This window comes from Paenibacillus sp. UNC496MF (assembly GCF_900113915.1).
Lineage (GTDB): Bacteria > Bacillota > Bacilli > Paenibacillales > Paenibacillaceae > Paenibacillus_Z > Paenibacillus_Z artemisiicola.
In genome coordinates this window covers 57,672-115,342 of sequence record NZ_FORE01000015.1, presented here as the reverse complement: position 1 = coordinate 115,342, position 57,671 = coordinate 57,672, and the positions used below count along the sequence as shown (strand labels likewise).

The window sequence follows — 57,671 nt, the reverse complement described above, 5'->3', positions numbered from 1 at the left end:
ATCCCAGCAACACTTCTCTAATCGCCTCCTCTGTTACGTAACGGCCATGTAGCCCAATCCTTTTTTGGTCACGATCGCTTCGTCGAGTCCCAGGATGGCCAGCTTCTGTCGCAGGCGCGTCATGTTCGCCGTCAGCGTATTGTCGTTCACGAATTGCTCATCCTCCCATAGTCTCCGAATTAGCTCTTGGCGAGGTATGATTTCATTCTTCGCCTTGACGAGGGTCGCGAGGATAAAAAATTCATTCTTCGTTAATTCAACTTCCTTTCCATCCTTTCGGATTGCGCCGCGATTCAACTGCAGCAGGGAGCCTTTCCATTCGATGACGTCGGCTGCCTCCTCGCCGTACGTATACGTGCGGCGAAGAATAGCTTGCACTTTGGCAAGCAGTACGTCGAGATGAAACGGTTTCTGTATATAATCGTCGGCTCCCATGTTCATGGCCATCACCATATCCATCGGGTGATCTCGGGAAGATAAGAACAGAATGGGAACTTTCGAGACGGCGCGAATCTCCCGGCACCAATGAAAGCCGTCGAACCTAGGCAACTGGATGTCCAGAATGACCAGATGAGGTGGTACGTTCAGGAGATCGTCCATAATATGATCGAAATCGCGCGGGACGGTGACCTGCAAGGACCAGCTCTCGAGCCTTTCCCTCAGTAGCCCCAGTATGGATGAATCGTCCTCGACAATGAAAATATTCATATCCACGTTAGATGCTCCCCATTCGCCGCATGCTTCGTTTCCCTATAGTGTATGTCCATTGCACTCAACAAGCAAGTCTGCGGATGCCGTAGCCGCGCCCTGGGAGCAGCAACTGGACCAACCGGGGCGCGACGCAGCGCTTGCCGCAGCCGATCCTCCAATTCACTCTGTGAGACTGCACGGAGTACCGGATTGCATTAAGCAAAAGGGCACAGAAGCCGTTACCGTTTGGATAACCGGCCTCCCCCCACCGGATAGGCGTAACGAAGGAATGAAAGGGCATCGTCCCGTCGAGAAATGGGAGTGAAAGCCTCCGCGGGTGCGTGGAGCAGCGTGCAGCAGAGCAGTACAAAGAGGAGCGAAAACTCGCCCCTTCTGTTCCCGCATGCACTTCGGTTCGAACTTGACGGTCATCCCCTCTTCTATCCGGATAGCGATTTATCTATTGGAGAGATCCAGCGAATAGCGAGCATTCGTGAGAAAACTAAATCGTACCGAGGGAGTTAAACAAAGTTCAGTTGGTCATTTTCTGGCTTGCTGCCTTCATTAATGCGCATTACAAGCTATTCGCGGGAATGAGATCAAGTTCTTGTCAATTTCGGTAATGGGATCAAGTCCTTGTCATCTGGTTTTGACAAGAACTTGATCCCATAAATACAAACAGCCGCGATTTTCGCGGCTATTAATGAGATAATGTTCTTGTCATCCGACACCCCAGGAATTAAGTATACGAAAAGGAGCGCCACAAGGGGCGCTCAAGGTTAGGAGAGTGAGCTCATTCATCGCTCGGCTATGGGTCCGATAAAAAGTGAGCTCGCCTTATTAAATATTATGGCCGGCGATCCGGAGAGTCATTCAAATTTTGCTATGCTACATATTGCTCTATAGATACAACCTTTTCAACAGAAATTCCGTTTTTAGATACAAAAACTCCTGCCACAAGACTATCTTGAGCGCTATCCCGAGCGGCTACAACTGCCACTTCCCGCGCCCCAACTGGGTCCTTCCCAGGCAGGAGACCGGTGGTGCCCCGTCAAATATACAACAATGAAATAAGAGCATTAAGCAGTCTTAGTTCGGTACTCCACCGGACTAAGGCTGCATAATTTCTCATGGTCCCTGAGCTGCTGCAGGTAGGCCGAAGTTGTTTCTTATTTTAAGTGGACGAGAATGCCATCATCCTTGATATAAAACAGAGACTGTTCCCTGATGTACGCCCTCGCGTATCGCGAAGCGTTAGGGAACAATTTCAAAAATCGTACCTTGGTTATAATCAGCCACTTTCATCGAACCATAAGCCCCTAAAAAGAGTTTCGTCTGATCCCGGTTCGCTCCCAACGTAACATAATAAGCGGGTTGAGATCCGAATTCGTAGTCATCGGTTTCAATTACGCTAAAATCATTTTGTTTCCCATCCGCTCTTACCCTGGTATAAGCTAAAACCCCTCTAGCCGGTGGTTGTGAGCCTTCGTTCCGGGCCAGATCGATAAAGACGACGCTCCCCGTTAAATCGGGGATTTCTTGTCCCATATAAGGCTGGACGCCTGTAAGCGCAGTTCCTCCAAACTTATCGGCCCTGGGATCTTTATGGAAATAACTCGTCAATGGCTGAATAAGCTTCGCCGAAGTGGTGACCGCTTCATCGTAATAAGCGATTGTTTTCTCGTCCAAAGCCGGATTGGACGTGCAACCACTTATAATCGAAGTAGGAAAAGCCCCTTCCCACCCTCGCCAGCCAAAGTTAATCAATCCTTCTTGAACAGGTTCGGCATGCATGGAAGCAGCTTGAACAAGCCGTGTAACCGATAACGGTTTATACTGTACGAACGAAAATATCGACTCCACCGAATCTTGTCCGACATTACCCGCATATTTGATGTACTGATGATGAAATCGTTGAAATGAAATGCCAGGAATATTGCGAACCCCTTTGGCCATTACCGTAAGCGTATTTTGAATCGGCACAGGAAGTTCATGAAAACGCGTGACGACGGGTGGATATTCGATCAATGTATGCATGCCGACATCCATTTCGATGATTTTACCGGCGATCTCCATATCGTCCTGGCTTAGATGAAATGGATCGTAGCCTGACCCGCCGTCTCCCGTTGTTAATACAAGTTTTCCCGTTTCGGGTGAAAAGGTTAAGCTGTTGACACCATTATGATTTAAAAAAGGTCTTCTTATGTTCAACAATGTCCGCCGTTTTTGCGGGTGACCCTTCGGTTGTACAATCCACTCTTCAACGGTATCGATATGATCATACTGCGTTTCTCGATTAATCCACCTTAGATTTAAGGTTTCGGGATTACAAGGGTCAGGCTTGAACGGCCCCGGAAGAGCGCCTGGACCTTGCGTTCCGGCAAGTGAATAATGAAGATAAAATAGACCATTAAGATTAAACTCGGGATGAAACGCCAGCCCCAGCAATCCCCGTTCATCGTAACCGCCGCCCGAAGTGCCAAGCGCTAAAATACGCGCGCGAATATCTAAGAAGGTCTTTATCGCTCCGTCTCGGATGTAGTAGATCTCTCCTACCTGGGTTGCCATAAACAGTCTTTCCATGGAGTCGCCCGGAAGAAAAGCTGTTTTCAAAACGGTGGGTAAATTAATTTTGTTTACAAGGGGCCGTAAACGAACCTTCACTTTTTTCAACGAACTGTACACTCCTTCAGCCATTTATTATATAACCAGACTATGATTCGAACGAATTTAATAGTACCCCCGTCAAACGTTCGAGAATCGACGGCAGGACGTCATCATGAAAAAATCAGATCGTCCGTAAATCTCCCTTATCTCTGATCTCTATTCGTAACCAGAGATAAGCATAAAGAAGGAGCTGCACCAGCAGCTCCTTTTATTAAACTAGCGTCTCCCGTTAGCTTAATCCCTTAGGGAACCTTTTTATCAATAACGGACAACTGTAAAAACTGATTCCTCGTAACACCGTTAAGATCTAATGAAACCTACTTTGTATTAATTGTTGCAATCTTCTGTACATTGTCCCAACTAACTGTTGCCCCTACAGCTTCACTTATAAATCTGAGATTTACATAAACAGTTCCATCTAAGGAATCAAATGGAGACTGAGTTAATGCATATTCCTTTTCATTGACAGTAGCCTTTAAGCTCCCCAAAGTCATTTTTATTATTAAATCATCTTCTGTTGCAGTAATATGCTTTGTTGTGGAATCCCAATTAACATTCATCTTTAAAGATTCGAATACTTTACGGAAAGGCACCATCGTATTTCCATTTATCACGATCGGTTTCGCATTAAAGTCAAGAGGTTGCCCATCTAAAGTAACGGAGCCATAAACAGGTGATATTGCGGCATTGGTAATTGGGAGTGAGAAACATGCTACAAACGCTGTAATTGCTAAAAAAAGTCCAATATTCGGTTATGAAAGTTCTTCAATAAAATTAACGTTTTCCTCTTCCCAATTATTGCAAGTTAGCGTAGCAGGTCGCAAACTGCCCCAAGGTTTATTGAACTGTCGTGTCCCGTTAACGTAGAAGAGGACGCCAAGATCGTTCCCGCGACACCCTCTTCGTGTTAAATGGTTTATCGTCTGTGATTGCTGATTAGTGAACGGAAATCACCGTTAATTAGACCTTTCACTCCATCCGACCCAATAAAATCATGCGGAAAACCCAAACCAATCCGGCTCACTTCATCAAGTCGCTTCAGTTGTTGCTCCGTCAAATCAAATTCAATCGACGCCAAATTATCCTGAATCTGCTCCAACGTTTTCGCACCGAGAATCGGAATGAACACGCCCTTCTTCTGCCGGATCCAATTCAGTGAGACTTGCGCTGGCGTTTTCCCGATTTCGGATGCGATACGCACCGCTTCATCGATGACCCGTATATTTCTTTCGTTCGACCGGTAAGCATTGATCCGTGCTTTTCTGGCATTTTCCGGCTCTTTCTGTTGATATTTCCCTGTCAACACGCCGGCACCTAGAGGCGACCAGGCAGTCACTCCAATATCGAAAGCCTCTGCCATGGGGATCAGATCGCGTTCAGCATCCCGCTGCACTAAACTATACTCGGTCTGCAATCCGATAAACGGTGACCAACCCTGAAGGGACGCTAGCGTATTGGCTTGGGAGACAATCCACGCAGGCGCATCGGAGATCCCGACATAGAGTATTTTGCCCGCTCGCACTTGGTCGTCCAGTGCGCGCATGACCTCTTCAACCGGCGTCATAAAATCCCATACATGCACCCAATAGACGTCGATATAATCCGTGTTCAACCGCTTCAAGCTCGCATCCAGCGAATGAACAAGACTTTTACGATGATTTCCGCCTCCGTTCGGATGCGTTTTATTCATCGAGACCGAATATTTTGTAGCGACCACGAAGTTCTCACGGGCACCCGCAATAAACTCGCCGACTAACTCCTCGCTCTCGCCGCCTGTATAACTGTTAGCCGAATCGATAAAATTTCCGCCCGCTGCCGCATACGCTTCAAAGATTTTGCGGCTCTCTTCCTTTGAAGCGCCAAATCCCCATTTTTCACCAAAGGTCATCGTGCCCAGCGCCACTTCCGAAACCCGCAGCCCACTTCTCCCCATCAACTTGAACTTCAATGTCATCGTCTCCTTTGTGATCCTTTTTATGGTATTATAAAGGAATTAATTGGTTGGAATAAGTAGGCACATTTCTGTTCCCGGATTCAAAACGGAAAAACAACTATAGGGGCAGTGGCACTTCTAAAAGGAGGGCGAAGATGAGTATCGATCATTTCGGCGAAGGATTTTGCATGGAAGCTTATCGTAGAGCCACCTACCAGATGCCTTTTGAGGCGACGATCAATTGTGTTTGTGGAAAATGGAAGCCTTACATCCTATGCCATCTCTTGGCCGAGTCCATCGTATCCGGCGGTTCAGTTCGATACGGCGAATTGCTGCGGTTGATTCCGACAGTCACGAAACGAATGTTGACTCTGCATTTACGAGAATTGGAGCGAGACGGCTTGATTAAACGAGTTATAGTTGACGAATTGCCCCTGCGGGTGGATTACTCGATAACCGAGCACGGGAAGAGTGTATATAAGCTGCTTATGACCATGATTGAGTGGGGAAAGACTCATCTGACCATGCTTGAGGAACAAGAACTCAAGCGTTAATATCAAGCAGCCTCCAACTTGTCGTCAAGTTGAAAATCGTGCAGAAGCAAAAAGGATTCGCCACGCGGCGGATCCTTTTTGCTGTTATATTTAATGTCCTTCGGCATCGTGCTATCGTGTCCCGTTAGAGCGGAACACCTTGTACGGCGCGACTATTTCTCCAATTCATAGCGGGCCGCGATAATGCCCGACTTGAGCGTTCGGCTGGAAAGCAGCTTGAGCCTGATTTTCTCGACGCCGCCGTCGAATACCGATCTTCCGCCGCCCAGGAAGACCGGACAAATCGTCAGCAGGAATTCGTCTATCAGTCCGAGCCCGATGTCCGTTTCTCCTCCGAGCTCGAATTTATCTTATTTGATTTTTTGGCCGTTGTCCGTGTTTTGTCCAGCCGGTACGATCACTGTAAATCATTACGTTACGTAAGGTTCAAGGGGAATCTGAATGTTTTTGCAGACAACAATGTTGTGCAAGATTGCCCGTTAGCGCAACGACGGCAGCCCAACGTTCTGAAGCCGGCTGCTATCGTGTCATGATTAAGCTATCGTCTCCCGTTAGCGTAATCAGAAATTTAGAGTTGCTGTGTTATATGCAACTTGAACAATCTGTCTTTCGTTATTCTTCTCGATGAACTTATAAACCTGCATTCCAATTTTCTCTGCAACTTTTTGTGATGGAACATTTTTTATTGTGGAGTACGAGAAAACACTTGGATAGCGTAACACGTTAAAAGCATACTCTTTGCAGGCCAAAGCTGCTTCAGTGGCGTAACCTTTATTCCAATAGTCTTTATTTATGTGGAAACCGATTTCTGGAACGATTTCAGTTTCGATGGTCTGCATCGTTATTCCACAATCGCCTATAAATTTATCGTCTTCTTTTAATATCAAAGCCCATAGTCCATGCTTGTACTTCTTATAATTCTCGAGGTTCCATTTAATCCACTGGTGCACTTTCTCTTCATTGAACGGCTGGGGATAAAATTGCATGGCCTCGGGATCAGAAAGAACCTTCGATAACTCATACTTATCACTGATCTTAAGTTCCCTTAGATACAACCGTCCTGTCTCAATTATTATGATAATTAATCACCTCTTTATAGGAGTTCGAAGAGTAAATAAATTCCTCCTCTATGCTCAATTATTATCCTGCCCGTTAGCGCTACGACGGCAGCGTTCTAAGGCCGGCTACCGTCGTGTCATGATTGAGCTATCGTTCCCAGTTAATTTAATGAAGGGCCGAGTGGCTCGAAGAGTGAATATGGTGTTATAAGAAATAAATGTCTTCTTGAAATGCCATAATTATTGTTTTAGTCTCTTATTTATTTCATTTTCCAAATGAAGCTTATTTATCTGTAATGTTCCTATATCAATAATTGATAATTTATTAGAATTTATATTTCTGTTAAACAACCCAATAATCTTCCTAATTCCCTGACTTCGAGCTATAAGTGCATCGTAATCATGTACATTTACAACTAAACTTTCAATATATTTAAAAGTTTCAAAAGAGAATGAATTGATTTCATTCCATTTAACTAATACCTTATTGTTTCCACTTAATAAACCTTCATCGTTTATTATTAACGCAGGTATTCCATTTAGTTTTTTAATTAAGATCACAGGTCCTACAAAAGACATTAAAAATGAGAGTGTTGATAAACTAAAAATTATCAGATCATTGTAGGATATATAAATTAGCATCGTTACCCCTATAGCTGCAAAAACTATAGATACAATTTGTAGGATAACAACTCTGCTAGTCTTTAATGGGATTTTTATTTCTTCCATTGATATTTATCCTTTCAAATATTATGTGAATCAATAGCATTTTTATTTCCTATAACGTATTTATCGGTACAATTCGCAAACACTTCAATTTAAATATCCTGTCCTTTAGCGCAACGACTAGCTGCAATCGTGTCATGATTTAACTATCGTGTCCCGATCGTTAAATCGCATATTACATGCCTATTTTCTCCGTTTTACGACCCTATAGACTACGAATCCCAAAAACACTATTAATATCAAGGTTATAGCCTGAATTGCCGCTGTACTTAGTTGAAGATCCACTTGTATTCCACCTTTGTTATCATTTACTTCCTATACGTAAAGTTAATGGGTTTGTTGCGCAATCCTGCCCGTTAGTTCAACGATGTACTGTGCCTCGAAGCGTTGAGCGGATTTATGGTAAAGTAAAGAGAAACAACAACCTGATCGCATGCTTGAAATCTCATGATACGGAGGAATTCGATATGGGAGCAGAAATTATTAATGTTCGCAAAGAGCATTTTCCATCACTTCGTTTCGTAGGTAAACGCTACACCGATAAGGATCGGGGCGCGGATGGGGGCTTTGGAAACAAGTGGAATGAGTGGTCTCAGAGCGGCTGGTTTGACGTGCTGGAGAAGCTTGGACCGCTGGAAGAGGTAGAAAACGGATCTCTCGGCTTCATGGGCTGCTCGGACAACAACGCATTTGAATATTGGATCGGCATGTTCTTCCCGGAGCAAACGGCGGTGCCCGAGGGTTTCGCAAGCATTGACCTGCCGGAGAGCGATGTCGGGATATGCTGGATCAAGGGGCGATCGGACAACGGAGAAATTTTCGGCGCGGAGCCGCATCGGATGTGCATGGACAAGCTGGCGGAGCATGGCCTTGGGCAGTTCCGCGATAATCTGAAAGGCAACGACCGGAAATGGTGGCACTTCTTTGAGCGATACAACTGTCCGCGTTTTACGAACAAACAGCCGGACGGAACGGTTATTTTGGATTACGGCATGTATCTGGGCGCGTAAGGACAGGCAGGTTGCCGAAGCGTCTGTAGTGGTATACCGGTTTACTACATCTCCCAGAAATGCATTGCTGGTTCATTCTCTTTTATCTGAACAGCTTTACAACTGGCTTAATACAGAGGCTTGAAATGCAGTCAACTTTCACAATCCTTTTCTTCTATACTTAAGTCCTAATAATCTTATCTCCCACCATTAGCTCTCGTATTGTCCAACCATTGTATTCGTAACAGTTTGTTGAAACCTCTGTTGATTGGAACTAAACTGCGCGTTAGCGCAACGACGGCAGCCGATCGTTCTAAGGCCGGCTGCCGTCGTGTCATGATTGAACTAGCATATCCCGTTAGCGTAAAGCAAAGTGGTTATTCAATGATGACAATTCCATTTTTGAGCGTCGGATCGCTACAGATTTTCGGCTTAAATTAGCCAGCGGGCGTGTTGCGAAGATGGCGATCGAAGAAGATCGCGGTAGTCCGAAGAACGTCTTCCCAGCCGAGGTTTCCCCCTTGGAGGCTATGATTTGCCCCTTTGATTGCCAAAATGCTCGAATTGCGTAGTGCTCCGTGTAAAATTTCAGCCTGCTCGAAGGGAACAATCTCGTCTTCAGTACCATGAATAATCAAGAATGGCGGGGCGGCATCCGTTACATATGCAAGAGGGCTAGCCTGCTTTGCCTTCTCCGGGTGCTCTCGCACGTATCCGCCGATTAGCAACGATTCCATCGACTCCGGCGAGTCATGGAAACCAACCAACATTTGAAGGAAATCAACGGGAGCCGACCACGTGACCACAGCCTGTACGGAGCTGGAACTATCGGGATTCCCGCCGTTGCCCTCTAATTCTCTTACCTGGCCCGTCGTACCGAGCAAAGCCGCCAGGTGACCGCCGGCTGAATGTCCGAACACGCCGATACGAGCCGGATCGGCCCCGTAAATTTCTGCATTCGCTCGAAGCCAACGTACCGCTGCCTTCGCATCATGCAGCTGCGCGGGATAAATCGCTTCGTCGCTCAGTCGATAATTGATGCTGGCAGCGAAATAGCCGTGGGCTGCGAAGTGACGAATGAACATTCCGCTCTCCGAAGGTTCGGCCTTATCCCCCCATAACCATGCGCCCCCATGAATGCACAATGCAATCGGAAGCCGACCAACCGGCTGTGCAGGCATGGCAATGTCGAGCAGCAGACTCTTTCCGTCCGCTTCTCCATAGATGACATCCGAAATCACTTGGAATTCTTGTTTCAAATCGTTAAATTCTCCTCTCCATTGGGAGCCCGTTTGGAAACGAAACTGGCGGGCTTAGGCCCTTGATTTCCTTAATTTCCTTAATTTCCTTAATTTCCTTAATTTCCTTACTTTCTTTTTCCACTGCATCCAATTATATCTTACCATAGTTAAAACGCTTCTTATGGCGTAGGTTCTTGTCAACCCACACTGGAGGTGGCGGCAATGCAGAACCACGAACGCGGCAAAATGTTTAGCGGCAAGGCTGCCACTCGATCCTGCGACAGCCTAACTGCGCTCTTGTTTCCCGTTAGCGCAGCAACCTTCGCTAATTCAACACAATTCCGAACCCCGTACGCATAAGGACAACGGAAACCAAACCTAAGATAATTCCCTCCATTTTACCATATGCAGGAATCAGGAGGGATAGGGCCTTCATGGACTTGGTTAAACCATCGAACCTACCTCACCGTCAACCGGATCGTTTGTGTCTTCCACATTTTGGCGTTATGATCATAGTAAGCCATTTTGAAAGGGTGTGTCGATGATGACCAATCTGCTATCCCCCGAATTTCTTTTAAATCCGTATCCCGTGTACGAGGCCTTCAGAAGGAATCAACCGGTCGCGTACATGGAACCGCTTCAGTTGTGGTCGGTCTTTACCTACGATCACGTGAAAACCGTCCTCTCCGATCATTCCCGGTTTTCCTCACGGCCAAGCGCGCCGTCCAGAGATGCCGATTCGCACAAACAGTCCGAGGGGTTTGGCCTCATCAATATGGATCCTCCGAGGCATAGCGACCTGCGTTCGCTGGTCAACCGCGCATTTACCCCGAAGGCCGTCGCCGCTCTTGAGCCAAGAATTACGCAGATCGCCGACGAGCTCCTGGACGTCGTCATTCCCGACGGGGAGATCGATCTGATCCGGGATTTTGCTTACCCGCTGCCCGTTATCGTCATAGCCGAACTGATGGGAATCCCCGCCATCGATCGGGAGCGCTTCAAGGCTTGGTCGGACGAAATCGTCGCGAGCGCCGATGCCGTCATCGGAGGTCAACATACGTCCGGGCAGGCCCATATGGAGATGAACGACTATTTTAGGGGCATTATCGCGCAGCGCCGGCGCGACCCGCAGAACGATTTGATCAGCGCGCTGCTGGCCGCTGAGGAGGGATCCTCGCACCTGACGGAATCGGAAGTCCTGTCCTTCTGCCGCCTGCTGCTGGTCGCCGGCAACGAGACGACCACTAATCTGATCGGGAATGCCGTCCAGACGCTGCTGGAGCATCCGGACGAGTGGAAGAAGCTTCAGACCAACCCGAATTTGTTGGGAAGCGCGATCGAAGAAGTACTCCGCTTCCGTTCGCCGGTGCAAGCGATGTTCCGTATGACCAAAGAGGACGTGGAGCTTGGAGGACATACGATCCCGCAGGGGACCCGGGTCGTGGCTTGGATCGGCTCGGCCAATCGGGATGAAGCCAAGTTCGACGATTCCGCGCGTTTCGAGATCGCCAGAGAATCCAATCAGCACTTGGCCTTCGGCCAAGGCATCCATTTCTGTCTCGGTGCCCCGCTCGCCCGGCTGGAGGCGAAGGTCGCGCTGATGGCGATCATGAGCCGGCTGCCCGGACTCGTCAGAGAGAACGACGATCGGCTCGAACCCGCGCGCGGTTTCATCGTCCATGGCGTCAAAAGCTTGCCGCTTCGCTTCGCCGCCCGAGGATAAGTTACTTCCGCCTGCCCGTTAGGTCAGCGACGGTAGCCGATCGTTCCGAGGTCGGCTGCCGTCGTGTCATGATTGAGCTAAAGCGTCCCGCTAAGTCAACGATCACATTGCCCGTCCTACTTCCGTTTTTCGTTCTTCCAGCCAACTAAACCAATGGCGATGATGGGCAAAACAACCGACAGCCCCCGAAAAAATCCCGGCCAGTTCAACCCATGCGGCTCCCCGACTGGTCCAGTTTGCGGACGTAAAGGAAGAAGTAATACAATGATTTGTCCGATAAGCAAGACGATGCCACCAACCAAGGCTAATTGGTACTTTTTCATTCACGGCTTCCCCTTTTATTCATTGATGCAAACTTCTTTCTCCCAATATTTTACTCTCGCGAAACGAGTTTGATGCGCTAAGCTGCCCGTTAGCGCATCGACGGCCGGCCGAAGGATCTCGCTTCGGCAACGACGAAGCCTATTCTCCTTCTCGCTCGGCTTCCCGCGTAGAATGAATCGCTAGTTTCCGCCAACCGACAAGCCGGCGCATCCAGGACAAGGTTAAATACCGTTCGCGGATGTACTCTTCGTCTGCCGTTCGATCACGTATCCCGAGCAGCATCGATGCGGTCACGATCCCCTTCGGACGATGCTCCTCGTCGACCACCGCGAGCAATTGCTCCGGAACCGCCAGCAGCATCGTTAACGCTTCGGACGCCGTCTGCCGGCTCGCGATCGTCGTCAAGGACCCCGCGCAATGATTGCCAAGTCTAGCATAGGGGGCGCGCCCGCTGTACACCCATTTCCAAAGCTCGGCTTGCTTGATATACCCGATCAATCGGTCTTCTGCGGAGACGACGAGGAACCCATCCGCCGGGGCAGCCTCTCCCGCCTGGCGCCGAATCAGTTCCGAGAAGGTCATCTTCTCCGACACGAGGACTGGCGGTTCAAGCGCAAGTTCCGCCAACGTATACAATGCTAACGGGTCGATGCTGTAATCCCGGGTGATAAGCCGGTTTCGGCGCGCGATTTTCTCCGTCAAGATGGAGCGCGAAAGCGCGAGCGCCGATACTCCATAGGCCAGCATGCACGCGATGGTAAGCGGCAGAAGCATTTGCATGTCGTGCGTAAGCTCCAGCAAAAACAAGATCGCCGTGAACGGAGACCGCGTTACGCCCGCAAATACGGCCGCCATTCCCAGGATCGACCAGACCGCGGGATCCGGGGCGTGAAACAATATCCCCATCGCTTCACCCAAGGTCCCGCCAATGATTAGGACGGGAGCCAAAATGCCCCCGGATGTGCCGGAACCGAGCGCTACGACCCAAACGATCGTTTTGACGATTAGAATTTTAAGCGCAAGCGCGAGCGCGACATGCCCGATCGCTAACCCTTGTATTGTGTCATACCCTACGCCAAGAACCTGCGGCACGACAAAACCGCCCAATCCGACCGCCAGCCCTCCGATGGCCGGCCAATACATCCAATGCAAAGGCAGCTTGGCGAACCAATCTTCCGATTTGTAGATTAGTTTGGTTAAGAGATACGCAATTGCAGGTCCCACGATGCCGAACAGCAACCCGACGGCCATGCCTTGCGCATTCAGTAACGGCTGGGCAGCGGAAGGAAAAATCGCTCCCCCTCCCAAGATGCCGATCCGGATAAAATCGGCCGATCCGCTGGCAAGCGCAATCGGCATGACGCTTCGCGGTCTCATCTCGAAAGCAAGCAGCTCGGTCACGAATAACACGGAGGCTATCGGAGCATTGAACGTGGCGCACATCCCCGCCGCCGCCCCGGCCAGCAGCAGGATTTTGCGTTCCGCCGCGGACAGATACAGAAACTGACCCATGACCGATCCGATGGATCCGCCTGTCATAATGATCGGCCCTTCCGCGCCGAACGGGCCTCCGCTGCCGATCGAAATGGCCGCGGAGACCGGTTTTAATACGGCAACTTTGGGCGCAATGACGCTCTTGCCGATCAGAATCGCCTCCATCGCTTCGGGGATGCCATGTCCGCGAATTTTGTCCGAACCGAAGCGTGCCATCAAGCCGATCAGCAACCCTCCGATTACCGGGACGACGATGATGCCCCATCCGAGCTGGTTGGGGTACGCTTTCACGAATTGGAAGGAAACGCGATGATAGATGAAGAGGTTCGTAAACAAGCCGATCATTTCGGTCAGCGCCACCGCCGTCAACGCGCCGGCACCGCCTACGATGACCGCGAGGAAGGAAAGGTACAATACCCGGGGCGTTATGGTAAAATCGGATAAAGAACGGGAACGCAGCTTATTCAATCCGTTTCTCCCCCATGATCATGTTGACATGATCCCGAAATTTATATCGCATTGAGATATAACTACGCGAAGGAGAATGTCCGTATGCCGAAACAAGCGTTGCCCAAATCCGTGTATGAGCAATTGGCCGAGTTTAGATACACGTTACGCAAATTCATCCACTTTAGCGAATGCGCGGCCCGCGAAATGGGACTTACTCCGCAACAGCACCAACTGCTGCTGGCTATTCAAGGCTATCCGGGCCGCGATTATGCGACGATCTCCGAGCTGGCCGAGCGGCTTCAAGTCACTCATCATGCCTGCGTGGGTTTGGCGACCCGCTGCGGACAAAGCGAGCTTGTAGCCCGGCGCCCGAATCCGGACGACGCGCGAAGCGTCCATCTAACGCTGACGCCCAAGGGGCTGGAGCTGCTGGAGCGGCTGTCGGCCGTTCATCTTCAGCAGATTCAAGACCTCCAGCTTATCATGCCGTCGCCGCCGAACGCATAATCGCTTCTGGCGGCCACCTTCGGCGCCCGCCCGCAGCTTATGCGGCTCACGCAAGGCGAAGTAAAAGGAAAGCGCGCTTCCGAAAGACTGATCTTGTGAAGGAACTGAGCGAATTAATGGCCAAAGAATTCTCCACCACCCAAGTCCGTGCGCCGTATACGCGGCCGATGACGGCCAAGGACTTCGAACCATCCGAAAATACGTCTATCTGGTGGCTCTCGAGCGCCGGGTTTCTCATCCAGTCCCACGGAACCTTGCTTATGATCGATCCCGTTATTTCCATGCAGGCCGGCTCCGACGAGAATTGCGAACTGGGACATCGCTTGTTGGTCCCGCTGCCGATCGAAGCGGCAGACGTCCCGCGTTTAGATGCGATTCTCTACACGCATAAGGATGACGATCACTTGGGCCCGGTTACGGCTTCGGCTTTAATCCGGACCGGGGGATTGTACGCGGGGCCGGCTATCGTGGTGCAGGAATTGGAGCGGTTAGGGGTCCCTTCAAGCCAGGCACGGGCCTTCCGAATCGGCGAGAGCTTCCGTATCGGAAAGGTTGAAATCACGCTGACGCGAGCCGATCATGCCTATCCAAGCCAGCATCCCTACGGTCCCGAGGACTGCTGCGGCTTCTTCATCCGCACCCCGGACGGGACGATCTGGTGCACGGGGGATACCCGGCTGCTGGCCGAGCATATGCAAATGAGCGGGGTCGACGTCCTGCTGCTCGATGTATCGGACGATCCTTATCATTTCGGCGTCGAGAATGCCGTCAAACTCGCGAATCGCCTTGAGCAGGCGGCTATCATCCCGCACCACTACGGAACCTATCACGGGCCTGAGATGCTGCCGTTCAACGGCGATCCGAACAAGCTCGCTCCGCATATTACCCGTTCGGAGAACCGGTATCGCATCTTGGCTCCCGGGGAGCGATACGTGCTGAAAAAAACGAATGACGTTCAATGATGCTGCAATTGTTTTTTGAGCAGCATGATTTGACCAATATGATACGCATTATGCAGGCATAAATTAGATACGACGCCCCACCAAGGAGCGTTGAAATAAGAAGCGATCCCGGTCGTGAGCTTCGATTCCCCGCTTTCCTCGAGCGCCGTATCCCAACGCCTGAATACGCGATCCAATCTTTGCAGGGTTCGCGTCCATTCGGCATCGTTCACGGTGTTGGGATCCACATGAAACGTATCGTCGTTGTTCATTGAACTCGTCAGTTCAAATTGTTCGCTCTCGAATCTCTCCAGCCATCGCTCATTCCAAAAAATAAGGTGATTCACGATTGCCCAGATGGATGAATTGCCGGCATCCTCCCTTGCGGCTTGCTCCGCATTCAGGTCCATCAGTATTTCGTGAAGCGGAATAAACCAGCTTTTATCGTGATAACAAGCGTTGATTTGATCCATGAGAATCGATTTAAAACTCACCCTGGCACCTCGCTTCCTGCCATTTGATATAGGCTCCAATCAATGATTTGTACTCCATCTGTATTCGCCTTTGGGGTAAATTTACCTTCATCGTACGATCGCCGCCATTCGGCTTCACACCGCTGAGAGCGCTAACGGGATAGCTGACTCGTGTTGCGAACGCAAAAACACCTCCAAGCCGTCCACCGGTTCGTTCGACCTGGCGATTTCGCTTGAAGGTGTTTTCATTCGTGGACGGGTTCGGCATGAAGAACCTTATCGTCAGCGGCTTAACGCCGCCGCTCGCGACTGCGGGGACGATTTACCCGAGAAACGCTTTGAACAGCTTAATGGCGGCTTGCGGGTTCTCCTCCATAATCCAATGTCCGGTTTTCTCCAGCTTCACCGTCTTGGAATTCGGCGCATGCTCGGTCAAGAACTGCTCCAGCATGCCGTAACCGGATACGCCGGCGATGCCGAGCGCGGGCACGGACAGCGGCTTGTACGTTTTAAACGTTTCGATATCTTCCCTGAACGTCTTGTACCACTCGTTCCCGGCGCGAAGCGCGTCGGGCCGGGAATAGGCCGCGAGGTAAACCTCGCGCTCCTTCTTGCTGAGCGCATCCTTGGTGTAGCCCATATAATCGTAGATCCAGTTATAAACGAGGTCCAACTGGTTGCCCTGCAGCATCTGCTCCGACAAGCCCGGAATGGTATTGACGGCAAACCACCAGTAGAACTTCGCGCGTTCGGGGTTGCTTTCGTCGTACACGCCCGGCGGCGGCAAAATCGGGATTTTCAGAAAGTTCTCGTTCGGATGCGAAGCGTCCATCAGCACGACTTTCTTCGTGGCTTGCGGGTAATTGGCCGCATACGCGTACGCGATCGTCGCGCCGATGTCATGCCCGGCGATGTTGATGCTCTTGTATCCGAGCGATTTGGCCAATTCATGAATGTCCGTCGCCATCGTCTTCTTGTCATAGCCCGATTGCGGCTTGTCCGAGCTGCCCATGCCGCGGTATTCCACGACATAAACATGATAGCTCTTGGCCAGCTCCGGCATCAGGTTGCGGAACGAATACCAAGTTACGGGCCAGCCCGGGAGAAGGAACAGCGGCTCGCCCTTCCCGCCCTCGACGTAGTGAAGCTTGACGCCGTTTGCTTCCTTATAGCCGTTCTTGAAGCCCGGAAGTTCTTTGACCAGCTCCTCGTCGGAGTACGCTTTGGCCGGCGTTGGCTTGTCGGCCGTTGACTTGTCGTCCATGGGCTTGTCTGCCGTTGGCTTGCCTGCAGTGGTTAACGCCACGGTTTTGGGCTGGATTTCGGCGGCGCGCTCCCCGTCTTGTTGATCGCCGGTTTGCGAGCAGGCGGAAAGCAAAAGCAGCATAATGGACGCGAACAGCAGGATTGCCGCGTATTTGGCCGGCCGTCTCGTTTGGTTTCCAAACATCGTATTCCCTCCTAATAAGGTTTCGTCTCGTGCTTGCACCTTGATCTTACCAAGGATGACGGGATGCCAAATCTGTGAAAGGTCATGAATACGCACCAAAAAAAGCATCGCCTTCGGTCATTGCGCATGACCATTTTCATGCGCAATGCCAAAAGTAATGCCTTCCGTGCCCCGATTGAACGGCGACGGCGCCATCGGCACGCAGGACCAATTCTCGGCGCGAACATTTTCGGGTTCCGGCGGAGCGTCGCGCCGGCAACTTCTTTATTGTAACCCTAGATCATGCGAATGCTTCGCACAACGAAAAAAACCTCCGGCAGCACCGCAAACGTTTGCGGTTTCGCCGGAGGCTTAACGAGGATGATGTCGCTTAAGGAGCGGCAATGACAGCGTTGATATTTTTCTCGAGCTTCTTCAGGTTGTCGACCGGCTGCTTGCCGTCGATCACGGCCTTAAAGGTGCTATCGATGAACTTTTGCGCCTTTGCGGACCACGGCTCCATGAAGCGGACCGGCGTCTTCGTCTCAGCCTTAAGCATATAATCGAGCGTTTCCGCCATTTCCGGATGGCCGGCTTCCTTCAGCTTGTTGTAGTATGGCTGCGCGGACGGCTGGTACGTCGGCGGTGCGACCGGGAATTTCGGCAGCACTTCCTCATACATTTCCGTCGCCACGAATTTAATCAGCTTATAGACGGCTTCCGGATGCTTGATCTTCGCCGGGCTTGCGAAGCCGATGGCATCGTACGTCGCGACGGGCTTGTCCACGATCGGGCTCGGCACATAGCCCCATTCCAGATCCTTGGCATTGCGGATGAAATCGTCCGCGTACCATTGACCCGCCTGCAACAACGGCACTTTGCCTTCTTTGAACAAGTTCGCGTAGTTGTCCGTGTTTTGGCTGAATGGCGCAATGCTGCCGTCGGCAACGCCGTCACGGTACAGGTTGACGGCTTCCTCGAATTTCGGGCTCACGGTCACCGTCTTGGCATCGGTAATGGAGTCCGCGAAAGGCGCGTCGCCGGCGGAAGCCGCGTAATTGGACAAGCCGAACGGATCGTTCATTTGCTGCAGATAAAGACCGAAGTTCTGTCCTTTTTTCGCGAGCTTCTTCGCATCGTCCAGCATTTCGGCATACGTCCAGCCGACCTTCGGCTCCGCTACGCCGGCATCCTGAAGCAGCTTCTTATTGTAGAACACGCCGTACGTGTTCATCAGGCCGGGGATTCCGTACAGCTTCCCGTTGACCAACCAGTTCGGGATAATGCCGGGATAAAAGCTGTCAAAAAACGTCTTATCGCTATCCATCATGGATGACCAGTCGTACAGCTGTCCGTTCTTGCCGGAAATCAGTTCGGTGTCGTTGCCGCTCATAAATACATCCGGCGCCTTATCGATCGCAATGAGGGAATTAATCTTCGTCGTGTAATCCGTCAACGGCGTCGGCAGCACTTCGACCTTGATCCCGGGGTTCTCGGATTCGAAGGACTTAAGCGCATCTTGAATAGCGGCGGTCATTTCTTTGCCTTCCCATGTCATCATGGTCAATTTGACTTCCTCGCCGCCATCGGCCGCGCCTGCGTTCGAACCGTCATTCGCTCCCGTGCTTCCGCCCGCCGTATTTCCCGATCCCGCGTTCGTTCCGCCGTTGCCGCCGTTGTTATCGTTGCTGCCGCACCCTGCCAAGACGCCGGCTGCGCATACGACCGTCAGCAGCATTGCCGACCATTTCATGACCTGTTTCATGTTCTCGATGACCTCCTTGAATGTGCAAGTCGTTTTTTGTCAACCAAGCGCCTTCTTGTGTTCTGTCTCTTGAAAGCGTATACGTTTCTCTCCGTTCGGGCCTATTGCGGCGCCGCCTATCCCAGACTCGACTCCCCCTTCACCTCCTCCGCTTGATAAACCGGTTATTTCAAGCCCGAATTGTTGAGCGAGCCAAGCCCTTGCATGAAGTATTTCTGAGCGGCAAAAAACAGGATGAGCAAGGGCAGCATGTAGAGCAGATTGACGGCCATGAAGTGATTCCACGTCGTGCCGTAGGAACCGCTGAAGGAGGCCACCGCGACGGATAACGGCCATTTCTTCTGATCCTGGAGGTACACGAGCGGCTGCAAATATTCATTCCAGGACCCTTGAAAGCTGAGGATGATCATGGTAACGACAAGCGGAATGCTCGCCGGTACGATAACCCGCGTCATGATTTGAAAATGATTCGCCCCGTCGATCTTCGCGGCCTCGTCGTACGAATAAGGAATCGCGCTGTAAAATTGACGGCAGAGGAAGATGAAGAACGGATTGCCGAAGAACGCCGGAATCAGGATCGGCCACCATGTATTGAAGAGCCCGATTTTGGCAAATACATAAAAGACCGGAATGAGGCTGACGATCGAGGGCAGCATCATGCTCCCGATAAAGAAGTAAAACCAAAGCTTCCGACCCGGAAACGGAATCCGGGCGATGCCGTAACCGATAAACAGCGAACTGATGACCTGGCCGATGGTGACGGTAACGGAAATCGCGAGACTGTTTAGAAAAACGCGGCCTAAATCGATTTCCTTGGCGCCATTGACGAAGTTGTTGAAGTGGAACTCATGCGGAAACCATTCAGGCGGTACCTTGAACATGCCGCCGCTGCCTTCCAGCGCAATGGTGATCATCCATAGGACGGGATAGATCATCGAGACCGACAAGATAAGAAGAAACGCAAACCGAATGATCTGCCCGACTCTTCTCGTGCTTGGGCTGCCCGCGGCCAAATTCGCTCCGCTCATGCTGCTCCCTCCTTATTTTGATTCGTTTTCATAATAAACAAAGCTGCTGGAGGACTTGAAGGCGATGATCGTGAACAGGATGATGAGCACGAACAGCACCCACACTTGCGCGATCGCGTAGCCGAAATCTTGTCCCTGGAACGCGTTCTTGTAAATACTGAAGTTCAGCAGCATCGTGGAGAAATCCGGACCGCCGTCTTTCGTCAGGATGGCTGGCTGCACGAAGGTCTGAAACGAGCCGATCATGCCCGTAATGAGCTGCAGGAACAAGGTCGGCGTGATTAACGGAATCGTAACATTGAAGAAGATGCGGAACTTGCTTGCCCCGTCGATCTCGGCCGCCTCGTAGACGTCCGTCGGTACCGACTGCAGCCCCCCGAGGAAAATGATCATGTTCGAGCCGACTCCCCACAAGGCCAGCACGACGAGCGACAACAGGGCCGTATGCGAATCGGTCAGCCATTCGACCGGTTTTAGGCCGAGCGCCTTCAGCACATTGTTCGCAAGCCCGAACTGCGGCTCGTAGACGAACAGCCATAACGTCGAGGTCGCGACGATCGGCAGCACGACCGGGAGGTAGAACAGCGTGCGGAAAATCTTGATGCCGGGCAAATTCCGGTTCAGCAGCATCGCAAGCCCCAAGCCGAGCGCGAGGCCAAGCGGCACGCTGATGAGCGCGTACAGGATCGTCGCCTTCAGCCCGGGCCAGAAGGTCGGATCCATCGTGAACATGTACTTGTAATTCTGCAGCCCGACGTAAGTCGGCGTATCGAATCCGCTCCACTTGGTCATCGAGAAATAAATCGACGAGAGCAACGGATAGGCGACGAAGAACAGGAACCCGAGAATGCCGGGAAGGATGAACAGATACCCTATAAAGCCGTCCCTTTGCCAGATCGAACGTTTCACGCCTGCACCTCCTAATCGATGTTCTGTTCGTTCACCCAATCGGCAAGGAATTGGCCGAATAGGCTATTTGCCCAAGCGAACCATGGGCGCGTATACGTCTCCGGCCGATCAGGGTCGAAGCTTTCATGCATGTAATCGGTGCCTGCTGTCGTCTGGGCCAGCATGTCCACGATGTCGCGCTTCTCGGCCGCATCGGTCGAAGTAAGGCCTTGCACGATCAGCCCGATATGCCAGACATACCCGAGCGGCGTATGGGGACTCCCGACGCCTCGCGCGAATCGCCCTTCGGCATAATAGGGATTGTCCTTGCTCAGTATGAAGGCGCGCGTCCGCTTGTAGGTTTCGTCATCCGCCGGGCGGTAGCCTAAATACGGGATGGATAACAGACTCGGCACGTTAGCATCGTCCATCAGGTTGTAATTGCCGAAACCGTCGGTTTCATAAGCATAAATGCGTCCATAGCGCGGGTGGTCGACAACGCCATAGGTCTCGATGCCGAATTCGACGTCCTTCTTCAACCGGAGCGCGTCCGCCGCCAGCGTCGCGTCGCCGTAAGCCGCAATCGCGAACTCGGCGATATGGCCCAGCACGACGGCGGCAAACATATTCGAGGGAATCAGGTAGCCGAATTTGCACGCGTCGTCGCTCGGACGGAAAGCGGACCAGATCATTCCGGTGAAATTAACTTTCGTGCCGCGTCCTCCGAACGGCAGCGTATCCGACGGCAGCAAGATATCTTCCCGTTCGAACCGGTACGTTGATAATTCCTCATGACGCTGCTCGGTCGACATCGTGTCGACGATCCGCCTTAACATCCAATGGAACGCCGGCGTGAAGACGGTGACGTCGCCTGTTGCATCGTAATAGTCTTTACATAGCTGAACGGGGTAGCATAACGAGTCGAGCTCGTATTTGCGCTCCCAAATCCATGGCCCCATCTTGGTGGCATCGCTTTGATGCCCGTTCCCATTCGCTTCGCGATTGAAAGCGTTTGCGTAAGGGTCAATCGCTAGGTAGGCCGCTTGCCGTTCAATCGTTCCTCTGAACATGGCGGCAAGTTCATCGTCTTTCCCGGCCAATCGCGCATAGGGGCGGATTTGCGCCGACGAATCGCGGAGCCACATCGCCGGAATGTCCCCCGTAATGATGAACGTCGTACCGTCATGTAATCGTTCGACTGTCGTGTCGAGGGTATTCGGATAGCACTGCTTAAACGTTTGAACCATTTCGGGACGCACCCGAGCCAATTTCGAGGCCGTTTCTTCGATATAGGCGGCCAAAGACGAATTCATGCCGTATCCTCCTTAGGTGTGCTTGGCAGCCGCTCGGGGTTACGAAACCACGTTGCGTTTGCCGCTCCTTTACTCGTCTAGGAAGTTAACTCATAACGAAGTATATTATACCAATATAAAGTATGTCAACATTACTTTTATGCCTATATGCCAATTTACTTAAATAATCCATATGTCATATCGTTCTCTTCGATGGCTCGAATCATCTGTAAAACGCACATAAAAAAGCGGGTTCCGCGTTTTATCGCAGACCCGCTTACCGTTTGCGTTTTCGAATGGTATAACCAATTATACCGCGAGCGTATAGTCAATAATCGTTTGCCGCGGCAGCAATTCCCCCTGCCACAATCTGCTCAGCAGCTCCACGGCCCGTGCGCCCATCACTTCTTCGTTCTGGCGAATATGCGGGAATTGCGGTCCGTCAAAGTCATCGCTCAGATAGTCGAAGCAGGCAATCTCGTAATCCTCCGGTACCCGTTTTCCCATTCGTTCGATCTCCCGTTTCAATACCCGCGCCAAATTATATTCGCAGGCTACGAACGCCTTCGTACCCGGATGCGCGGACATGTACGCGCGAAGCTGCTGCTGGTCGACCTGGATATTATCGCTTTCGAACGATTTCGGCAGCGAGCTGAACAAGTTCGTGACGAAGTGATCGGGATTCAATCCGATTCCGCGCTTAATGAAGGCGTTGGAGAACCCCTTCAACCGGTCCTCCAGCGTCGTCGTGTTTTCGGCAGGCGTGGACAACAGCGCAACCTCGCGATGTCCCTTATCGATTAGATAGTCAGTCAACTCTTCGCATGCTTTCTCATTGTCCGTATGGACGGAGCAGGCCGGGATTCCTCGCATATAGCGATCTACGAGGACAACGGGGAAGTCATCGATGACGGCCCGCAATAGTTCCGTGCTGTAATGCTCGCCATGGACCGGAAACACGATCAGCCCGTCCACGCCTGCGTGAATAAGCGACTGAATCGCCTTTTCTTCCGCCTCCTGCTTGTCGTACGTCAGCTTGATCAGCATATGGCAGCCGAGTTCGGAAGCCTTCTCCTCGATGGCCCGAAACAGTCGAATGCCGTAAGATTCCGAGATGTCCGGCAGCAATACGCCGATGACCCTCGTTTGCCGGACCGGAGCCGGATTGTCCGCTTTGGGGGTAGCCTGCTTTGACTGCGAGTCAGGCTTGGACATCGCGCTTACGAAGGAGCCCTTCCCGCGCATGCGCGTGATCAACCCGTCGTTAGCAAGACCCTCGAGCGCTTTCTTGGTCGTGATTCGGCTCACATTGAACCGCTCGGCCAGCTCCATTTCCGATGGGACGCGCTCTCCCTCTTTCAGCCTTCCGGACGTAATCTGGTCGTGCACGTAGCCGTAGATCTGTTCGTATAATGGCAGTTGCGACATACCCTGGTTCCCTCCGGGTTTAAATGATATACCAACAGTACCATTTATACCATAATCCCGCAAGCTTAAACGTTGTAACGCAGGGGACGGCCGCAAACCTGCGTTTTTACCGGATGAAGCTGATCTTGGCGCTACGAATGTCAATCGGGTAAGGTTGACGCAAGCCTTTCATGGAGGGCGATCGCCCCCGATCGTTACCGGAGGCGATCGCTGCATGATAAGCTCAATGAATCGGGAGGTCGGACAGCAGCGATAAGTCGCTGCCCGCGCAATCGGCCGACCGGCTGACTTCTTCCCATTCGGCTGCGTCCTTTGCGAGTTAGTAATGACTACGTCCTCACTCATGTATGAATTGAAAAAATAGCACGTCTATTTGCGTGCAATAGCACCCCACAACGCCTGCCAACCCAAAGCTTTGTATTGGTCGAGCTTGATTTCGTCACCGAGGGCAGCCTGGAGAACCATATCGGCGAGCGCATTAATCAGGCCGCTCATAAAAGGAAGGGGCTGCTCTCGAAGAACGCCGGTCTTGAAGCCTTCTTCAATCACGTCTTGCAGGTTGTCGAACAACGCTTCGCCGACATCCTTATTCGAATCGGTGATTCGCTCCGAAACGCCGAGCTGCCGCAACGCCTTCCGCTTATCCGGGTAGGTTGCTCCCCAATCAATAAAATCCGTCCAGAGAGATCTGATTTTCCCCTGAATATCCGCATGAATCGGATAATCAATCATCAGAAATCCCATTAAATCCGATTTTAACTCCACAAACAGCTGATTCAGCAAGTCGTCCTTGGTCGGAAAGTAGACGAATAACGTCCCCTCCGCAACCCCTGCTTTCTTGGCGATCTTGATCGTCGATGCGGCAGCTCCGGACGTTGCCACCTCTTCCGTTGCGGCAGTTAATAATCTTTTTCGTTTCTCTTCGCTAAGGGGCCGGGCCATAAGATAACCTCTTTTCAATTCAATGAGTGAGAACATACTCAATATAAACGATGGTTTGATCTCTCAAACGCTCTGGCTATGAGTAATCGTGCTGCCGGGCCATCATTCATTGCGCTGGACTGGACGCGAAGCCGATACCACCTGCTTCGTGGCAGCCCAGCGGCTATTGGGTTGCGCGAACCGTCCCTCTCATCGGCGAGCGGTTCGCTCCGTCATCTACGATCTCATCCAACATCGTATCCATTCCTTTCGCGCGAGTATGCCTTAGCCCTTCAGCTCGACCGTTTTTGTCGCGATCTTCCCGGTGAATTCAATGTCATGTTCCACGAAAATCAGGGTAGGCTGATGCTCAAGCAACAATTCCTCGATCTGCATCCGGGAGATCACGTCTATGAAGTTAAGCGGTTCATCCCATACATGCAGATGAGCTTCTTCGCAAAGGCTTTTGGCGATCAAGACCTTCTTCTTCTGGCCTCCGCTGAACAAGGACATGTCTTTCTCGAACTGCAGGCGGGAGAAATCGAGCTTGCGCAAAATCGCCTTAAACAGGCTCTCATCGATTCCCTCGTCCCGGGCATACCCCGACAAGTCTCCTCTTAAATGCGACGTATCCTGGGAGACATAGGAGATTCGCAGCCCGCTGCCTTTATGGAAAGCGCCGGTGTACGGAATAGGTTCGCCAAGGATCAGCTTAAGCAGGCTCGATTTTCCCGATCCGTTCGGCCCGGTCAAGGCAATCCGCTCTCCCTGGTTAATGGCGAAGCTGACGTCCCGGCAAACCGTTTTGCCGTCATAGCGTATAGCCACATGGTCCAGCTCAACCAGCTGGGACTTGGGATACGCCAGCTGCGACATTTGCAGGCTCTCTGAAGTTTCGATGTTCTTGAGCAGCTTGGATTTCTCCTCGATCGCGGATTGCTGCCGCTGCTCGATCGACTTCGAGCGTTTCATCATTTTGGCGGCTTTATGCCCGATATACCCTTTGTCTACCTTGGAACCGGAATTGCGCGTTCCGTTTTTGCTTTTCTCCACCTCATGCGACCATTGGCCGGTTCTTTTGGAGGCGTCGGACAGCCGTTTGATGTCTTTGACGAGTTTTTCGTTCTCGTTCAGCTCAAACTGATCCTGCAGGTGTTTGTTGGCCCACCAGCTGGAGAACGTTCCCTTCTGAATGTCGATATTGGTTTTATTGATCGACAGAATATGGTCCACGCAATGGTCGAGGAACGCCCGGTCGTGCGACACCAAAATAAACCCTTTCTTACCGTTTAAATAGTGGCTGACCAGCTTTCTGGCGCGCACATCCAAGTGGTTGGTCGGTTCGTCGATCAGCAGGAAGTGATTTTCCTTCAGAAACAAGGCGGCTAGCTGCACCTTCGTTTGCTCTCCGTTTGATAACGTGTTATACGGCCGGTACAGCGCGTCTTCGGCTACTTTGAGCAAGGATAGCTCGCGCTCCAGCCGCCAAAGCTCATAATCCGGGTAAATGTCGCTTACGACCTCCACGGTCAGCTGTTCCGGATCCTTGACGGGGAAAGGGAAGTAATCGAAGCTGACCGGGGTCGAGATGGTTCCGCTGTATTCCAATTGACCGAGGAGCAGCTTCATAAACGTCGTTTTGCCGCGCCCGTTTCGGCCCGTGAACCCCAGTTTCCAATCGGTGTCGATCTGGAAGCTGACCTTCTCGAAAATGTTGTCATAGCTGCCTTCATACGCAAAGGTCAGGTTGGATACTTGAATCGTTGACATGGTTTTCCCTCCTGTCGCTGAAACTAAAATGAGCTGCAAGAAAGTTACTTTTCTCGCAGCTCAAAAATATACGTCAGGACAGCCCTTGCGGAGGGCTGAAGGAGGTATATGAAAGAGTGAAAGAATAAGTAACTTTCCCGCGGCGATAACGAACAAAACAACGCATAAATCAGCTTTGTTTTATCCCTTAAGACCGGCAAGAAATATTACATTATTCAATCACTCCAATCGTTAAATTTGGTGTCATCATAACACAGGGGCCAAGGCGTTTCAATAGCCGTTTAAGGAGAAGCCTTACCCAACGACGTTCGAGACGACCTCGATATTGCCGCGCGTCGCTCTCGCGTAAGGGCATACGTTATGCGCTTCGTCGACGATTTCTTGGGCGACGCTGCGATCGACGCCTTTAATCGTGACATCGAACGCCACGGCCAACACGTAGCCGTCGTTCGCATCCTTGCCGAGCGTTACGTTTGAAACAATGGAAACCCCTTCGGATTTGATCTTTTTCGTTCGCATGATCGTACCCATTGCGCCTTCAAAGCAAGCCGCGAATCCTGCCGCGAACAATTGCTCGGGATTCGTGCCGCCGCCATTGCCGCCTAATTCCTTCGGAAACCGCAAATCCACGTTCAGGTTGTCATCGGTGGACACCGCTTTGCCTTCTCTTCCGCCTTGAACGTTTACCGTGGCTGTATACAGTTTCTTTTCGATTTTATCCATTTTCGCATGCACTCCTCTTCGTCATCGCTAATCCGATTGCGGACACGACTTTAAGGTTTTCCTTCGCGTTGATTCCTATGCTTGGGAAACGGAATAACTTACTGCGGGATGATCAGCAGCAATCCAGGTCATATCCGTACTCCTCAATCCATTTTCCATAAGCCTCCACCATTTCTTTCAATCGGGTGTACGCACTCGTTAATCGATCCATCAAAAAATTGCGCAGCATTGGCCCCATATCCCTTCTACACAAGATGTTTTCGGACATAAACGCCATGGATGAGCTCTTCATGCACGGACCGATGGGTTCCGTTTGTTGTTGCACCTTGATCTTACCAAGGATGACGGCGTGCCAAATCCGTTAAAGGTCATGAATGCGCAACAAAAAAAGCATCGCTTTCGATCATTGCGCATGACCATTTTCATGCGCAATGCCAAAAGTAATGCTTCCCGTCACGCGTCATCGTATGAGAGCGCTCGTTAGCGGAACGCTTCGTACGGCGCGGTTATTTCACCAGCTCATAGCGGGTCGCGATAATGCCCGAGTCGAGCGTTCGGCTGGACAGCAGCTTGAGCTTGACTTTCTCGACGGCGCCGTCGAATGCCGATTTGCCGCTGCCCAGGACGACCGGACATATCGTCAGCAGGAATTCGTCGATCAGACCGAGCTCAAGCAGCGTCTTCGCGGCCCCGTGGCTGCCGAAGATCACGAGATTCTTGCCAGGCTGCTCCTTGAGCGCCTTAATTTCCTATGCGATATTGTCCTTGATCAGCATCGTATTGTTCCATTCCGCCTTGTCCATCGTGCCGGAAATGACGATCTTCTTCACAGCCTGCAGCCATTTCGCATGCTCCATGTCGTGCTTCGACGCATTCGGATCCTCCAGCACCGTCGGCCAGTAGCTCTCCATGAGCCGATACGTCGTACGCCCGTAAACGGGAGAGCCGACTTCGGCTACGACCACCTCGGCGTATCGCTCGAATTCCTCGTTGTACGGAATCCAATCCAGTCCGCCGTTCGAATCCGACGCATACCCATCCAGCGACACATGCATGAACAATACGAGTTTTCTCATGTCCGTTTCTCCTTCGGTTTCGAATGCAGCTTGGTCGATTTTTTGGCCGTTGCCCTCGGTGTTTTGTCCTGCAGTTACGTTCACTATACAGCCTTACGTTACGTAAGGTTCAAGGGGAAATCTGAATTGTTTTGCAAACGACGATGTTGCGCAAAACTGTCCGTCAGCATAACGACGGCCGCCGGCGAATCATACGGCGCAGTTATCGTCCAAACGCCCATGCCACCATCAGCGGGAACTCCGCACGCCACATCCGATCGTCGTGTGCCGCCACCCGCTCCCGCATTTCCACGTCCGCACCCGACTCGCGCAGCGCAGCTGCCCATCGGCTCGCGTTATCGAGGAAAAACGGCTCAAGCGTACCGGCAACGAGATACGCGCGCGGAATCGAACCCGGCATCACGTCAGGTGGTTGGTAACCTCCGCCCGGCGAAGCGCAGAAGATCGCACCGAAGATGTCCGGGTGCCGAAGGCCGACGGCGAGCGAGAGCTCTCCACCCGCGGACACACCGAACACGGCGGTGCGTTCGGTAGGTAGCGTGACTTCGAAACGCGATCGGACCCATGCGTGAACGTCCTCGACGAAGAACTTCTCGTGTGCCGCGAATCGCTCCGGGCTAAAGCCTGGCGAGTATTCATGGAGCCGCAGCGTCTCATCGGCCAATCGGTGCACGCCAATGATCATCGTGGACGGCGCGCCGGCCTCCTCGAGGATTCCGCCCCACTGCGAGATCAACTGACCATCGCCGGCAAACACGAATGCTTGGGGCGGGTCCGGAGGGATATACACCGTAACTTGCCGACCGGCATCATATTCGAGCGTCTCCGTCACGAGTTTTCCCGCGATGAATGACATTGTCATTCGCTCCTCTCATAGCTGCCGCTAGCAGCAGGTTTCATCTGATGTCTTATTTACATGCTTCTCTTCCGCTTTCCCCAGGCCTTCCACTGCCGCTGCGGATTGCAAACTACGCCATCGTTCATTGATAGCGTAAATTCATCATGCTTAATGAATTCACTAAACCTGGTCGACTCTCCTCTGGCTAAATCGTATTCGGTCTGATTTATTATTCCGCTGGTAAAGCGCCTTCCGGTTCATCCAAGCAATCCGACTCCATGCTTGCGCCACCGTTTTTCCTTCGCTCCTGCACCATCATGTCACGAATTTTTTCACATCGTCGTTTTATGTTGGAGCGCGATGAACAATAGAAGACACAACGTATGCATGACATGCAACTCACAAGATTATTTAAAATGTCGATACTTTCGCATCATGTAAACAACAACTAGGAGGTTCAACATGAAAATCGTCGTTATGGGCGGCAGCGGTCTTATCGGAAAACAGCTGGTGGCGAATCTTCGTGAGCTTCGTCATGAGGTAGTAGCAGCATCGCCTTCTCTGGGAGGAATCAACTCCGTAACCGGCGAGGGACTGGCTGAGGCGCTTAGCGGCGCGCAGGTTGTCGTCGACGTGACGAATTCGCCATCATTCGAAGACATCGCCGTATTGGAATTCTTCGAGACTTCTACGCGAAATCTTCTTGCCGCTGAAGCCGCTGCCGGAGTGGGACATCATGTTGCGCTATCGGTCGTAGGGTCCGACGGACTTCTCGAAAGCGGTTATTTCCGTGCGAAGATGGCCCAAGAAGCATTGATCAAATCTTCCAAGGTGCCCTATACGCTCGTTCACTCCACGCAATTCTACGAGTACGCCGGCAACATCGCCGATGTAGCGACTGACTGGGAAACCGTCCGGCTCCCGTCCGCTTTCGTTCAGCCGATCTCTTCTCACGACCTTGCCGCTGCGATCGTCGACTTCGCGGTCGGGGCGCCAAAATACGGCATCGTCGAAGTGGCTGGGCCGGAACGGATGCGAATGGACGAATTCATCGGTCGCTTCTTAAGCGCGAATCAGGACAATCGTCAAGTAATCGTCGATGACAACGGCCACTATTTCGGCGCCAGATTGAACGAACTGTCTCTCGTACCGGACGACAGCAACGCGCGTATCACTTCAACGCGTTACGAGGATTGGCTCAGCCGTTCTCAGGTGCTTGGTCACTCATAATTGTATCTTCCATCAGCACCGCAGCTATCATAAGCGACAGTCTGTCTTTTAAATAAAAAGGGCAACTGATGTTCAGGTCAGTTGCCCTTTCCTCTTGATCCACAAAGTCGTAAGCTTTATCAACCGCATTCATTCCGAACGACGTGACGCCGAATTCCTTCTAGATTTGGTTGAGGAGAATGCCGCATAGTTGGTCAGGAGTTGAAAATAACGGTGTATGGAAAAATTTGATTTATTCGGCCTTCCTATGCTGTACTTACCGATGAAAAACGATAGCCGCAATATCGACATTACAGTAGACGCCTAATAACGAATCGTATCTTGACTGAACCCTGTCCGTTGCACAATGTCTGAGATCGTAAATGTCTCCATACTCCGCTCCTCTCTACAAGCCGGTTATCCGGTAGCCGGCTGGTTTACATGCATTCTATACCTTGGAGTATACTCAAGGTCAAGTAGCGTATAATCTCCAACCCTGTCTGCGAGCTCCAAGATACATTCCCATGACCAAGCTGCCGGCCGCATGGGCTAATTCACGTTTCGGACAGACTTTTTTTTCAGAACTATCGTGTCCCGTTAGCGTAATCGAGCATGTCATTCAAAAGGACCGAATTGCTATTTGCCCAAATCGGTTCTGATTATCGATTTCTTTCTCCTGTACAAAAAGCCGATCGGATTCCGATCGGCGAATCAATTCATTATCGTAATCCGTTTGCATTCCTGGATAACGATTATTTCAGAGTTTTGAAATAAAACGAGCGCTTTGGTACGATCCTCACAGACAAAAGAGCCGCCCAAGAAAGCTACTGCTTCTTCGGACAGCCCCTCGACTTCAATCATGTACTTTTTTGAACGGTTGGAGATTACATGCCAAACGTAACCGATTCGTCACGTGCAGGTCCGTAGACTCCAGGTACCTTGAGCCCGGCCTGGCGCATGAGGACAGTGATTTGTCCACGGTGGTGAACAATATGTTTGATGAGCATCGATAGTAATACTGCCCGTGGCAACTCCATCCCGAACACCTTGACGCTTTCTTTCAACATCGAATCTGTCCATTGTGCTCGTACTCCGTCAACGGTATCGGCACTAACTTTCCGGAATTTGTCGGCGATTTCCGCAGCTGATGACGGAGCGCCGGGTGGTAACGTCTCGACCGTCAGCCCAGACGCTGAAAGCAATCCAGGAGTACTCCGAGCGATGTGAAATGCAATTCTCCCTAAGGTACGGTCTTCTGGTGAAACTTGCTGTTGGAGTGAGGCGTCCGTTAATGCATCCAACACTTTCTGCGTTGAGGCCGCTTCGTTGTTCCACTCCATAATAAATTCTTGAATGGTGTTGTACATATTAATCCTCCTCGTACTGTGGATTTTACGCTCCCAATTGCATGCCCATTTGAGAACGTCACTGCACTTTCAATTATGACGTAAGTTCCGATGCGTGTAATCCATTTTTTTGCCGGTTAACCCTCCCACATCTCACTGAGTCTACGCTCCGACAATCCTTCATTCCACACAAATCCAGTATATGAATGGGACAGCTGGGGTTCCCGTTACGATAAACAGTTCGTAATTTACATAAAATTAATACCAAATTAACATCCGACTTACATGCAAGAACGATAATCCTTGTACATGGTTAAGTATTATTTTCCCCTACGCCGTATCCGGATTTTCCCTCGGCCTTCGGCGATGCCGATTTAATTTACTACGAAGATTTTTCGAATAAAGGAGCTTCTAATCATGTCCGATTTGCCATTGGTAGACATCGCCTACCGCTATATTCGCCAAAAACTTTTGAACGGTGATTACTTGCCGGGAACCCTGCTTTCAGAAAATGAACTTGCGACAGAACTGAACATGAGCCGGACGCCGATTCGCGATGCCATGGCCGTTTTGTCGCGGGAAGGCTTTGTCGAAACGCTTAAGAAGCGCGGCATCCTTGTTAAAGGCATCAATATTAAGGAAATGTACGACATGTTTGACTTCATGACAGCGCTGTATGTTTACGTGCTGGATACAGTGGAGCCTCAACAATATGAAGAAGTTCTACCGACAATGAAACAATATTTGGACAACCTTGTTGCGGCAAGCGAGCAGAAACTTTACCGGGAGTATTATGAGAACGGTCTCATGTTTGTTCGAACGCTCCTTACGACGGCACATAATCATTGTTTCCTGCAGACATTTGATATGTATATGGACAAAATTGTATATTTTGTCGTACTGTACCGTGCCGTCAACGCCCCGAGCCGCCCTTATACAAGCAAAAAATTGTACCTTGAAGTTTACCGCCATCTGTCTGAAGGCAATATTTCGGACGCAAAACAAGCGTTTGTAGAGTCAACGCGAAACAACCGCGAAGAGCTGGTGCGATTCATGTAGTCGAAAATAAACCTCGAGGCAGGACCGTTCCTAGTAAGGGCGGTCTTTTGTCACTTCCTCCCTCATCCTGCTGCACTGCCCCACCTTTACAAAACCGTTAAACCCCATTAACACTCTTCTTACATACAAGATTCATAATCATGTATGTAAGGACTTGATGAATGGAGGGACACAATATGGAAACTATTCAATTCGTTCATATGACGGATACTCACATGAATGCGCCAGGCCGAGACCTGTGGGACGTAAGCATGACAGAAAAGGCAAAGCGAATATTTCAAGACGTGAAAGCTTCCGGTTACAAGCCTGCTTTTGTTGTCATTACCGGCGATCTTGCGCAAGAAGGCAATTTGGAGGATTACGCCTATATTCGCAAGCTGGTGGACGAAGGCTCGGCGCTCGTTGGCGCGCCCGTCTATGTCACGCTTGGCAACCATGACCATCGTTCTCCTTTCCGTGCAGGCTACCTGGGCGAGGCGCCTTCCGAAGGACCGTATTACTACTCGACGACAGTCGGCGGCTTGCGTCTCATCGGGCTTACCTCCCAAGTGCCGGGCGAGGAAACCGGTTTTGGTTTCATCGACCAAAAGCAATTGGACTTTCTCGCCGAAGAACTGAAAACAACGGCGCCGCAAGGTACCGTGATCGCCTTTCACCATCCCATGCTGAAGATCGTCGATATAGCGGCCAAGTATAACTTGACGAATGCGGAAGAAGTCAGCGCCGTCCTCAAAACCGGACGAGATATTGTCGGCGTCTTCGCCGGCCACGTCCACTCGAACAACATTGGGCACTATGACGGCATTCTCAATGTAGCCGCAGCCGGGTCTACTTATGTCGGGAGGAGAATCGGGGACGGCCTAATCGGAGGTCACAACTTCTGCAGCTATAACCTCGTCACTGTGACGAACCTTCAGGCTACGGTTCAGACGATTATTCTGCCCACCTCAAACGAAGAATTTTTCCGCGTAGATATGACGTATTTCGCAGACTAGCATGGAAGGAATAGAGCTGCTGCACCTCGCACATGCGCGGCAGCGCAGCCAATCCGTAAGCATGAAGAAGGGAAAATCAAAATGAAGCTGCTAGCCGGCAAAAGGGCGGGAAAAGCCCGGCGATACGGAGTATTAGGACTCATGATGGTACCGGGTCTTCTCTACCTCCTGATCAACAATTACCTGCCGATGTTCGGCGTCATCATTGCGTTCAAGGACTTTAACTATACCAAGGGCATCTTCGGCAGCAGCTGGATCGGGTTCAAGAACTTCGAGTATTTGTTCAAGACGTCCGATGCGCTCCTGATCACCCGAAACACCATTCTATATAATGCCGCCTTCATCTGCTTGAACATGGTCGTGCCGGTGGGCGTGGCAATTCTGCTGAATGAAGTCCGGAAACGGTGGCTATCGCGCGTTTATCAGACGCTTATCCTGCTTCCCTATCTGATCTCGATGATTATTGTCGGTTACCTCGTCTTCGCGATGCTCAGCGCGGATACCGGTTTCCTGAACAAAACCATTCTTCCAATGCTCGGCTTGCCGGAAATCTCCTGGTACAGCGAGCCTCGCTATTGGCCCTATATTCTGACTGCCGTTCATATCTGGATCAGCGCGGGCTCCTTGAGCGTGATCTATTTGGCCTCGATTATCGGCATCGACCCCGAGTATTACGAGGCGGCGATGATAGACGGGGCCAGCAAGTGGCAGCAGATTAAGCGCATCACGGTTCCGCTGCTGGTGCCGGTCATCACGATTATGACGCTGCTGCAGATCGGCCGCATCTTCTACTCCGACTTCGGCCTGTTCTACCAGGTGCCATTGAATGCGGGTGCGCTGCAGTCGACGACCAACGTCATCGATACGTATGTCTACCGCTCCCTGATGACGCTCGGCGATGTCGGCATGTCCTCGGCTGCCGGTGTGTACCAATCGCTTGTCGGCTTCGTACTGGTGCTGGCATCCAACTTCGTCGTCAGAAAACTGAACAAAGATCATGCTTTATTTTAAGAAGGTGGCTCGCATGAAAACGAAAAACTCCATCTGGCAATGGTTCGTGCACATCGTGCTGCTCGTCATTTCAGCCTGTTGCCTTCTTCCGTTCCTATTGCTGTTCATCACATCCGTTACGGACGAGCAGTCGATTCTTCATCACGGTTATTCCTTTTTTCCAAAGTCCTTTAGCCTGGCGGCCTATCGTTATTTAGGGCACGATCTCAGCCGGATTCTGCATGCGTATGGTATTACGATCGCCATTACGCTTATCGGAACCGTTGCCGGTCTGATCATTACGGCGCTGCTGGCCTACCCGCTATCGCGAAAGGATATGCCCTTCAGCAGGTTCTGGTCGTTTGTCGTGTTCTTCACGATGCTGCTTAATGGCGGGCTAGTGCCGCAATATCTGGTCTACACGCAGCTGTTCGAGCTGAAGAACACGCTGCTTGGCCTAATCGTGCCGGGACTGCTGATGAATGCCTTCTATGTGATGATGATGCGCACGTTTTTCGCGACGTCCATTCCGGCTCCGGTGATCGAGTCGGCTGCTATTGACGGGGCCGGTGAATGCCGGACGTTCGTTCAGATCGTGCTGCCCTTGTCAATGCCGATTCTGGCGACCGTCGGACTGTTCCAGACGATACATTATTGGAACGATTGGTTTAACGGCATGATTTATATTACCGACAGCAAGCTGTACAGTCTGCAAAATCTGCTGAACCGCATTTTGCTCGACTTCGAATTCCTGACCAGCAGCAATTTCGCCGGGAATACGGGCGATATGTTCGCGGATGTCCCGAAGGAGACGGTGCGCATGGCGATGGCGGTTATCGGGATCGTTCCGATTCTGATCGCATATCCGTTCTTCCAGCGCTATTTCGTCAAGGGACTCACGATCGGCGCAGTCAAAGGGTAAGGCCATCTCCAGTTTCACACTGGTCGGCATATAAATTCTCCAGGAGGGTTTCATTCATGTTGAAGAAGCGAAAAACCGTGCAGACGGGACTGACCGTCTTGCTCGCATCGGGTATGCTGCTTGCAGGCTGCGGAGCCAATGACGCAGGCAACGCCAATAGCGCAGGAAGTGCCAATGCAGGGGATGCCAGTAACGCGGACAGTGCCCAAACCAATGACGGGGCTTCGTCGGAGACGACGTCAAATGCATCGAACTTGGATCCCTATGAGCTGACAATGGTCTTTCTGGGCAACGACCAGAAGGATATGCCCGAAGTCCAGGAAGCGTTGAACAAAATATTGACGGAGAAAATCAATGCCACAATCAAGCTGGTCCCCATCCCTGCTAGCCAATGGGGACAACAAACGAATTTGATGCTTACCAGCGGCGAGAAAGTCGATCTAATCCCTTCCTCTACTCTGTTTAATTTCCCTTCGCTGGCGTCGAGCGGCGTATATCTTCCGCTTGACGATCTATTGGCGAAATACGGCTCCGGCATCCAAGCCGTCATGCAACCCGCTCAAATCGCGGCCGCAAATATAAAAGGTAAAACCTATGCAATCCCGGATAACAAGGACATGGCCACGTTTTATGGCATCGATATGCGCAAGGATTTGGTCGACAAATACCATATCGATGTGACCAAGATCAAGTCGTTCCAGGATTTGGACGGCGTCTTCCAGACCATCAAAACGAATGAACCGGACGTAATGCCGCTTGTCGGCAAAAACCCGGGATACTCTCCTTTCTTTCAAGGCTATGCGCCATATGATCCGTTGGGCGGAAGCATCGGCGTGCTGCAGAATGAAGGCAGCGAATTGAAGGTGGTCGACTGGTATGAAACGCAGGAATATGCGGATGATTTGGATTGGATGCACAAGTGGTTTCAAGCCGGTTATTTGCCGAAGGACGCTGCCACGAACAAACAAAGCGCACTCGAGCTCGTGAAGGGGGGCAAGGCGTTCGGGTTCTTCGCGAATATGAATCCCGCCTTTGACTCGGATATTGCCCGAGTGATCGGCAGAGAAATGATATCCGTTCCGTTGACACCGGATTTCTCCACCTCCGATATGATGAACAACTCCATGTGGTCGATTCCGAAAAGCTCCGGGAATCCGGACCGTGCGATGATGATGCTCAATCTGCTCTATTCGGACAAAGAACTGTACAACCTGCTCGTGTGGGGAATCGAAGGCAAGCATTATGTGAAGAAGTCGGATAACGTCATCGATTATCCTGCGGGTGTTGATGCTTCGAATAGTGGTTATAACCTCAATACGGCGTATATGTTCGGAAATATGTTCCAGTCCTACACCTGGACGACGCAGGACCCGGATATTTGGAAAAAGATGGACGAGTTTAACAAAAACGCGGTTCCTTCAAAGGCGCGAGGCTTTATATTTGACGTGACGAACGTGAAGACGGAAATTGCTGCGGTCAGTAACGTGGTCAACGAATTCACGATGGGGCTGGAGACAGGGACGCTCGATCCCAAGGTGGTTCTGCCGAAATTCATCGATAAGCTAAAGGCGGCAGGAAGCGACAAAATCGTAGCCGAGAAGCAAAAGCAGCTTGACGAATGGGCGAAAACGCAGCAGTAACGGATAGGCATCAGGATATATGAAGCCGGAGTTTCGGTTGAGGGGCTTACGCCCGGATTTCAGCCGACTCCCCGGCATTCTTTTTTTTCAAATCAAACCGGTGAGGTACAAGTATGAATCGAATCATTTCCTTTGAAGGTACGAATAATTTTCGCGACATGGGCGGCTATAAAACGGTTGACGGAAGAAAGGTTAAACGAGGCTTGTTTTTTCGCTCCGATGAATTGACCGCCTTTTCCGAGCAAGATCTGATAACGTTTCAAACCCTCAAGATCAAAACAATTTTCGACTATCGCGATGAAGGTGAAGCACGCCATAAACCGGATCCGGTAATTCCTGGCGTCATTAATATACGCCTATCTGCTATTCCTGAAGCCCAAGCCTCCCAAATCAACATGCCTAGTCAAATGAAGAACCAGGAACGAAGCCCGCACTATATCGTTGATTTGGTCAAAAGCGGGTTCTTTAAACGATTCCGCGCAGAAGATATGTTGCTTGAACTGTACTCAAGGCTTGCAATCCATAATTCGTCCTACAAACGCCTTATGGATCTCATACAACTCCCGGATCGGCTGGGACTCGTTCAACACTGTACAGCGGGTAAAGACCGTACAGGTGTCGGGTCCGCGTTGATTCTGCTCGCACTCGGCGTTCCGAAAGCTACGATCATGGACGACTATCTGCTAACTAATGAAATCATGAAAGCCTATAACGATGAGCAACTGCGCGGGCTTGGCGAGCAGGTGAACGAGTCAGAACTGCGAAACATCGAACAGATGCTGGGTGTAAAAGAAGAATTCATGGAAGCCGTTTTCGGATCCATAAAGCAGACGTACGGCAGCGTCGATGTTTATCTGTCTGAAGAATTCGGCTTGGGGCAGGAAGGACGGACAGCTCTACAGGAGATGTGCTTGGAATAATCATCGAAAGCGTCTTGTGTACGTCGAATAAAAATTGCGGACTGAAGCTGCCGATTCACGCAGTTTTCCGTTCAAAGATCGTCACCTTTGAGATAAGATTAGAGAACTAATTTGTTTAATAGAAACAGCGGCCGACTAGGACACGAAAAATAAATTACTAGACTAGCCGCTGTTTTGGTTACACCTAAAGCGAATCGAGCATTTGAGTTTGCTGTTGGTCGCATTCTTCGTTTTAAGAAATAGGTTTTCTTGCCTACGCTTACTCATTTCTCAAAACTCCGGAATAAAAATTCCCGTTGTTTGAGCACAGCACGCAAAATTTCGATTTGGTGATCACGTTCTTCTTACAATTCGGAATTATTCACCTGCATGCTGCTCACTTCAGATTCGAGCTATGATTCATATATAAAACCGTGGGTTTTCCTCATTTTCAACCTCGCCATCCTTGTTTATTGTGGTCAGTCCAACGAGTAAAAAGAACTTTCACGTAACGTTACGCATGCCTTCTGCTTCGGGGCCTGATCCGTGAGCCGAAATAGGAATGAGACCAAATTCTATCCTTTCGATACTTCTTGCGAAATCCGTACGAGGAAAGAAACAAAAACCGCCTGCCGGTGCCAGGGTCCGTCCCCTGCGTCCGGTAAGCGGCTTTTCATTCTGCGGATGAATGCTTGAAATCGGCCGACGCTCCAACGCGATCGTACGACCTTATCCGACTGCTTATTGCATCGTCCTGCGCTTTCGATCCTGCGGGCTTTTGCCGTTGAGCCATTTCAGCTCGTTGACATTCGTTTCGATCCTCGGCGGCTGCCGGATGTCGTTCTTCGCCCGTTTCCTAACCAGCGCCGTCTTCCGTTTGCGTCTCTGTTCTACGCTTCCACTCGTCCTTCCGCGTCTTTAATGTTCCCTCAATAAACTATGCGCAGACGGAGGGGCCGGTCTGGTTCGTCGGCAAACGTCCGTTGTCGCCGCCTGCCGCTTGCCGTTACCCTTTCGTCATCGGGCTTTAACTGTATCGTAACTTTTGTCCCCTGCGCATGAATTAAGATCAGTTTCGTAAGGGATCCCTACAAAAAACTTGACGAGGTTCATCATAATGAATCGCTTACGAAACGTGGCGGCAAACAACTCTCGTTTATGAGTATAGGCGTACACAACTAATAGATCAGTACTATGATCAAGTGCTGGACAACAGGAGGAAAGATCATGAAGAATAAACTATCTGCAAAAAATATAACGGCCGCATGTTTGATCTCGGGTGCTGCAATTCTCGGAATCGTCGGGATAACGAACAGCCTGACACCCGCATATGCTTCAACGCAAGCAACGATTTCGACTGCGGCCCCCTCTAAAGCTCCCCAAACCGTTAACAGCTTCCTGAACAGCTTCTATAAGCCTGCTCTTAAAGGCCAATTCCCTGAAGACATAGGCAAACTAACAAAAGGATTCACAATTGGGAAAACTACGCGTCAAGAGGTTATCAAAATATTCGGTCAGGGGATTCAAGTCGGCACGGGCGCTAATGCATTTGATGTATACGAAGGGTCAATGGGTCAACCCGGATTATCCTTTTCCTACAAATCGGACAAACTTCAAGAAATGCGCTATTTCGGTACGGGCATGGAGCGCCAACACAATCTTGGCGGCATTACTCCAAACATCCTGATGAAGCAGTGGGGGGTGCCAAACTCAGCTACAACGATAAAAGCCGGTAAAACCGCCCAGAAAAAGCTGGTTTATATCCGTGGGAATTACCAACTTGAATTTATCTTCGACAACAACACTGACCTTAGTCATGTCAATTTGACTTACAAAGGTGCCAAGTAACCCCAACCCACCTTTGTAAACGGCATTGTTCATGAAAATGTGGATAATCCTGATGAAATTGTATTTTTTGAAATTTGGAACTGCTCTAAAGAGAAATGGCTGGCAGAAGAAGAAACAAAAGCTATCGTCAAGGTCCATATACGAAGGCAGCAGAGTTCTTGCTTGGCCGAGAACTGAGTTTTTATACACCGATAGGTGAATGGGGAACTAAGATTACTGCAGGTAAACATTTTTCTTGATAAGCACCAGCTCGAAAAACGAAAGAAAATCCCCTATCGGTAAACATGGAAAAGAGTTCATGGGTTAGGATGAACTTAGTTCAAGCTTCTCCTCGTCCGTCGCGCCGGACATATTGTCGGTAATGGTCGAATGCCGCGATTATCGCGGCCTTTAATCAGAGGATCGCAGCAATCTTCCCAGCCAACCGTCGGGAGTGAGATTAAGTTCTTGTCAAGTTCGAAAATGGGACCAAGTTCTTGTCAATTCGTTTTGACAAGAACTTGATCCCATAAATGCAAAAAAGCCGCGGTTTTCGCGGCATTTAATGAGATAATGTTCTTGTCACCCGACAATTATTCTTCTGTCTTCTTCTTATTTGATGTCTTTGGGCTGCCGAAACGGCAGCCTCTCATTAATATTACCGAACAAAGCGCAGAAATCGCCAAACCGTTCCAGGCTTTTTCCATTCATCCCTTTATGCTCTTGTCGGAAAGAGCGTGCGGTGGAATTTGCATACAAAAAGACGAAGCCGCATGTTCTTTCATCCAAGAGATTGCTTTTACTTCAGTACCATCGGAGGACCGATGATTACCGTATCGTGGATTGACGCGATGTGTATGATTTCCTCGAGAGAATGACGTCCAATTTCAGGGAAGAAATCGTCGATACCGCCCGGTGTGAAGATAAACAGCATCCGTCCTGTTTCGGGACCGACATTAGCCCATGCATGTGCGGCGCCGCGAGGAACCCGCACGGTCGTTCCTGGAGTTGCATCGAACTCCTCGTCTCCAACTTGGAAACGGAAAGTGCCTTCAAGGATTTCGAAGGTTTCTTCTCTTTCATTATGGATGTGCTTCGGCGGGCCCATTAGAGAAGGAACTCGCGCTTCGATGATCGTCATTGCTCCGTCAACTTGATTGCTGTGCAGACGAACGGTCATCTTCTCGCCCGGCATCGTGTCGAACCATTCAAGATCCTTCGCGTAATTAACGACGGTATTACTCATGATGTGATTCTCCTTTATCCCCACATTAGTGTTTTCCGAAATAAATTATCATTCAATCATTATACCTGCTTGTTTTATTCCATCACCTCCTTAATCGATGCTTACGACGATTTTGCCGATTTGCTTATCGCCCATGGCGCGGTGAGCTTCTTCGATCTGATTCAACGTGAACATCCGTTCGTTCAAAATCGGTTTTAACGCTCCTTGCTCATACAAATTCGCGATTTCGCGAAGAATTTCGCCATGACGAGAACGTCCCTTGCCGGTAAGCATAGGCATAAGCGTAAACACCCCAGAGTAGGTGCCGGCACGGAAAGATAATGGCGCCAGACTATGCGTTCCCCAACCCAGAATACTGACTACGTGGCCGGAATATCGTTTCACGGCGTTGAAAGATGCATCGAGCGTCGTGCCTCCGACGTTATCCATTACGATGTCGAAGCCTTCCCCATCCGTATGAGCCTGTACGTAGCTCTCAACCGAAGCGTCCGCGTAATCGATTGGCGTGGCGCCTAGTTTCTTAATGACGTCTTGACTCGCTTTCGATCCTGTCGCGAACACGTTCGCCCCCCGCGACTTGGCGAGTTGGATTCCGATATGGCCGACTCCGCCGGCGCCGCCGTGAATGAGCACGTTAAGGCCTGGACGAACGTTTGCTTGATCGACCAGCGCTTCCCAGGCCGTAATCGAGATCAACGGCAATGCCGCGGCCTCCCTCATCGACATGCCCTTCGGCATTTTTGCGAGCAAATCCGCGTCTACCGCCGCGTATTCAGCTAAGGAGCCTTGGATTCCGCCTACGCCGCCTGTCAAACCGTAAACCGCATCTCCGGGCTCGAATCCGGTTACGTCGGTTCCGACTTCTTCTACGATACCGGCCATGTCCATTCCCAATATCGCGGGAGGCGCCGTGCGGGTGTGCGGTGCCACCCCTTCCCTCGTCTTCAGGTCTAGCGGGTTTACTCCGCTCGCTTTGATCCTAACGAGCACCTCGTTGTGACCCGGAATCGGACGGAGTGTTTCCCCGACTCTAAGGGGCGCTTTAAATTGCTCCAAAATCGCGGCTTTCATCATCGATTGTTTCATGAGTACATGAACTCTCCTTTATTGTATGGTTTGAATAACGGAAATCCCGAATATAGAAGATTAGGTTTGCGCTGGTTTCTTCCCGTTCGATATCGATAAGCGAATTATCGAGGCGATAAGCAGGATTGCCAAAATTATCGCGATCAGGAGCAAGACGCCGCGAATGGAGTTTAGATAAAAGAGCGATTGAATGGCATTGGTGACGAGAGGAGAAATAAATTGGCCGATGTTCGCGAACGCGGTCATAAGCATAATCGCCAGCGTTCGATGGCGTGGCGTTGCGACAATCGCCATTTTATTTAACAAAACAGGATAGGCAAGTCCGAATCCGAACCCGACGATCCCTACCGACACGGCAACCATCCATAACGAATGAGCTTCGCCTAATAACAAGAACGCGGCGCCGAATAACAGGAAAATGAGGGGGACCGTTCCCTTTCCTAATCGTTGCCTGAGCTTGGTCCCGACGATACCGGATATAAAAACCAATAGAAACGATAGAGCCGTTAAATATCCCGACGTCGCGGACGTGCCCAGATGATGATCGACGACGAACGCGGCAAGGTTGGTCGGGATGACGTAATACAGAACCATAAGTCCCGTCGTTAGCAATCCGACCATATATACGCCGATCGGCAACGATTTTCTACTATTGCGATCGTTTTCGCCGCTCTCTATCTTGACCGGTTTAACGCGCGGAACAAAAGCCAACACCAGAATGAGCAAGACGACGCCGAAGGAATAAGTCCAGAACACGCCTCTCCATCCTAACGCCGTAACGGCTCCGCCGATAACGAGAAAGAAGGCGCCTCCTAATCCGTTCACGCCGACGGTGAGACCGTTCATCTTGGAACGTTCCTCGCCTTCGAAATACTCGGCGACTAACGCGTTCATCAGCGGGGTGATGAAGCCGATGCCCAGTCCAAGAACCGCGCGCATAACCAAAATTCCTCCGATGGAATTCATGAACGCGGGTCCGACCCCGCCGATAACGTACAAGATCAATCCGATGACGAGAAGCGTCTTCTTCGAGAGCCGGTTGGCCAACAAACTTCCGACCAACAAACTAGGCAAAATAAAGAAAGACGCGAAAGTGACGACGAGTTGAATGAGCACCGGGTTTACTGCCGTGAAATCCAGCATGAGAAGCTTGACTGCCGGGGCCGCCAACATGGGCGCAAGCGTCGAAGTGACCGCCAACGCAAGCAGAGTCATTTTAAAGCTCTTGTTCATGGAATTGCTCCTTTAGGGGGTTCCGATCGTATAAACCCGCCCGTAGAGGACGGAGTTATACGATCGGCGCGGAGGGATGAAGCGGCCGAACCGCATGATTCCCGACTCCAATTATTGGACTTCGTAACCGAGAATCGCTTTGGGTTCTACGTGCTCCTCCAAGCCGTAGATGCCCGAATCCCGACCTAAACCGGATTGCTTGAATCCCCCGAAAGGCGCGTAAGGATCATCCTGCAAGGCTTTGTTGATCAGAACGCGCCCGGCGATGATTTGCGAAGCTACTCGTCGCGCCCTATCCATATTCGAGGAGCTGACATAGGCTGCCAAACCGAAAATCGTATCGTTGGCGATGGCGATCGCTTCCTCTTCCGTTTTATACGAGATGACCGAAAGCACCGGACCGAAGATTTCCTCTCTGGCGATTTTCATATCGTTCGTTACGCGGGCAAACACGGTCGGTTTCGCGTAATACCCTTCCTCGAGTCCCGGGGGATGGCCTAATCCTCCGGCAATCAGCTCGGCGCCTTCATCGATCCCGGCTTGGATGTAACGCTGCACGGTTTCGTATTGTTTTTGGCTAACGACCGGTCCCAGTACCGAATCTTCATCCATCGGATTTCCTATTTTGGTTGAAGCTACGGCTTGCTTAAGAAGTTCTATCGCTTCGTTCAATCGGCTTTCCGGAACCAGCAACCTCGTCCCCGCGTGGCAAGCTTGTCCCGTATTGCTGAACCCGATGGATATCGCCATCGGAATCGCTTTGGAAAAATCGGCATCGTCCAGGATGATGTTCGGATTTTTCCCTCCCAGCTCCAAAGCCAATCGTTTAAGGGTGACGGAAGCGTCTTTGCAAATCAATTTCCCTACCGGAGTCGACCCCGTGAAAGAGATCTTGGCAATATCCGGATGCCTGACAAGCTCTGCTCCGACGACCAGTCCCGTCCCGTTCACGATATTCACGACGCCTGCCGGCAGCTTTGCCTCGGCTATGCATTCCATTAACAGCTGCGTCTGATAGCCGCTTAGCTCGCTCGGTTTAACGACGATCGTGCATCCCGTTGCGATGGCCGGGGCTATTTTATTGCAAATATGGGTGTAGTTGGCGTTCCATGGCGTTATTGCGCCAATGATCCCCAGCGGTTCAAGAATGATTTTGGTTGTCCCCTGCATCTTCTCGAACGAAAAATTCTTTAACGACTCCTTGGCGAAAAGGCAAGTTTGCGCGGAAAAGGCGGTTCGGCCTCTGGACGGCTTTAAGGGTGAACCGTACTCCTCGACCGCGGCTTTGGTTAATTCCTCTTCTCTGGCCATAATGGTATCATGGAGTCTCTGGAGCATCTGACCTCGCTCTTCGACCGTCGTTTTGGAGAACGTTTTAAAAGCGGTTTTGGCCGCGGCGATTGCCGTTTGAGCATCGTTTTCGTTGCCTAGAACGAGCTTTCCGATCACTTTGCCGTTAGAGGGATTCACCAATTCTTGAATTTCCGTTCCGGTCGTCTCCACGAATCGTCCGTTTATGAAATGCTGGTTAAATATACGCAAATGCAATCTGTCCTCTCGTCGTTGATTCTGAGGTCGTTAAATCGATTCCCGCGTATATGGTTAGAAAAGGAGTTGGAATTTATGCAATTTACGATCAAAGAAGCCTCGGAACGCCTCGGAATTCCTCCGCATACGATCCGGTTTTACGAGAAAGAAGGGCTGCTTCCTCATATTCGCAGAAACGAAAGCGGAAACCGCGTATTCGATGATGAAGATCTGGACTGGATTAAACTAATGGCCTGCTTTCGGATAACCGGGATGCCGATATCCTCTTTAAAGCGTATCGTCGATTTAGCTCTCCAGGGAGACTCTACGATTCCTCAAAGAAAAGCGATCCTGGAGCGGCACAAGCAGGAATTGCAACGGCGCCAGGCAGAGCTGGATGACGCCTTCGAAGCGGTTAATCGTAAGCTGACGAAGTACGAGTCGATCGAAAAAGGCGAGACCGTTTCCGGATACGAATTCGAAATGGATCATTAATCGGCGATCGTCCGATTATTGCGGGACGACGTCATGGCCCATAATCGTTTTCGACTCGACGTAGGCTTCAAGCCCGTACGCTCCGAATTCTCTTCCGATTCCGGATTGCTTGAAGCCTCCGAACGGTGCTTTCGGTTCGTCGTACAAGCCGTTAATGAGCACTCGGCCCGCTACGATCCGGGAGGCGACGCGGTTCGCTCTCGCCAAATCCGCGGAACTGACGTAAGCAGACAGTCCGTAAATCGTATCGTTGGCGATTTCGATCGCTTCTTCCTCCGTTTTGTAGGTCAGAATCGAAAGCACCGGACCGAATATCTCTTCCTTGGCAATGGTCATATCCATGGACACGTTCGCAAAAACGGTAGGCTTAACATAATACCCGGTTTCCAACCCTTCGGGACGACCCGGACCTCCGACGATCAATTCCGCTCCTTCTTCCGCGCCAAGACGAATATAGCGTTGAACGGTATCATATTGCTTCCGGTTGACCATCGGACCGATGAACGTTCCTTCTTCCCGAGGACTCCCTACCTTGATGCCTTCGACCGTTTTAACGACTAACTGCTTGACTTCCTCCAAACGGCTCTCGGGAACGATCAAGCGGGATCCGACATGGCAGGCTTGGCCGCTATTGCTGAATGCGGTCATGACGGCCAGCGGAATCGCTTTAGCATAATCGGCGTCATCCAGAATCACGTTAGGAGATTTGCCTCCGAGCTCTAAGACCATTCGTTTCATGGTAGCGGCGCCGTCCCTGGCGATGATTCTGCCCACGTTCGTGGAACCGGTGAACGAGATCATCGCGACGTCCGGATGACGGGTTAATTCCGCGCCTACTACGTCGCCTCGGCCGTGAACGAAGTTGATGACTCCGGCAGGAATGCCTGCTTCGTGAAAGCACTCCGCGATCTCTTGCGTTTGAATGGCGCTAAGTTCGCTCGCTTTAATAACGACGGTGCAACCGGCGGCGATCGCGGGGGCCAACTTCGTGGAAATATGCGTGTAATTCGCGTTCCAAGGCGTGATCAGCCCGATAACGCCTAGCGGTTCAAGCGCTACTTTGGCTTTGCCGATGCGTTTTTCGAATTGGAATTCTTTCATGACGTCCATATTATGCAGGAAGTTGGCAGCCGCGTACCGGGTACGGCCGGCCGTAGCGGCTGCAGGTGCGCCGTATTCTTCTACGGCTACTTGATTTAGGATATCGAACTTCTCCATCATGACGTCATGCAGACGCTGCAGCATGCGCGCGCGTTCTTCGATCGTCGTTGCGGAAAAGGTTTTGAAAGCGGCCTTCGCCGCCGTAACCGCATCTCGGACGTCTTGCTCGTCCCCGAGCGTTACCCGTCCGATGACTTCCTCCGTCGCAGGATTTATCAGGTCCATCGTTTCGGTTCCGTGGGGCTTTACGAATTTCCCGTTTATATAAATGCGATCGATGTTTCTCAAGACCAATCTCTCCTTTAATAACGATTCTATAGTCGTCGAAAAAGGGAATCGCGGCGACTACAAGACGACTATAAACCTTAAAGTCGACTTTAAGTCAAGGCGTGCTTTTCGGTAACCAAGATCGTTCCGGACGGAAGCATGGACAAGTCTTTACCGAAGCATTTCTGCGATGATTTCATAATTGCGAATCCGGTCTTCATGTCCGTAAATTTGCGTCGTAATGATGATTTCATCGGCGGAAGTAATCCGGAGAAGGAGAAGCTGCTGCATGCTGGCTTTCATTCTATTCCGATCTCCGATCGTCAGACTGCGATACAGCGAGTTATGCTCGAGCATGAGAATTTCTTCCTCTGAAGTCGCGTCAAAGATGGATAAGGGGACGCCTTCAAACGTTTTGGGAGGACTTTCCGGCATAGTTATCTCCCCTCTCCTCGTAAAACAAGAGCATCTTTAGGGTTCGAAACCGCAGTCCTCTTCTTGCCCCCGCTCATAAAAGCAAGGAGCGACGCAACGATCGCGAACAAACCGCTTACGACGAGCGCCGTGTGGAATCCCGATAACAAGGCCGTGTTGGCCGGGACATCGTTTGCCGAAGCCGTCACCGAGGCGGCGATCGTCGCCAGAATCGACAAGCCCAAGCTGCCGCCCAATTGCAGGAACGTATTCACGATTCCGCCCGCAATGCCGTGTTCCTCGGGCTCCACATCTTGAACGGATCCTACGATGACGGCCGTATAGGACGCGCCGATCGACAACCCGAGTACGATAAACGCCGGGAGAATGAACGAGGCGTAGCTTTTATCCATATCCATCTGACTCAGCCAGAACATCCCGAGCGCGTTGATGGCCTGCGTGACGATCAGCACTCTCTTCGCTCCGAATTTGCGCATGATGAACGGCGTGATCTGCGTGACGACGATCGAGGTCAGACCCAGCGGCAAGAAAGCCAACCCGACGGCTAGAGACGAATAGCCGAGCTCGTGGAAATACAAGGTCGAGAAGTAATTAAATCCGGTCATATAGGAAAACATCAGAAATCCGATTATATTCGATGTGACGAGCGAACGGAACTTGAATAGACGAAGGGGCATTAACGGGTTTTTGGCGAACGTTTCAATCAGAATAAATAAGCCCAACACCAATACCCCGATAATCAACATCGCGATCTTCGTCGCCGGCCAAGCGCCGTCCACGTCCGGCATGGAAATGCCGTAGACCAGAACGAAAATGCCCGCCAACACCGAAATCAAACCGAGCCAATCGATGGTTTGTTTTTCCTGCACCGCCGTCGGACTTACTTTAACGAACAATAATCCGACGATAAGCAATAGGGCGAGCGGAATGTTCAAATAAAACAAGGATCTCCAGCCCGCGGAATCGGTTAGCAAACCGCCGACGATCGATCCGGCCGCCGCCCCCCCGGATCCTAAGGCACCGAATATGCCGAACGCTTTGTTGCGCTGCGGCCCGACCGGGAAATTGTTGCTGATGAGCGACATGGCCGCCGGAATGGAAAGCGCGGCCCCGATTCCTTGTACCGCCCTGCTGGCAATGAGCCAGACCGGATCCGTCGCCAACGCTCCCGCCAACGAAGAGAGCCCGAAGAGGGCCAAACCGATCATTAATACGCGTTTTCTTCCCAGCAGATCGCTGGCCCTTCCCCCGATCATCAGAAAACAAGCGAAGGTGAGCACGTACGATGTCACGATCCATTGCAAGTCGTTCGCCCGCATATGAAGCGCCGACTGGATGGAAGGCAGCGCTACGACGACCGTCGTACTATTCATGACCTCGATAAACTGGGTAAAGCAGACGATGATAAGCAAAATCATATTCGCTCTCGAAATTCGATCGCTCACTTCGTTTCCTCTCCTATCCGTATCTATAAAAATGGTATAAGAAATGAACGAGGGAACGAAATGTCCCCTCGTCCTTCCAAACTTTAATGGTTCATATTAGAGCGGATTCGAGTTGTCCACCTTCTGGGTGACGCCGGTTTCGTTGGCTTTCGCGATCGCATCCGCCAGACGATGGCGTTTCACGGCATGCGCGAAATCGGGCGTCAAGGTCGTGCCTTCGCGAAGATCCTTGGCGAAGCTTGCATAAACGTAGCCGACGTTGCCGAACTTGGCCGGGCTTTCCGGAATATCTTTGACGATGTCCGTATACCAGCTCGGAACTTCCATTTCGGACAACGACGTTTGTTCGCCGGTGCCTCCGAAAAGTTTAAGCGAGGTGTTCTGAATATTGCCGTTATTCTCGGCGATGATGACCAATTGTCCTTTGCTGCCGTTGATTTCCCAACGCAGATCGACGTCTCTGGACGTCTCGCCGCGATAGACGACGGTGGCAAGCGCTCCGCCGATTAACGTGCCCGTAACCGCCAAGTGGGTCGGCGCGGTAACTTTAACGATCGATTCGTCTTCGAGCACTTTGGCTTCTTGAAATCGAATGGCGAATTTTGCGGCGACGTTATCGAAATCGCCGAGCACGTAGTTCAATCCGTCTATGGCGTGCAGCGTCGGCGAGCTCAATAAAGTCGCGCCTTTGGTTACGTCGTACGTATAAGCGAACTTCTTAGGCGTAACGGGACCCCAGATGAGAGACGTGCCGTTCATCGTCGTGGACATGACCTCGCCGATATAACCTTCCTTGATCAGATCGTGCGCGTATTGAATCGCGGGAGAATATCTCGCTTGCATTCCGACCATCGTACGAACGCCTTTTGCTTTCGCGCGCGTTGCCAATTCGTAGGCCTCGCCCGTCGTTACGCCTAACGGCCATTCGCTGAACACCATTTTGCCGGCTTCGATTGCGGCGAGGGCGATATTATAGTGTGTATCAACGTTCGTAGCGATTACGATAAGATCCACGTTCGGGTCGTTAATCATGTCGTTATAATTGTCATAACCGGCCACTCCGTATTCCTTGGCCGCCGCGTCGGCGGAATCGCGTCTGCTGGTGCTTACGGCTCTTAATTCGTAATCCGGCAAATTTTGAATGGCCGGCAAGTGCGCGAATACGGCCCACCCTGGATTCGCGGAGCTGGCTCCGACGACGCCTACCCCGATTTTTTTGTTTTGTTGATTCGACATTGTTAATCCTCCTCAGGAGCGTTTTGATGGTTTACTTGCTATGCTTCCCCTTTACCCGATATTATTGACCCGATTTCGCTAAAGGGGTAACATGTACTCAAGTAATTGAAAAACTCGCCACATAACCGGACCGTGATCCGGGTGCTACTTAATATAACCGGACCATGGTCCGGTTGTCAATCGCGTTTTGTGAACGGAGGGAAATCGTGATGCCGGAACGCACGCTTCGCAAGGATGCGCAGGAACGCAGGCAAATTATTCTGGAGAAGGCGGCTCAACTGTTCGCCCGATACGGCGTCGAGAACGTCAGCATGCGGCATATCGCAAGAGAGGCTGGCGTCGGACAAGGAACCTTATATCGGAGCTATACGAACAAAGGCGAATTGTGCTGGGACTTGATCGGAGAAAGCTGTATTCAGAATAAAGACAAAATGGAACGATATCTTCTAGAACGATCTTCAAGCTCGCTTAAAGAGCGATTGGAAACCGTGCTTGCGTACCATTTGGAATCGCTGGAAACGCACTCTCCGCTCTTGGCTGCTATGCAAACTAACAACAATTCCGAGGAAGAACGCAGTGCTTCCTTCTACAATGAACATTATGAGTCCATACATTCCCTTATCGTGAGATTGCTCGAGGAATACAAGGAATCGAATGGCACCTCGAAGATGGATCCTGTCTTTAGGGCGGATGCCATCTTGTCTACGATGGCTCCCGAAATGTATTTATTTCTGAAAGAACAACGTCATTACACTTCCGATGAAATCAGAGATAAGCTATTCAACACTTACGTCGAACCGCTCTTTCTATAACAAAACTTCAAGAGGAGCCCGCTGGGTCGTGTATCGACCTAACGGGCTCCTCTTCTTTGTTTTATCCGTTTCCGTTCGAGGTTGACTATTCTCCGATTTGACAAATGGACCGCGGTCCGGTTATTATTAGCACGGTAATCGGACTGTGGTCCGTTTCAAGGCTCTACCAAATTGAATCGCGGGGTGAATAACACCGATGGAGATCCAGGAGAAAAAATCGGATTTGTTATCTACGTTTAATTTTAGGCATGCTACGAAAGAATTCGATCCGGTAAAGAAAATTTCCGACGAGAACTTTCGCTTCATTCTCGAGGCCGGACGGCTTTCTCCGAGCTCGGGAGGCAATGAGCCATGGAAATTCGTGATCGCGCAAAGCGATGAATTCAGAAGAGAACTCGCGCCGCTCGTATACGGCGCAATGCGATCTCTTCCGACATCGAGCCACTTCGTCATCTTATTGGCACGAAAAGGGCTCACTTATGAAGCCCCGTATCTCATAGAGCATCAAACCCAAGTAAAGGGGGTCCCTGTCGAAGTTTATGAAAGCATGAAACAGGCTTACGTTCAATTCTACAAAGATCTTCATTTGGATACCGAACGGGCTCTGTTAGATTGGTCTTCTAAGCAAACTTACTTGGCAATGGCGAATATGATGACGGCCGCGGCTCATATCGGCATTGATTCGTGCCCGATCGAAGGATTCGATATGGATGCCGTCAATGCTCTGCTCGACAAGAAAGGGCTGCTTGGAGACGACGAGTACGGCTTAAGCGTGATGACGGCGTTCGGCTATCGGTCCAGAATGCCTGCACGTTCAAAAACGAGACGGCCCATGGAGGATCTCGTTCAATTCGTCTAAGTTTTATGGATTTGAAGGTTTGAGGAACACAAAAAAAGATTTTTGAAAATTCCCGGAGGCGCTCCCTCCGGGTTCATTTACGGTGATTCCGCTGCTTCCGGTCCAATAAATCCAGCCAAATAGAATAGTGGCAGCCGAGAACGGGAATCTCTTAATTGGACATGAGTGGGAGTAGTAGCGACCGAAGCCAATAATGGCGATTTTTTATGTCTCGGCTTCAGCGACATTGCTCGGTTCTTCAATCTGGGAATACAGGATCTGTGGGGTACATTTGAGTAACACAAGGGATAAGCGTTCCAGCCGCATCTCTGGCCACAAAAGAGGCAATCACAGATTCCGCCCCGGGTCCCGAAACCGACAAACGGGCGTCAACGACCGGTAAATCGGCGAAAATACCCCGGCAGATCGGTACCGGATTCATCTCCCACAAAGTTGACGGCTACCGTCTCAGAGCCCTTTGCTTGGACACACGAATATCGTCCTCGAACTAAAAAGATCGGGGTATCGCTAATTGGACTGATCCCCGCAAGCTCGACCACATAAATCGTTTTTCAGAAAGCAACTAAGCTTGTCTCGCTGCAATATATTATTCAAACGAAAATTGAAAGGATTCTGCTATTTGTCTATGGCATCTAATTTGGCGTGCAATTGAATGGGATAACGCCAACAAAGCGGCAACAATTCAAATGAATAATCAAAACTACAAGTTAAAGATTGGAGATCAATATCTTACAACAGATAAAGAAGTAAAATATATCCGTTGGCTGTGGCGGCAAGTTCTTGTCATTTGGCTTTGACAAAAACTTGATCTCATTAAAAGCCGCGATATTCGCGGCTTTTAATGAGATCAAGTTCCTTCTTCATGCTAAAAGGATGGGATTGGATGAATTTTGGGCCTGCACAAGAATTCCATGCATTGCAACTCATAGTCAAAACGAACCAGACGTTTGGATTTCCGTTTAACGAGACCGTTTGTTTAACCATATTCTTTCCATTTGTACAAAACAAGCTTGAACATCTTTCATATCTGGAGTCGGGGCAGCCTTCGTATTAACCAGTCTAATTGTCTTTTTCGTTCCATGCATTTGACTTCCCATCTTACATTAGCGCAGTAGTTACCATTTTCATTTTTCATCGAGCAAATAATCATTTGTTTCTTGGTTTTATGCGATATCTGTTTAATAACCCATTTCCATGTATTGCGCTGTTCTTGGGATCAGTCAATTATTTAAAATAAAAGGCAGAGCTTATGTCGCACTTCCACTAATATGGATCGTTCTTCCGATTTCGCTTTTGTTTGAAAACGTATTTCCAACATAGAATGGGATATTTCATGGGCAAGGAAAAACATAACTAAAGGCATGAACACGACATGATTATGCTCATTAGTATCTATGCTATTTACGTCCTTGGTTCGTACATTAGCAACAATGGGCTGTATGTTATATGCAAGCATTTTACTCGAACACCCAATTGATACCAATATGATTATTGCTTGGATAATTAATCAATTCATTATATTTGACTAACCCACCAAGTATATCCCTAAGACGTCCGTTACTTACACCTCCAATATTGCCTTATACTTTGCGGCTTGAGCTAAGGCAGCCTGCGATAAAGGTAAAATGCCTACCCGATGAAGCGCAATAGTAACTGATTGAATCGCTCGCGTTCATCTAGGAACGGTACATGGCCGCTGTACTGAAAAGGGATGAGCACTGAGCCTTTAATCAACTGATTCGTTTCTTGCGCACTTGCGAATGGAACCACCTGATCATGAATGCCATGCGCAATCAGGGTCGGTATGCGGATGGATCCAAGATCATTCCGCACGTTTCGATCCCGCAGCGTCACCATTACCGCCGCCGTTGCCCAGCCTGCTCCTTGTAGACCGACCTGAAAGAACCAATCCGCAAACGGCTTCGTAATATTCCGGAAGAAAAACTGATTTGGCAGCCCCGCCAGGAGTGCGGGCCGGTCAGACAATGTTTGTGCAATGAATGCATTGGCCCCTTGCTGAGGTACGGATCCCGGCGCTTGTGCATCAATTAGGACGAGCTTATTTATTCCGTGCCCCTGATGTCTGGCCATATATCGGATGGCTAGTGCGCCACCTGCCGAATGCCCCGCTAGTGTGATATTCCTCAGTTGGAGCGTGTCGATGACGGCACGGATATCGTCTGCCAGTCGGTCAAACGTATACCCGGAATAGGGCTTATCCGACTTCCCGAATCCCCGCCAGTCCATGCCGATACAGCGCACGCCGTGCGACGGGAGTACATCATATTGGTACTCGTACTGCAGATGGCTTAGCGGCCAGCCATGAATAAATAAAATCGTCTTTTGTCCTTCAGGAAACAGGTCCTGGACGAATACCCTTACGCCTGGTTCAACAGTTACGAAATAGGTCAAAGATACCTCCCCCTTATTGAATGGAGTTCCCTAGATACCTATTAGTGCGGTAGCCCCGCTAGACCTGCCAATACGCAAAAAGCCTTTTGCGCTATGCAAATGAAACTATGAATGAACAGGCCCTATCCTAATCGGTCACAGACCGTAATTTGAGTATAAGAATGAGTCAAAAGTAAGAATTTATTTAAAAAGCCACCATAAACAAGTCCTCAACGTATTTTTACTTAACATGAATGGCGACACAACCCATCCAGTCATTTTATTCGCTAGCCCTCTTATCTGTTAGAATTGACATCATCCAAGGTCATAGCTCTTTTCTTAGATCGCTCCCGAAATATTAACCTCAGCAAAATAGGGGTAACGAGCGTAGTAAAAATCACGACGATAACCATGACGCTGAAATAGTCTCGATGTAAGAGTCCATTTTCCAATCCGATCGTCGCAATGATTAACGATACTTCTCCGCGCGATACCATCCCAGCTCCAACTCCGATAGAGGATCGTGACGAAAATCCCGTCAGTCTCGCTCCTAGTCCCGAGCCGATTAATTTTGTAAGGATGGCCACTGCAGATAGGATGACGATTAACCCCCAATATTCCTTTATCCCTTCAAAAGATATGGATAACCCGATGCTGACGAAGAAGATCGGAACAAAAACGGCATAGGCGATCGGCTCCATTTTATGCTCGACTTCTTCCTTATACGATGTCCGCGATACCGCGAATCCTGCTGCAAATGCACCAATGATTCCGGCTACCCCCAGTTCTTCAGCGGCCATGGCGAGCAAGAAACAGATAATTAGCCCTGCACTGATGACAGACTCGGTTACGCGAAGAGGAGCCAACCATTTTAACAACCATGGCGTTCCTTTCCAAATCATGAGACCGGCAATGGCGAAGAAGATAAACATTTTTCCGATCACAAGCCCAAAATTCACTTCTTCTCCCCCGAACATACTCATAACAAATGCGAGAAGAATGACTACGAGAACGTCATCTAAAATCGCAGCGCCTAATATAGTGGTGCTTTCCTTGCTCTTCAGCATATGGAGTTCTTTTAACGATTAGACCGAAATACTGACTGACGTTGCCGACAGCAGTAACCCGAAGAAGAAGGCGTGAGAAGTCTCCAATCCAATTGTCGTGCCAACCCAATACCCCCCTTATCCGATTAAGATTTTTTCTTCCGGATAACGAAACGGCTGCTTGCGGGAGCCTCGCGTCATGGCAAAGGCGAGCGTGAGCGGTCCGAGTCGCCCGATGAACATCGTGACGATAATTACCGCTTTGCCGGCAATGGAGAGCTGGCCTGTAAAATCCATCGTCATTCCGACTGTCCCGAATGCGGAGGTCGCTTCGAACAGCAGCGTTAAAAAATCGGCATGCGATCGATACTCGGTCATGGTGAGCAGGAACGTGCTTACCATGACAACGCCTAGCGAAATGATAATGACGGCGAGCGAACGAAGAATAAGATCGACGGCCAGCCTTCGTTTATAGGCTTGTATATCTGCTTTCCCCTTTACAATCGCAAGTACCGACATGAGCAGGACAGCAAACGTATTCGTCTTGATCCCACCGGCCGTCGAACCCGAGGAACCGCCGATAAACATCAGGAAGATCATGAAAAGTTGCGATGGCGGCAGCATGGCGCCGATATCGATGGTGTTAAAGCCGGCCGTACGCGTCACGACACCTTGGAAATAACCCGCCCACACGCGTTGAGGCCATGTAAGGCCACCAAACGTGGCTGAATTAAAGAGCTCGACTGCGAGAATGACGAGCGTTCCCGCCGCTATCAATCCGAGATTGGTCACGATGACGATTTTGCTGTGCAGGGACAGATCTTTCCACCGGCGCTTTTTCACGATGTCCAGAATGACCGTAAAGCCCAAACCGCCGAATATAAAGAGTGCGGAGACGACGAGGTTCACCGTCGGGTCGCCCACATATCGCGTCAAATTGTCCGGCCACAGCGCAAAGCCGGCATTGTTAAACGCCGATATGGCATGAAAGGCGCCATAATAGCTCGCTCGCGCAAAGCCGTATTCATGCATCCAGCGTATGGTCAACAAGAAGGCGGCGAACGTTTCGATGATCAGCGCAATGATAAAAATGTTAAGCGCGAGTCGGATGACGCCTTGCGTCGAATACGAATTGACGGATTGTTGAATAAGCAGACGCTCTCGAAGACCGATCTTCTTACCGATTAGCACAGCGAACAAGACGCCGAATACCATAAACCCCAAGCCGCCGATTTGAATGAGAACGAGCAGCACAAGTTCGCCGAACGTTGTGAAGGTCCCCGGAACGTCGAGGACGGACAGCCCCGTGACGCATACTGCGGAAGTTGCGATAAATAGCGCATCGATAAGGCCGATGCTTCTCCCCGTTACGGATGAAGCCGGCAAAGCAAGTAGGAGCATCCCGATCACGATGAGTCCTGAAAAGCCGATAATCATTACTCTTGGTGCGGATAGGCGAGTGTCTTGTTTTTTGATCGTTTCGGTCTCTTTGCGTGCCGATATGATGTACCCCATGCAATCGCTCCTTGTCTTTACGTTTCGTCTACGTTCTTGCCGTGCTCCCCCACGTCCTGTCAGGACGATTAGGATAGCCGCAAGGATCAGTAGCCACCTGTCCCCGAAATCATTATGCTGAATCTCCAAGCCGATCATAAGGAAAAGCGATGCAGCTGCGAGAAAACCACCCCAGAGCTGAGCCAACGGCAATGCCTCCTAGGGCGGATTGCAGGAACAGCAAGATTCCGCTGCCAACTCCCGTCCAGTCCATCTCCATGTAAGAAAGCAAGTAAACGGAGGAAATCTGAAAGAGGACTACGGCAATACCATCGTTAAAGAGCGATTCGCCTTCAATAATCGTGACGACGGACTTGGGAACACCAAGCGATTTGAAGATCGAGAGGAGGTTTTGACAAGAACTAGAAAAGACCGCGATATTCGCGGCCCTCCAATGACATCATGTTCTTGTTACCCGACATTCGTCAACGTAGTATGACTACTTTCGAGAATATTCAAGAAGCTGCAGCTGCTTGAGAGGAATAGTAAATCAACGTTAAATCAAAGATATGTGATCCGCATTTTATTTCAACGAAGAAAATTTCGGAGGACAATTTTTTGCTCATTCTCAAGGCTGGCTGCCATTTATCCTATCGACCATCGTCCGTTCGACTAAGACGTTTCTATGCCATCCGGTTCAGCTTCGGTAAGGCGAGCTCGGGAGCCTCTTCCTCGAAATAACGAAACGACTAGAAGTAGCACCGGGACGACAATGAGAAATGGGATGGAATATATAGGCCATATTTTTTTTACGTATTCGACGAGGTCAAGCTGATTGGGATGCAGAAACGTCGAGAGCAACAATATCATCAAGCCGAGCGGCAACACGTAAATTCGGTAGTCCCTGCTTCGTATCGTCTGGGCGAAGGCGATCGATGTCGATAGGAGGCATACACTTAGCTTCGTGAATTCGTTGAAGATCCAAACCGTAAAAACGAGCGGCTCGATTCTCTCGAAAAAATCGCCTACCGCGATGTACATAAACGAAGTATAGCTCGGAAACAATTGCGCACTCGCGATTTCCCCCAATACGAAGATATTGACGAAACACGTAATGAAAAGC

Annotated in this window: 54 protein-coding genes and 1 pseudogene (2 of these 55 cut by a window edge); 18 read left to right on the top strand and 37 right to left on the bottom strand. The window is 50.6% G+C overall.

The features are described from left to right. The 5 genes from BMZ79_RS25665 to BMZ79_RS25645 all read right to left on the bottom strand — a co-directional run. On the bottom strand, positions 1 to 13 hold the beginning of the coding sequence (locus BMZ79_RS25665) for a sensor histidine kinase (protein WP_256253128.1). It extends 1,064 nt beyond the left edge of the window; only the first 13 of its 1,077 coding nucleotides appear in the window; the start codon lies at positions 11 to 13; its stop codon lies beyond the left edge, outside the window. Between the two features lie 20 nt (positions 14 to 33). Continuing rightward, a complete protein-coding gene (locus BMZ79_RS25660; RefSeq protein WP_177222351.1) occupies positions 34 to 708 on the bottom strand; it encodes a response regulator transcription factor in 675 nt (224 codons plus the stop codon). A 1,236-nt stretch (positions 709 to 1,944) separates the two neighbouring features. Further along, positions 1,945 to 3,363: a PQQ-dependent sugar dehydrogenase gene (locus tag BMZ79_RS25655; protein WP_090645800.1), complete on the bottom strand. Its 1,419-nt coding sequence runs from the start codon at positions 3,361 to 3,363 to the stop codon at positions 1,945 to 1,947. A gap of 311 nt (positions 3,364 to 3,674) precedes the next feature. Next, a complete protein-coding gene (locus tag BMZ79_RS25650; protein ID WP_371263803.1) occupies positions 3,675 to 4,037 on the bottom strand; it encodes a copper amine oxidase N-terminal domain-containing protein in 363 nt (120 codons plus the stop codon). Between the two features lie 236 nt (positions 4,038 to 4,273). Continuing rightward, a complete protein-coding gene (locus BMZ79_RS25645) occupies positions 4,274 to 5,305 on the bottom strand; it encodes an aldo/keto reductase (RefSeq protein WP_090645794.1) in 1,032 nt (343 codons plus the stop codon). 140 nt (positions 5,306 to 5,445) lie between these two features. On the opposite strand from BMZ79_RS25645, the gene BMZ79_RS25640 reads away from it, so the two are divergent. After that, positions 5,446 to 5,844, top strand: coding sequence for a winged helix-turn-helix transcriptional regulator (locus BMZ79_RS25640; RefSeq protein ID WP_256253127.1), 399 nt, complete (start codon positions 5,446 to 5,448; stop codon positions 5,842 to 5,844). A gap of 152 nt (positions 5,845 to 5,996) precedes the next feature. Here the strand turns inward: BMZ79_RS25640 and BMZ79_RS25635 are convergent, their stop codons facing one another. The 3 genes from BMZ79_RS25635 to BMZ79_RS33820 form a co-directional block, all read right to left on the bottom strand. Continuing rightward, positions 5,997 to 6,149 (bottom strand): dihydrofolate reductase family protein, encoded by a 153-nt coding sequence (locus BMZ79_RS25635; RefSeq protein WP_256253144.1) that lies wholly within the window; start codon positions 6,147 to 6,149, stop codon positions 5,997 to 5,999. 255 nt (positions 6,150 to 6,404) lie between these two features. Next, positions 6,405 to 6,899, bottom strand: a complete 495-nt coding sequence (locus BMZ79_RS25630; RefSeq protein WP_256253126.1) for a GNAT family N-acetyltransferase — start codon at positions 6,897 to 6,899, stop codon at positions 6,405 to 6,407. 243 nt (positions 6,900 to 7,142) lie between these two features. Continuing rightward, entirely contained in the window at positions 7,143 to 7,631 is a 489-nt protein-coding gene (locus tag BMZ79_RS33820) for an STM3941 family protein (RefSeq protein ID WP_143089087.1), read from the bottom strand. A 464-nt stretch (positions 7,632 to 8,095) separates the two neighbouring features. Between BMZ79_RS33820 and BMZ79_RS25625 the strand changes: the two genes are divergently transcribed. Beyond that, on the top strand, positions 8,096 to 8,638 hold the full coding sequence (locus BMZ79_RS25625; RefSeq protein WP_090645788.1) for a GyrI-like domain-containing protein: 543 nt from the start codon (positions 8,096 to 8,098) through the stop codon (positions 8,636 to 8,638). A 416-nt stretch (positions 8,639 to 9,054) separates the two neighbouring features. On the opposite strand, the gene BMZ79_RS25620 is transcribed toward BMZ79_RS25625, so the two are convergent. Further along, positions 9,055 to 9,876 carry an alpha/beta hydrolase gene (locus tag BMZ79_RS25620; RefSeq protein WP_090645785.1) on the bottom strand — a complete coding sequence of 274 codons (822 nt, stop codon included), beginning with the start codon at positions 9,874 to 9,876 and terminating at the stop codon, positions 9,055 to 9,057. Between the two features lie 523 nt (positions 9,877 to 10,399). Here BMZ79_RS25620 and BMZ79_RS25615 point away from each other — a divergent pair. Next, positions 10,400 to 11,581: a cytochrome P450 gene (locus BMZ79_RS25615; RefSeq protein WP_256253125.1), complete on the top strand. Its 1,182-nt coding sequence runs from the start codon at positions 10,400 to 10,402 to the stop codon at positions 11,579 to 11,581. A gap of 116 nt (positions 11,582 to 11,697) precedes the next feature. On the opposite strand, the gene BMZ79_RS25610 is transcribed toward BMZ79_RS25615, so the two are convergent. Next, positions 11,698 to 11,904 (bottom strand): hypothetical protein, encoded by a 207-nt coding sequence (locus BMZ79_RS25610; protein WP_090645781.1) that lies wholly within the window; start codon positions 11,902 to 11,904, stop codon positions 11,698 to 11,700. 139 nt (positions 11,905 to 12,043) lie between these two features. After that, positions 12,044 to 13,813, bottom strand: coding sequence for a chloride channel protein (locus BMZ79_RS25605; protein WP_218154789.1), 1,770 nt, complete (start codon positions 13,811 to 13,813; stop codon positions 12,044 to 12,046). 138 nt (positions 13,814 to 13,951) lie between these two features. Between BMZ79_RS25605 and BMZ79_RS25600 the strand changes: the two genes are divergently transcribed. Together BMZ79_RS25600 and BMZ79_RS25595 are read left to right on the top strand one after the other, a co-directional pair. Next, positions 13,952 to 14,356 (top strand): MarR family winged helix-turn-helix transcriptional regulator, encoded by a 405-nt coding sequence (locus tag BMZ79_RS25600; RefSeq protein WP_090645776.1) that lies wholly within the window; start codon positions 13,952 to 13,954, stop codon positions 14,354 to 14,356. A 95-nt stretch (positions 14,357 to 14,451) separates the two neighbouring features. After that, positions 14,452 to 15,318, top strand: coding sequence for an MBL fold metallo-hydrolase (locus BMZ79_RS25595; protein WP_177222338.1), 867 nt, complete (start codon positions 14,452 to 14,454; stop codon positions 15,316 to 15,318). On the opposite strand, the gene BMZ79_RS25590 is transcribed toward BMZ79_RS25595, so the two are convergent. The 13 genes from BMZ79_RS25590 to BMZ79_RS25530 form a co-directional block, all read right to left on the bottom strand. Next, on the bottom strand, positions 15,312 to 15,770 hold the full coding sequence (locus tag BMZ79_RS25590; protein ID WP_256253124.1) for a DinB family protein: 459 nt from the start codon (positions 15,768 to 15,770) through the stop codon (positions 15,312 to 15,314). The genes BMZ79_RS25595 and BMZ79_RS25590 overlap by 7 nt on opposite strands. A gap of 322 nt (positions 15,771 to 16,092) precedes the next feature. Beyond that, positions 16,093 to 17,220 (bottom strand): alpha/beta fold hydrolase, encoded by a 1,128-nt coding sequence (locus tag BMZ79_RS25585; RefSeq protein ID WP_177222337.1) that lies wholly within the window; start codon positions 17,218 to 17,220, stop codon positions 16,093 to 16,095. Positions 17,221 to 17,590: 370 nt separating this feature from the next. After that, positions 17,591 to 18,964 (bottom strand): ABC transporter substrate-binding protein, encoded by a 1,374-nt coding sequence (locus tag BMZ79_RS25580; RefSeq protein ID WP_090645768.1) that lies wholly within the window; start codon positions 18,962 to 18,964, stop codon positions 17,591 to 17,593. 164 nt (positions 18,965 to 19,128) lie between these two features. Next, positions 19,129 to 19,992 carry a carbohydrate ABC transporter permease gene (locus BMZ79_RS25575; RefSeq protein WP_090645767.1) on the bottom strand — a complete coding sequence of 288 codons (864 nt, stop codon included), beginning with the start codon at positions 19,990 to 19,992 and terminating at the stop codon, positions 19,129 to 19,131. A 12-nt stretch (positions 19,993 to 20,004) separates the two neighbouring features. Continuing rightward, complete coding sequence (locus BMZ79_RS25570) at positions 20,005 to 20,901, bottom strand: carbohydrate ABC transporter permease (RefSeq protein ID WP_256253123.1); 897 nt, start codon at positions 20,899 to 20,901, stop codon at positions 20,005 to 20,007. Positions 20,902 to 20,912: 11 nt separating this feature from the next. Continuing rightward, on the bottom strand, positions 20,913 to 22,193 hold the full coding sequence (locus BMZ79_RS25565; protein WP_090645764.1) for a glycoside hydrolase family 125 protein: 1,281 nt from the start codon (positions 22,191 to 22,193) through the stop codon (positions 20,913 to 20,915). Between the two features lie 288 nt (positions 22,194 to 22,481). Next, positions 22,482 to 23,600, bottom strand: coding sequence for a GntR family transcriptional regulator (locus BMZ79_RS25560; protein ID WP_090645762.1), 1,119 nt, complete (start codon positions 23,598 to 23,600; stop codon positions 22,482 to 22,484). A 369-nt stretch (positions 23,601 to 23,969) separates the two neighbouring features. Next, positions 23,970 to 24,578 carry a TetR/AcrR family transcriptional regulator gene (locus tag BMZ79_RS25555; protein ID WP_090645760.1) on the bottom strand — a complete coding sequence of 203 codons (609 nt, stop codon included), beginning with the start codon at positions 24,576 to 24,578 and terminating at the stop codon, positions 23,970 to 23,972. Positions 24,579 to 24,806: 228 nt separating this feature from the next. After that, positions 24,807 to 26,291, bottom strand: a complete 1,485-nt coding sequence (locus tag BMZ79_RS25550; protein ID WP_090645757.1) for an Lsa family ABC-F type ribosomal protection protein — start codon at positions 26,289 to 26,291, stop codon at positions 24,807 to 24,809. A 294-nt stretch (positions 26,292 to 26,585) separates the two neighbouring features. Continuing rightward, positions 26,586 to 27,014, bottom strand: coding sequence for an organic hydroperoxide resistance protein (locus BMZ79_RS25545; protein WP_090645755.1), 429 nt, complete (start codon positions 27,012 to 27,014; stop codon positions 26,586 to 26,588). A 506-nt stretch (positions 27,015 to 27,520) separates the two neighbouring features. Beyond that, positions 27,521 to 27,760: a dihydrofolate reductase family protein gene (locus BMZ79_RS35690; RefSeq protein ID WP_371263802.1), complete on the bottom strand. Its 240-nt coding sequence runs from the start codon at positions 27,758 to 27,760 to the stop codon at positions 27,521 to 27,523. A 3-nt stretch (positions 27,761 to 27,763) separates the two neighbouring features. Then, positions 27,764 to 28,090, bottom strand: coding sequence for a dihydrofolate reductase family protein (locus BMZ79_RS35685; RefSeq protein ID WP_218154787.1), 327 nt, complete (start codon positions 28,088 to 28,090; stop codon positions 27,764 to 27,766). A 202-nt stretch (positions 28,091 to 28,292) separates the two neighbouring features. Then, the gene (locus tag BMZ79_RS25530; RefSeq protein WP_090645751.1) at positions 28,293 to 28,946 is read right to left on the bottom strand and encodes an alpha/beta hydrolase; all 654 of its coding nucleotides are present in this window, start codon (positions 28,944 to 28,946) and stop codon (positions 28,293 to 28,295) included. Positions 28,947 to 29,390: 444 nt separating this feature from the next. On the opposite strand from BMZ79_RS25530, the gene BMZ79_RS25525 reads away from it, so the two are divergent. Continuing rightward, a complete protein-coding gene (locus BMZ79_RS25525; protein WP_090645748.1) occupies positions 29,391 to 30,158 on the top strand; it encodes an SDR family oxidoreductase in 768 nt (255 codons plus the stop codon). A gap of 863 nt (positions 30,159 to 31,021) precedes the next feature. On the opposite strand, the gene BMZ79_RS25520 is transcribed toward BMZ79_RS25525, so the two are convergent. Beyond that, positions 31,022 to 31,504 carry a DinB family protein gene (locus tag BMZ79_RS25520; RefSeq protein WP_090645746.1) on the bottom strand — a complete coding sequence of 161 codons (483 nt, stop codon included), beginning with the start codon at positions 31,502 to 31,504 and terminating at the stop codon, positions 31,022 to 31,024. A gap of 396 nt (positions 31,505 to 31,900) precedes the next feature. On the opposite strand from BMZ79_RS25520, the gene BMZ79_RS25515 reads away from it, so the two are divergent. From BMZ79_RS25515 to BMZ79_RS35325, 8 genes are all read left to right on the top strand, one after another. After that, entirely contained in the window at positions 31,901 to 32,542 is a 642-nt protein-coding gene (locus BMZ79_RS25515; protein ID WP_090645743.1) for a GntR family transcriptional regulator, read from the top strand. A 176-nt stretch (positions 32,543 to 32,718) separates the two neighbouring features. Continuing rightward, complete coding sequence (locus tag BMZ79_RS25510; RefSeq protein ID WP_177222335.1) at positions 32,719 to 33,537, top strand: metallophosphoesterase family protein; 819 nt, start codon at positions 32,719 to 32,721, stop codon at positions 33,535 to 33,537. A gap of 81 nt (positions 33,538 to 33,618) precedes the next feature. Further along, on the top strand, positions 33,619 to 34,548 hold the full coding sequence (locus tag BMZ79_RS25505; RefSeq protein WP_256253119.1) for an ABC transporter permease: 930 nt from the start codon (positions 33,619 to 33,621) through the stop codon (positions 34,546 to 34,548). A gap of 13 nt (positions 34,549 to 34,561) precedes the next feature. Next, on the top strand, positions 34,562 to 35,449 hold the full coding sequence (locus BMZ79_RS25500; protein ID WP_090645737.1) for a carbohydrate ABC transporter permease: 888 nt from the start codon (positions 34,562 to 34,564) through the stop codon (positions 35,447 to 35,449). A 56-nt stretch (positions 35,450 to 35,505) separates the two neighbouring features. Continuing rightward, entirely contained in the window at positions 35,506 to 37,089 is a 1,584-nt protein-coding gene (locus BMZ79_RS25495) for an ABC transporter substrate-binding protein (protein ID WP_090645734.1), read from the top strand. 113 nt (positions 37,090 to 37,202) lie between these two features. Further along, on the top strand, positions 37,203 to 38,009 hold the full coding sequence (locus BMZ79_RS25490; RefSeq protein WP_090645732.1) for a tyrosine-protein phosphatase: 807 nt from the start codon (positions 37,203 to 37,205) through the stop codon (positions 38,007 to 38,009). 1,206 nt (positions 38,010 to 39,215) lie between these two features. Further along, a complete protein-coding gene (locus BMZ79_RS25485; RefSeq protein WP_090645729.1) occupies positions 39,216 to 39,836 on the top strand; it encodes a YjgB family protein in 621 nt (206 codons plus the stop codon). A gap of 95 nt (positions 39,837 to 39,931) precedes the next feature. Continuing rightward, on the top strand, positions 39,932 to 40,075 hold the full coding sequence (locus BMZ79_RS35325) for a hypothetical protein (RefSeq protein ID WP_256253117.1): 144 nt from the start codon (positions 39,932 to 39,934) through the stop codon (positions 40,073 to 40,075). 539 nt (positions 40,076 to 40,614) lie between these two features. Here the strand turns inward: BMZ79_RS35325 and BMZ79_RS25480 are convergent. From BMZ79_RS25480 to BMZ79_RS25465, 4 genes are all read right to left on the bottom strand, one after another. Then, positions 40,615 to 41,061, bottom strand: a complete 447-nt coding sequence (locus BMZ79_RS25480; protein ID WP_090645727.1) for a cupin domain-containing protein — start codon at positions 41,059 to 41,061, stop codon at positions 40,615 to 40,617. Positions 41,062 to 41,151: 90 nt separating this feature from the next. Beyond that, complete coding sequence (locus BMZ79_RS25475; protein WP_218154786.1) at positions 41,152 to 42,147, bottom strand: zinc-dependent alcohol dehydrogenase family protein; 996 nt, start codon at positions 42,145 to 42,147, stop codon at positions 41,152 to 41,154. 60 nt (positions 42,148 to 42,207) lie between these two features. Continuing rightward, a complete protein-coding gene (locus tag BMZ79_RS25470) occupies positions 42,208 to 43,380 on the bottom strand; it encodes an MFS transporter (RefSeq protein WP_090645724.1) in 1,173 nt (390 codons plus the stop codon). Between the two features lie 111 nt (positions 43,381 to 43,491). Then, on the bottom strand, positions 43,492 to 44,883 hold the full coding sequence (locus BMZ79_RS25465; protein ID WP_256253116.1) for an aldehyde dehydrogenase family protein: 1,392 nt from the start codon (positions 44,881 to 44,883) through the stop codon (positions 43,492 to 43,494). A gap of 120 nt (positions 44,884 to 45,003) precedes the next feature. Between BMZ79_RS25465 and BMZ79_RS25460 the strand changes: the two genes are divergently transcribed. Beyond that, complete coding sequence (locus BMZ79_RS25460; protein ID WP_090645722.1) at positions 45,004 to 45,402, top strand: MerR family transcriptional regulator; 399 nt, start codon at positions 45,004 to 45,006, stop codon at positions 45,400 to 45,402. 15 nt (positions 45,403 to 45,417) lie between these two features. Here the strand turns inward: BMZ79_RS25460 and BMZ79_RS25455 are convergent, their stop codons facing one another. Beyond that, positions 45,418 to 46,851 (bottom strand): aldehyde dehydrogenase family protein, encoded by a 1,434-nt coding sequence (locus tag BMZ79_RS25455; protein WP_090645719.1) that lies wholly within the window; start codon positions 46,849 to 46,851, stop codon positions 45,418 to 45,420. A 138-nt stretch (positions 46,852 to 46,989) separates the two neighbouring features. Here BMZ79_RS25455 and BMZ79_RS35320 point away from each other — a divergent pair, with 138 nt between their 5' ends. Next, complete coding sequence (locus BMZ79_RS35320; RefSeq protein ID WP_256253115.1) at positions 46,990 to 47,205, top strand: hypothetical protein; 216 nt, start codon at positions 46,990 to 46,992, stop codon at positions 47,203 to 47,205. Between the two features lie 62 nt (positions 47,206 to 47,267). Here BMZ79_RS35320 and BMZ79_RS25445 read toward each other — a convergent pair whose 3' ends face one another. Next, positions 47,268 to 48,710, bottom strand: a complete 1,443-nt coding sequence (locus BMZ79_RS25445; protein ID WP_143089086.1) for an MFS transporter — start codon at positions 48,708 to 48,710, stop codon at positions 47,268 to 47,270. Between the two features lie 96 nt (positions 48,711 to 48,806). Continuing rightward, positions 48,807 to 49,946, bottom strand: a complete 1,140-nt coding sequence (locus tag BMZ79_RS25440) for a Gfo/Idh/MocA family protein (RefSeq protein WP_090645711.1) — start codon at positions 49,944 to 49,946, stop codon at positions 48,807 to 48,809. Between the two features lie 209 nt (positions 49,947 to 50,155). Here BMZ79_RS25440 and BMZ79_RS25435 point away from each other — a divergent pair, with 209 nt between their 5' ends. Further along, positions 50,156 to 50,758, top strand: a complete 603-nt coding sequence (locus tag BMZ79_RS25435) for a TetR/AcrR family transcriptional regulator (RefSeq protein WP_177222334.1) — start codon at positions 50,156 to 50,158, stop codon at positions 50,756 to 50,758. 202 nt (positions 50,759 to 50,960) lie between these two features. After that, a complete protein-coding gene (locus BMZ79_RS25430; protein WP_371263801.1) occupies positions 50,961 to 51,617 on the top strand; it encodes an NAD(P)H-dependent oxidoreductase in 657 nt (218 codons plus the stop codon). Positions 51,618 to 53,246: 1,629 nt separating this feature from the next. Here the strand turns inward: BMZ79_RS25430 and BMZ79_RS25425 are convergent. The 5 genes and pseudogenes from BMZ79_RS25425 to BMZ79_RS25405 all read right to left on the bottom strand — a co-directional run. Next, entirely contained in the window at positions 53,247 to 54,029 is a 783-nt protein-coding gene (locus BMZ79_RS25425; protein ID WP_090645703.1) for an alpha/beta fold hydrolase, read from the bottom strand. Positions 54,030 to 54,304: 275 nt separating this feature from the next. Beyond that, a pseudogene (locus tag BMZ79_RS25420) lies at positions 54,305 to 55,192 on the bottom strand (cation:proton antiporter); the annotation flags it as partial. Then, entirely contained in the window at positions 55,193 to 56,569 is a 1,377-nt protein-coding gene (locus BMZ79_RS25415; protein ID WP_090645988.1) for a TrkH family potassium uptake protein, read from the bottom strand. It abuts the pseudogene before it with no gap. A 112-nt stretch (positions 56,570 to 56,681) separates the two neighbouring features. Beyond that, a complete protein-coding gene (locus tag BMZ79_RS25410) occupies positions 56,682 to 56,948 on the bottom strand; it encodes a cation:proton antiporter domain-containing protein (protein ID WP_256253143.1) in 267 nt (88 codons plus the stop codon). A gap of 272 nt (positions 56,949 to 57,220) precedes the next feature. Continuing rightward, positions 57,221 to 57,671, bottom strand: the 3' end of a protein-coding gene (locus BMZ79_RS25405) for a GerAB/ArcD/ProY family transporter (RefSeq protein WP_090645698.1). It continues 683 nt past the right edge of the window; only the last 451 of its 1,134 coding nucleotides appear in the window; its start codon lies beyond the right edge, outside the window; its stop codon occupies positions 57,221 to 57,223.

Bases quoted from the DNA above. Each gene is read 5' to 3' on its own strand.
- BMZ79_RS25660 (WP_177222351.1), bottom strand. From the start codon at position 708: ATGAATATTTTCATTGTCGAGGACGATTCATCCATACTGGGGCTACTG.
- BMZ79_RS25640 (WP_256253127.1), top strand. From the start codon at position 5,446: ATGAGTATCGATCATTTCGGCGAAGGATTTTGCATGGAAGCTTATCGT.
- BMZ79_RS33820 (WP_143089087.1), bottom strand. From the start codon at position 7,631: ATGGAAGAAATAAAAATCCCATTAAAGACTAGCAGAGTTGTTATCCTA.
- BMZ79_RS25625 (WP_090645788.1), top strand. From the start codon at position 8,096: ATGGGAGCAGAAATTATTAATGTTCGCAAAGAGCATTTTCCATCACTT.
- BMZ79_RS25615 (WP_256253125.1), top strand. From the start codon at position 10,400: ATGATGACCAATCTGCTATCCCCCGAATTTCTTTTAAATCCGTATCCC.
- BMZ79_RS25610 (WP_090645781.1), bottom strand. From the start codon at position 11,904: ATGAAAAAGTACCAATTAGCCTTGGTTGGTGGCATCGTCTTGCTTATC.
- BMZ79_RS25600 (WP_090645776.1), top strand. From the start codon at position 13,952: ATGCCGAAACAAGCGTTGCCCAAATCCGTGTATGAGCAATTGGCCGAG.
- BMZ79_RS25590 (WP_256253124.1), bottom strand. From the start codon at position 15,770: ATGGATCAAATCAACGCTTGTTATCACGATAAAAGCTGGTTTATTCCG.
- BMZ79_RS25585 (WP_177222337.1), bottom strand. From the start codon at position 17,220: ATGTTTGGAAACCAAACGAGACGGCCGGCCAAATACGCGGCAATCCTG.
- BMZ79_RS25580 (WP_090645768.1), bottom strand. From the start codon at position 18,964: ATGAAACAGGTCATGAAATGGTCGGCAATGCTGCTGACGGTCGTATGC.
- BMZ79_RS25575 (WP_090645767.1), bottom strand. From the start codon at position 19,992: ATGAGCGGAGCGAATTTGGCCGCGGGCAGCCCAAGCACGAGAAGAGTC.
- BMZ79_RS25565 (WP_090645764.1), bottom strand. From the start codon at position 22,193: ATGAATTCGTCTTTGGCCGCCTATATCGAAGAAACGGCCTCGAAATTG.
- BMZ79_RS25560 (WP_090645762.1), bottom strand. From the start codon at position 23,600: ATGTCGCAACTGCCATTATACGAACAGATCTACGGCTACGTGCACGAC.
- BMZ79_RS25555 (WP_090645760.1), bottom strand. From the start codon at position 24,578: ATGTTCTCACTCATTGAATTGAAAAGAGGTTATCTTATGGCCCGGCCC.
- BMZ79_RS25550 (WP_090645757.1), bottom strand. From the start codon at position 26,291: ATGTCAACGATTCAAGTATCCAACCTGACCTTTGCGTATGAAGGCAGC.
- BMZ79_RS25545 (WP_090645755.1), bottom strand. From the start codon at position 27,014: ATGGATAAAATCGAAAAGAAACTGTATACAGCCACGGTAAACGTTCAA.
- BMZ79_RS35685 (WP_218154787.1), bottom strand. From the start codon at position 28,090: ATGAGAAAACTCGTATTGTTCATGCATGTGTCGCTGGATGGGTATGCG.
- BMZ79_RS25530 (WP_090645751.1), bottom strand. From the start codon at position 28,946: ATGTCATTCATCGCGGGAAAACTCGTGACGGAGACGCTCGAATATGAT.
- BMZ79_RS25525 (WP_090645748.1), top strand. From the start codon at position 29,391: ATGAAAATCGTCGTTATGGGCGGCAGCGGTCTTATCGGAAAACAGCTG.
- BMZ79_RS25520 (WP_090645746.1), bottom strand. From the start codon at position 31,504: ATGTACAACACCATTCAAGAATTTATTATGGAGTGGAACAACGAAGCG.
- BMZ79_RS25515 (WP_090645743.1), top strand. From the start codon at position 31,901: ATGTCCGATTTGCCATTGGTAGACATCGCCTACCGCTATATTCGCCAA.
- BMZ79_RS25510 (WP_177222335.1), top strand. From the start codon at position 32,719: ATGGAAACTATTCAATTCGTTCATATGACGGATACTCACATGAATGCG.
- BMZ79_RS25505 (WP_256253119.1), top strand. From the start codon at position 33,619: ATGAAGCTGCTAGCCGGCAAAAGGGCGGGAAAAGCCCGGCGATACGGA.
- BMZ79_RS25500 (WP_090645737.1), top strand. From the start codon at position 34,562: ATGAAAACGAAAAACTCCATCTGGCAATGGTTCGTGCACATCGTGCTG.
- BMZ79_RS25495 (WP_090645734.1), top strand. From the start codon at position 35,506: ATGTTGAAGAAGCGAAAAACCGTGCAGACGGGACTGACCGTCTTGCTC.
- BMZ79_RS25490 (WP_090645732.1), top strand. From the start codon at position 37,203: ATGAATCGAATCATTTCCTTTGAAGGTACGAATAATTTTCGCGACATG.
- BMZ79_RS25485 (WP_090645729.1), top strand. From the start codon at position 39,216: ATGAAGAATAAACTATCTGCAAAAAATATAACGGCCGCATGTTTGATC.
- BMZ79_RS35325 (WP_256253117.1), top strand. From the start codon at position 39,932: ATGGCTGGCAGAAGAAGAAACAAAAGCTATCGTCAAGGTCCATATACG.
- BMZ79_RS25480 (WP_090645727.1), bottom strand. From the start codon at position 41,061: ATGAGTAATACCGTCGTTAATTACGCGAAGGATCTTGAATGGTTCGAC.
- BMZ79_RS25475 (WP_218154786.1), bottom strand. From the start codon at position 42,147: ATGAAACAATCGATGATGAAAGCCGCGATTTTGGAGCAATTTAAAGCG.
- BMZ79_RS25470 (WP_090645724.1), bottom strand. From the start codon at position 43,380: ATGAACAAGAGCTTTAAAATGACTCTGCTTGCGTTGGCGGTCACTTCG.
- BMZ79_RS25460 (WP_090645722.1), top strand. From the start codon at position 45,004: ATGCAATTTACGATCAAAGAAGCCTCGGAACGCCTCGGAATTCCTCCG.
- BMZ79_RS35320 (WP_256253115.1), top strand. From the start codon at position 46,990: ATGGACAAGTCTTTACCGAAGCATTTCTGCGATGATTTCATAATTGCG.
- BMZ79_RS25440 (WP_090645711.1), bottom strand. From the start codon at position 49,946: ATGTCGAATCAACAAAACAAAAAAATCGGGGTAGGCGTCGTCGGAGCC.
- BMZ79_RS25435 (WP_177222334.1), top strand. From the start codon at position 50,156: ATGCCGGAACGCACGCTTCGCAAGGATGCGCAGGAACGCAGGCAAATT.
- BMZ79_RS25415 (WP_090645988.1), bottom strand. From the start codon at position 56,569: ATGGGGTACATCATATCGGCACGCAAAGAGACCGAAACGATCAAAAAA.